General features: G+C 55.9%; 42 protein-coding genes. 18 read left to right on the top strand and 24 right to left on the bottom strand.

The features are described from left to right. The first annotated feature begins 21 nt into the window (after positions 1 to 21). The 6 genes from xacR (at position 22) to ACK3SC_RS18535 (ending at position 6,063) form a co-directional block, all read left to right on the top strand. Positions 22 to 777 carry an HTH-type transcriptional regulator XacR gene (xacR, locus tag ACK3SC_RS18510; protein ID WP_416841732.1) on the top strand — a complete coding sequence of 252 codons (756 nt, stop codon included), beginning with the start codon at positions 22 to 24 and terminating at the stop codon, positions 775 to 777. A gap of 502 nt (positions 778 to 1,279) precedes the next feature. After that, positions 1,280 to 2,512 (top strand): mandelate racemase/muconate lactonizing enzyme family protein, encoded by a 1,233-nt coding sequence (locus tag ACK3SC_RS18515; RefSeq protein ID WP_416841733.1) that lies wholly within the window; start codon positions 1,280 to 1,282, stop codon positions 2,510 to 2,512. 402 nt (positions 2,513 to 2,914) lie between these two features. Continuing rightward, positions 2,915 to 3,067 carry a hypothetical protein gene (locus tag ACK3SC_RS18520; RefSeq protein WP_416841734.1) on the top strand — a complete coding sequence of 51 codons (153 nt, stop codon included), beginning with the start codon at positions 2,915 to 2,917 and terminating at the stop codon, positions 3,065 to 3,067. 39 nt (positions 3,068 to 3,106) lie between these two features. Further along, positions 3,107 to 3,727, top strand: coding sequence for a rod-determining factor RdfA (gene rdfA / locus ACK3SC_RS18525; protein ID WP_416841735.1), 621 nt, complete (start codon positions 3,107 to 3,109; stop codon positions 3,725 to 3,727). A 292-nt stretch (positions 3,728 to 4,019) separates the two neighbouring features. Beyond that, positions 4,020 to 4,994, top strand: coding sequence for an aldo/keto reductase (locus ACK3SC_RS18530; protein ID WP_416841736.1), 975 nt, complete (start codon positions 4,020 to 4,022; stop codon positions 4,992 to 4,994). A 61-nt stretch (positions 4,995 to 5,055) separates the two neighbouring features. Continuing rightward, positions 5,056 to 6,063 (top strand): NAD-dependent epimerase/dehydratase family protein, encoded by a 1,008-nt coding sequence (locus tag ACK3SC_RS18535; RefSeq protein WP_416841737.1) that lies wholly within the window; start codon positions 5,056 to 5,058, stop codon positions 6,061 to 6,063. A gap of 236 nt (positions 6,064 to 6,299) precedes the next feature. Here ACK3SC_RS18535 and ACK3SC_RS18540 read toward each other — a convergent pair whose 3' ends face one another. The 7 genes from ACK3SC_RS18540 to ACK3SC_RS18570 form a co-directional block, all read right to left on the bottom strand. Beyond that, positions 6,300 to 7,574, bottom strand: a complete 1,275-nt coding sequence (locus tag ACK3SC_RS18540) for an MFS transporter (protein WP_416841738.1) — start codon at positions 7,572 to 7,574, stop codon at positions 6,300 to 6,302. A 128-nt stretch (positions 7,575 to 7,702) separates the two neighbouring features. Then, positions 7,703 to 8,719 carry an NAD-dependent epimerase/dehydratase family protein gene (locus ACK3SC_RS18545; RefSeq protein WP_416841739.1) on the bottom strand — a complete coding sequence of 339 codons (1,017 nt, stop codon included), beginning with the start codon at positions 8,717 to 8,719 and terminating at the stop codon, positions 7,703 to 7,705. Positions 8,720 to 8,913: 194 nt separating this feature from the next. Further along, entirely contained in the window at positions 8,914 to 9,666 is a 753-nt protein-coding gene (locus ACK3SC_RS18550) for an IclR family transcriptional regulator (protein ID WP_416841740.1), read from the bottom strand. Between the two features lie 146 nt (positions 9,667 to 9,812). Then, positions 9,813 to 10,922 (bottom strand): Gfo/Idh/MocA family protein, encoded by a 1,110-nt coding sequence (locus ACK3SC_RS18555; protein ID WP_416841741.1) that lies wholly within the window; start codon positions 10,920 to 10,922, stop codon positions 9,813 to 9,815. A gap of 59 nt (positions 10,923 to 10,981) precedes the next feature. Beyond that, entirely contained in the window at positions 10,982 to 11,950 is a 969-nt protein-coding gene (locus ACK3SC_RS18560) for a sugar phosphate isomerase/epimerase family protein (RefSeq protein WP_416841742.1), read from the bottom strand. A gap of 132 nt (positions 11,951 to 12,082) precedes the next feature. After that, positions 12,083 to 12,748, bottom strand: coding sequence for a ThuA domain-containing protein (locus ACK3SC_RS18565; protein ID WP_416841743.1), 666 nt, complete (start codon positions 12,746 to 12,748; stop codon positions 12,083 to 12,085). Between the two features lie 53 nt (positions 12,749 to 12,801). Next, positions 12,802 to 13,893, bottom strand: a complete 1,092-nt coding sequence (locus ACK3SC_RS18570; RefSeq protein WP_416841744.1) for a Gfo/Idh/MocA family protein — start codon at positions 13,891 to 13,893, stop codon at positions 12,802 to 12,804. Between the two features lie 338 nt (positions 13,894 to 14,231). Here ACK3SC_RS18570 and ACK3SC_RS18575 point away from each other — a divergent pair, with 338 nt between their 5' ends. Continuing rightward, positions 14,232 to 15,350: a Gfo/Idh/MocA family protein gene (locus ACK3SC_RS18575; protein WP_416841745.1), complete on the top strand. Its 1,119-nt coding sequence runs from the start codon at positions 14,232 to 14,234 to the stop codon at positions 15,348 to 15,350. Positions 15,351 to 15,352: 2 nt separating this feature from the next. Further along, positions 15,353 to 16,114, top strand: a complete 762-nt coding sequence (locus ACK3SC_RS18580) for a TIM barrel protein (protein WP_416841746.1) — start codon at positions 15,353 to 15,355, stop codon at positions 16,112 to 16,114. 12 nt (positions 16,115 to 16,126) lie between these two features. Here the strand turns inward: ACK3SC_RS18580 and ACK3SC_RS18585 are convergent, their stop codons facing one another. Next, on the bottom strand, positions 16,127 to 18,154 hold the full coding sequence (locus tag ACK3SC_RS18585) for a beta-galactosidase (RefSeq protein WP_416841747.1): 2,028 nt from the start codon (positions 18,152 to 18,154) through the stop codon (positions 16,127 to 16,129). A gap of 179 nt (positions 18,155 to 18,333) precedes the next feature. Here ACK3SC_RS18585 and ACK3SC_RS18590 point away from each other — a divergent pair, with 179 nt between their 5' ends. Both ACK3SC_RS18590 and ACK3SC_RS18595 read left to right on the top strand, forming a co-directional pair. Then, positions 18,334 to 18,525 (top strand): hypothetical protein, encoded by a 192-nt coding sequence (locus tag ACK3SC_RS18590; RefSeq protein WP_416841748.1) that lies wholly within the window; start codon positions 18,334 to 18,336, stop codon positions 18,523 to 18,525. A 126-nt stretch (positions 18,526 to 18,651) separates the two neighbouring features. Continuing rightward, complete coding sequence (locus tag ACK3SC_RS18595; RefSeq protein ID WP_416841749.1) at positions 18,652 to 20,253, top strand: TCP-1/cpn60 chaperonin family protein; 1,602 nt, start codon at positions 18,652 to 18,654, stop codon at positions 20,251 to 20,253. A 55-nt stretch (positions 20,254 to 20,308) separates the two neighbouring features. Here the strand turns inward: ACK3SC_RS18595 and ACK3SC_RS18600 are convergent, their stop codons facing one another. The 5 genes from ACK3SC_RS18600 to ACK3SC_RS18620 form a co-directional block, all read right to left on the bottom strand. Then, positions 20,309 to 21,040 carry a hypothetical protein gene (locus ACK3SC_RS18600; RefSeq protein WP_416841750.1) on the bottom strand — a complete coding sequence of 244 codons (732 nt, stop codon included), beginning with the start codon at positions 21,038 to 21,040 and terminating at the stop codon, positions 20,309 to 20,311. Positions 21,041 to 21,109: 69 nt separating this feature from the next. Continuing rightward, complete coding sequence (locus ACK3SC_RS18605; protein ID WP_416841751.1) at positions 21,110 to 22,339, bottom strand: ABC transporter ATP-binding protein; 1,230 nt, start codon at positions 22,337 to 22,339, stop codon at positions 21,110 to 21,112. A gap of 119 nt (positions 22,340 to 22,458) precedes the next feature. Next, positions 22,459 to 23,346, bottom strand: coding sequence for a carbohydrate ABC transporter permease (locus ACK3SC_RS18610; protein ID WP_416841752.1), 888 nt, complete (start codon positions 23,344 to 23,346; stop codon positions 22,459 to 22,461). A gap of 1 nt (position 23,347) precedes the next feature. Further along, the gene (locus ACK3SC_RS18615; RefSeq protein ID WP_416841753.1) at positions 23,348 to 24,274 is read right to left on the bottom strand and encodes a carbohydrate ABC transporter permease; all 927 of its coding nucleotides are present in this window, start codon (positions 24,272 to 24,274) and stop codon (positions 23,348 to 23,350) included. A 123-nt stretch (positions 24,275 to 24,397) separates the two neighbouring features. Then, positions 24,398 to 26,086 carry an ABC transporter substrate-binding protein gene (locus tag ACK3SC_RS18620; RefSeq protein ID WP_416841754.1) on the bottom strand — a complete coding sequence of 563 codons (1,689 nt, stop codon included), beginning with the start codon at positions 26,084 to 26,086 and terminating at the stop codon, positions 24,398 to 24,400. 1,223 nt (positions 26,087 to 27,309) lie between these two features. Here ACK3SC_RS18620 and ACK3SC_RS18625 point away from each other — a divergent pair. The 3 genes from ACK3SC_RS18625 (at position 27,310) to ACK3SC_RS18635 (ending at position 34,377) form a co-directional block, all read left to right on the top strand. Beyond that, a complete protein-coding gene (locus tag ACK3SC_RS18625; RefSeq protein ID WP_416841827.1) occupies positions 27,310 to 29,595 on the top strand; it encodes a glycoside hydrolase family 3 N-terminal domain-containing protein in 2,286 nt (761 codons plus the stop codon). 345 nt (positions 29,596 to 29,940) lie between these two features. Next, positions 29,941 to 31,122: an MFS transporter gene (locus ACK3SC_RS18630; protein WP_416841755.1), complete on the top strand. Its 1,182-nt coding sequence runs from the start codon at positions 29,941 to 29,943 to the stop codon at positions 31,120 to 31,122. Positions 31,123 to 31,254: 132 nt separating this feature from the next. Next, on the top strand, positions 31,255 to 34,377 hold the full coding sequence (locus ACK3SC_RS18635) for a glycoside hydrolase family 2 TIM barrel-domain containing protein (RefSeq protein WP_416841756.1): 3,123 nt from the start codon (positions 31,255 to 31,257) through the stop codon (positions 34,375 to 34,377). Between the two features lie 107 nt (positions 34,378 to 34,484). On the opposite strand, the gene ACK3SC_RS18640 is transcribed toward ACK3SC_RS18635, so the two are convergent. Together ACK3SC_RS18640 and ACK3SC_RS18645 are read right to left on the bottom strand one after the other, a co-directional pair. Beyond that, positions 34,485 to 36,047, bottom strand: coding sequence for a tryptophan 7-halogenase (locus ACK3SC_RS18640; RefSeq protein WP_416841757.1), 1,563 nt, complete (start codon positions 36,045 to 36,047; stop codon positions 34,485 to 34,487). A 343-nt stretch (positions 36,048 to 36,390) separates the two neighbouring features. Continuing rightward, positions 36,391 to 36,798 carry a cupin domain-containing protein gene (locus tag ACK3SC_RS18645; protein ID WP_416841758.1) on the bottom strand — a complete coding sequence of 136 codons (408 nt, stop codon included), beginning with the start codon at positions 36,796 to 36,798 and terminating at the stop codon, positions 36,391 to 36,393. A gap of 574 nt (positions 36,799 to 37,372) precedes the next feature. Here ACK3SC_RS18645 and rdfA (ACK3SC_RS18650) point away from each other — a divergent pair. Continuing rightward, the gene (rdfA, locus tag ACK3SC_RS18650; protein WP_416841759.1) at positions 37,373 to 37,996 is read left to right on the top strand and encodes a rod-determining factor RdfA; all 624 of its coding nucleotides are present in this window, start codon (positions 37,373 to 37,375) and stop codon (positions 37,994 to 37,996) included. An 80-nt stretch (positions 37,997 to 38,076) separates the two neighbouring features. Then, on the top strand, positions 38,077 to 40,029 hold the full coding sequence (locus ACK3SC_RS18655; protein WP_416841760.1) for an archaea-specific SMC-related protein: 1,953 nt from the start codon (positions 38,077 to 38,079) through the stop codon (positions 40,027 to 40,029). Positions 40,030 to 40,886: 857 nt separating this feature from the next. On the opposite strand, the gene ACK3SC_RS18660 is transcribed toward ACK3SC_RS18655, so the two are convergent. Beyond that, complete coding sequence (locus tag ACK3SC_RS18660) at positions 40,887 to 42,164, bottom strand: Cdc6/Cdc18 family protein (protein WP_416841761.1); 1,278 nt, start codon at positions 42,162 to 42,164, stop codon at positions 40,887 to 40,889. 1,062 nt (positions 42,165 to 43,226) lie between these two features. Further along, the gene (locus ACK3SC_RS18665) at positions 43,227 to 44,198 is read right to left on the bottom strand and encodes a mannonate dehydratase (RefSeq protein WP_416841762.1); all 972 of its coding nucleotides are present in this window, start codon (positions 44,196 to 44,198) and stop codon (positions 43,227 to 43,229) included. A gap of 164 nt (positions 44,199 to 44,362) precedes the next feature. Between ACK3SC_RS18665 and ACK3SC_RS18670 the strand changes: the two genes are divergently transcribed. Together ACK3SC_RS18670 and ACK3SC_RS18675 are read left to right on the top strand one after the other, a co-directional pair. Further along, positions 44,363 to 46,465: a beta-glucosidase family protein gene (locus tag ACK3SC_RS18670; protein WP_416841763.1), complete on the top strand. Its 2,103-nt coding sequence runs from the start codon at positions 44,363 to 44,365 to the stop codon at positions 46,463 to 46,465. Positions 46,466 to 46,903: 438 nt separating this feature from the next. Continuing rightward, on the top strand, positions 46,904 to 48,076 hold the full coding sequence (locus tag ACK3SC_RS18675; RefSeq protein WP_416841764.1) for an MFS transporter: 1,173 nt from the start codon (positions 46,904 to 46,906) through the stop codon (positions 48,074 to 48,076). A 110-nt stretch (positions 48,077 to 48,186) separates the two neighbouring features. Here ACK3SC_RS18675 and ACK3SC_RS18680 read toward each other — a convergent pair whose 3' ends face one another. The 7 genes from ACK3SC_RS18680 to ACK3SC_RS18710 all read right to left on the bottom strand — a co-directional run bounded on the left by ACK3SC_RS18680 (position 48,187) and on the right by ACK3SC_RS18710 (position 56,040). Then, the gene (locus ACK3SC_RS18680) at positions 48,187 to 49,332 is read right to left on the bottom strand and encodes an ABC transporter ATP-binding protein (protein ID WP_416841765.1); all 1,146 of its coding nucleotides are present in this window, start codon (positions 49,330 to 49,332) and stop codon (positions 48,187 to 48,189) included. A gap of 2 nt (positions 49,333 to 49,334) precedes the next feature. Further along, positions 49,335 to 50,486, bottom strand: coding sequence for an ABC transporter ATP-binding protein (locus ACK3SC_RS18685; RefSeq protein WP_416841766.1), 1,152 nt, complete (start codon positions 50,484 to 50,486; stop codon positions 49,335 to 49,337). A gap of 12 nt (positions 50,487 to 50,498) precedes the next feature. Beyond that, entirely contained in the window at positions 50,499 to 51,431 is a 933-nt protein-coding gene (locus tag ACK3SC_RS18690) for a carbohydrate ABC transporter permease (RefSeq protein ID WP_416841767.1), read from the bottom strand. Between the two features lie 2 nt (positions 51,432 to 51,433). Next, positions 51,434 to 52,387: a carbohydrate ABC transporter permease gene (locus ACK3SC_RS18695; protein WP_416841768.1), complete on the bottom strand. Its 954-nt coding sequence runs from the start codon at positions 52,385 to 52,387 to the stop codon at positions 51,434 to 51,436. Positions 52,388 to 52,439: 52 nt separating this feature from the next. Then, on the bottom strand, positions 52,440 to 53,807 hold the full coding sequence (locus tag ACK3SC_RS18700) for an ABC transporter substrate-binding protein (protein WP_416841828.1): 1,368 nt from the start codon (positions 53,805 to 53,807) through the stop codon (positions 52,440 to 52,442). Positions 53,808 to 54,079: 272 nt separating this feature from the next. After that, on the bottom strand, positions 54,080 to 55,174 hold the full coding sequence (gfo6, locus tag ACK3SC_RS18705) for a D-xylose 1-dehydrogenase Gfo6 (RefSeq protein WP_416841769.1): 1,095 nt from the start codon (positions 55,172 to 55,174) through the stop codon (positions 54,080 to 54,082). Beyond that, a complete protein-coding gene (locus ACK3SC_RS18710; RefSeq protein ID WP_416841770.1) occupies positions 55,171 to 56,040 on the bottom strand; it encodes a fumarylacetoacetate hydrolase family protein in 870 nt (289 codons plus the stop codon). The genes gfo6 and ACK3SC_RS18710 overlap by 4 nt, the downstream gene beginning before the upstream one ends. A 692-nt stretch (positions 56,041 to 56,732) precedes the next feature. On the opposite strand from ACK3SC_RS18710, the gene ACK3SC_RS18715 reads away from it, so the two are divergent. Continuing rightward, positions 56,733 to 57,641 (top strand): AEC family transporter, encoded by a 909-nt coding sequence (locus ACK3SC_RS18715; protein WP_416841771.1) that lies wholly within the window; start codon positions 56,733 to 56,735, stop codon positions 57,639 to 57,641. Positions 57,642 to 57,671 lie beyond the last annotated feature (30 nt).

Below are 57,671 nucleotides of genomic sequence, written 5' to 3' on the forward strand. Positions count from 1 at the left end.
TGAACTCTGTTACCTGTGTGCATGGACGCCAAGCACCCGGTTCGAACGACCGAAAAGACGCTCGCCCTGGTGGACGAGTTAAAACACAGGGGTCCGTGTGGTGTCACCGAGTTAGCCAACAACCTCGACATGGGCAAGAGCGCGGTTCACAACCATCTGACGACGCTTCAGAAACACGGGTACGTGTTGAAGTCTGGAGACGACTACAGAGTGGGACTGAAGTTCCTCGAAATAGGTGGGCACAGTCGAAAGTCAATGGAACTCTATCAGGTCGCCGAACCCGAGGTCAAAACTCTCGCCGCCGAGACGGGTGAACTCGCAAATCTGCTAGTGGAAGAACAGGGAATGGGCGTCTACCTGATCCGGTCCAAGGGAGACAAGGCAGTAGACCTCGACACGTACGCGGGACTTCGGACGAACCTCCACACGACAGCACTTGGGAAGGCGATTCTCGCCCATCTCCCAGAGTCGCGGGTCGACGAGATAATCGAGCAGCACGGCCTCGAACGAAAGACACCCAAGAGCATTGGAACGAGAGACGAACTCTTCGAGGTATTGGAAGAGGTACGCGAGCGCGGGTACGCCATCGACGACGGGGAGCGCCTCGAAGGTCTCCGATGTCTCGCAGCACCCATCAAATCGTCTTCTGGTGGGGTGATGGGGGCGATTAGCGTCTCTGCCCCGGCCAGTCGAGTCAGCGACGATGATCTCCACGGAAAACTCCCCGAACGGGTGCTGAGTGCGGCGAACGTTATCGAACTGAACATCAACTACTAGGTTTTGACGAATTTTGGCCCCAGTTTACTATACCGGAACGGAGCATTTGGAACCTCGAAATTGGTTGAGAACACGTTTTCGCTGACGAATCACGAGTGTGGGGGCAAAACGTTACAGGCCTAGACCTGTAATTTTTTGGCGCAAAACTCCCATATCTTGTTCTGAATTAGAGAATCTGGAAAAACGGAGCCGAACGAGCAGACGACGGACTCTCGGAGTACTGCGTCGTGCTGGATCGCCAGTCATCGAACAGGACACACTCGTCCCCGACAGACTCTCGTCTCCGGAATCGAACCTTGTTCGGTCTTCGCAGCTCCCGGCGAGAATCGAAAAACGCGCGCTGCGGCGATAAACGCGCATGTACGCTATCCGTTACAGATCTTGTCTCTCCATCACACGTCACTTGCTTCTCCGTTCGAGAATACACCTGGTGGCACGAAGGTTGATGACGAACTACCCCATCCACAACCTTTTTCAACAAATTCCGGGATATACGGGTGTAATGGTTGACTACGCGAAGCTCCACGACCCGAACGCGGAGTATACGATGCGGGACCTGTCATCGGAGACGATGAACCTCACGAACCCCCGTGGCGGCGTCCGTGACGCGAAGATTACTGACGTCCAGACGACGATGGTCGACGGGAACTACCCGTGGATTCTCGTCCGCGTCTACACCGACGCGGGCGTCGTCGGGACCGGCGAGTCTTATTGGGGCGGCGGCGACACAGCGATAATCGAGCGGATGAAGCCCTTCATCGTTGGTGAGAATCCCCTCGACATCGACCGTCTCTACGAACACCTCATTCAGAAGATGTCCGGCGAAGGCTCGGTCTCCGGAAAGGTTATCTCCGCCATCTCCGGCATCGAAATCGCGCTTCACGACGTCGCCGGCAAACTCCTCGACGTACCCGCCTACCAACTCGTCGGCGGGAAGTATCGCGACGAAGTGCGCATTTACTGTGACCTGCACACAGAGGACGAAGCGAACCCACAGGCTTGCGCCGAGGAAGGTGTCCGCGTCGTCGAGGAACTCGGCTACGACGCCATCAAGTTCGATCTCGACGTGCCGTCGGGTCACGAGAAGGACCGCGCAAATCGACACCTTCGTGGCCCCGAAATCGACCACAAGGTCGAGATCGTCGAGGCTGTCACCGAGGCCGTCGGTGACCGCGCTGACGTGGCGTTCGACTGTCACTGGTCGTTCACTGGCGGGAGTGCAAAGCGACTCGCGGCCGCACTGGAGGAGTACGACGTCTGGTGGCTCGAAGACCCGGTCCCGCCGGAGAACCACGACGTCCAGAAGCTCGTGACGCAGTCCACGACGACACCCATCGCTGTCGGGGAGAACGTTTACCGGAAGTTTGGCCAGCGGACCCTTTTGCAACCGCAGGCAGTCGACATCATCGCTCCCGACCTGCCGCGTGTAGGTGGCATGCGCGAGACGCGGAAAATCGCCGACCTCGCTGATATGTACTACATCCCCGTGGCGATGCACAACGTCTCGTCACCCATCGGGACGATGGCTTCCGCACAGGTCGCCGCGGCTATTCCGAACTCGCTTGCCGTCGAGTACCACTCGTACCAACTCGACTGGTGGGAGGACCTCGTCGAGGAAGACGGACTCATTGAGGACGGGCGTATGGAAATCCCCGAGAAACCGGGTCTCGGTCTGACGCTCAACATGGACGCCGTCGAAGAGCATATGGTCGAAGGCGAGACACTCTTCGACTGAACGCCGCGTAGGCGAGCATGTGACTCTCTGATTTTTAGCGTTCGACTGAGCGAAGCGAAGTCAGACACCGGTGCGATGATTCGGACTGTCGACGAGGTGTGACCCAACGCTAAACCCAACTCATCACGTTCCTATGCCCGTCGAGATAGTTCAAACGAACTTCCGCAATGTCCATCTCTCACGCCCACTCGACGCTAGAATGCTCAGTACCCGGTTAGCGTCCGTCGAAGCCGACCGATAGTACGTGGTTCTCTTGATTGGAACGTATCCACGAGAGGCTCCTCGAGATGGATCGCCAAGAATACGGCTCACGATAGTGATACGATCGACTAACGGTCTGTTCTACGATGGAGAACGACCTGGGCATAGGCCAGAACAGTACAACTCGGCACGTTGCCGTTCATGTTGCTGGACTCGATGGAGGCAATCGACTCCGACCGCATCGCTGCACTAGTGGATTACGGAGCCGACTACGCGGACTACCTCGTCTGTGCCCTCCTCCCCGAGGACGCACAGGCACTTGACGACTCGTTCACCCGCATCACCGCTATCTAATCTCAGAAGTTTTTACCACTCTTTGCGAAAGACACCACCATGGGAGAGACAACGAATGGGCGTCCGTCGAGCAAGGTTGCGCGTCTCCTCGACGAGTACGAGCTCGACGGGTTGGGGGCGGAGTTAGAAGCCCGCTGGACCGGTGAGGGGTACGAACGGATGAGTCTTCGTGACCTCGCCGACTACTTCAACAAACAGATACTCGAACGAACCCTCATCGGCGCCGGGATGAACGCAGTTCAAACCGATGTGGACGCGACGTACAACAACCTGACGGACGACGACGTCAGCATCGGTGTACGGATTGATACTGAGAACCGTCTCGAACAGAACGAAATCGACGTCGAATCGCTCGAACGCAATTTCGTCACCTATCAGGCGATCCGGTCCTACCTCAAAGAGTATCGCGGGGCAGAGTATCAGAAAATCTCCGACGAGGAAAAAATCGAGAAGGACTTAGAGAGCATCCACCGCTTGGTAACGCGGACGCTGTCCGTAACTGAAGAACGGATAGAGAAACTCCGTGATACGAACCGAATCGACGTCGAGGAGTTCGAAGTCTTACTCGACATGACGATTCTGTGTCAGTCTTGTGGGGCGCACTACTCTGTTTCCCAGTTCTTCGACGAACGTGGCTGTGAGTGTCAGCGAGCGGGATAATCGGCCGTTTCACCTTGTTTACCACCCGTACCCCTTGTTTACCACGCGGACCCCTTGTTTACCACGCGTGCCGTGTCTCAATGTACACGTGGCAAATATCGTGGGCGTTGCCCATGAGGTAGTACGGTGTGTACATCTGTTAATCAATCCACATACTCCGTGAACGTAGAACTCAAACCGTGATGTCCGCCAGCAAATTCACTACTGTGACGGTACCATCGAATCCTCGAACTCCATACCACCATCTGAAATACCAGTAAGTTTTTTGTTGACAGCTACCGGCTAATATTTCATGGAGTACACGACGTTAGGCGGGACTGGTACAGAAGTGAGTCGTATCTGTCTGGGTTGTATGAGTTTCGGCAGCGAGGAACCGTGGATGCTCGACGAAGACGAGTCCCAGGAAATTATCGATCGGGCCGTCGAACTCGGCATCAACTTCTTCGACACGGCCAACGCCTACTCGGCAGGTGAGAGTGAGGAGATACTCGGTCGGGCGCTCGACGAACGAGACCGAGACGAACAGGTCGTCGCGACGAAGACGTTCTTCCCGGTCGACGGGGATGGGCCGAACCGGAGCGGGCTCTCGCGGAAAGCCATCGAGCAAGAATTGGCGGCGTCACTAGACCGGCTCGGAATGGACACTGTCGACCTCCTGCAGATACATCGCTGGGACGACGAAACACCCATCGAAGAGACGATGCGGGCACTCGACGACGCCGTCCGACGTGGGGAAGTGCGCTATCTTGGTGCTTCCTCAATGTGGGCCTACCAACTCGCCGCTGCCCAAGAGACCTCGCGGAATCAGGGACTGGAGCAATTCGTCACGATGCAGAACCACTACAATCTGGCGTACCGGGAAGAAGAACGCGAGATGTTGCCCCTGTGCCAGGAAGAAGATATCGGCGTCATCCCATGGGCGCCACTGGGACAAGGTTACCTCACCCGCCCACACGAAGAGTTGCAGGCGACCACCCGTGGCGACCCAAAGAACCACCACAACCCAACGCCCGAGTACGGAGCCGGTGGCGGTCAAGAGATAAACGAGCGCGTCCAGGAGCTGGCTGATGATTATGGTGTCTCGATGGCGCAACTGTCGTTGGCATGGCTACTGCACAAGGATTGGGTGACCGCGCCGATCGTCGGAACATCGAGCATCGAGCACCTCGAGCAAGCCGTGGAAGCAGTGGAGATAGACATCTCCGACTCCGACATGGACTATCTCGAAGAGCCATACGAACCGCTGGCGATCATCGGCCACGAATAGGTAACCGTTGAACTGTCCGAGGGACCCACAGCTATACCACTCCCGCTCGAGACAGTCAACCATGGAAGTACTTATCATCGGTGGGACGGGCCTCATCAGCACCGGAATCACCCGACAAGCCGTCGCCGCAGGACACGATGTAACAGTATTCACTCGCGGGAAGACCGAAGCGAATCTCCCGGCCTCTGTCGACCACATCACGGGCGACCGGGCTGACCGAGACGCATTGGAACGGGCTCGAGACGCAGTCTCGCTCGGCTGTGTGATAGACATGGTCGGCTTCGACCCGGCTGACATCGAGACCGCTATCGACGTATTCCATGGCTACATCGATCAGTACGTCTTCTGTAGCACAGTCGACGTGTACCACCGGCCGGTGGAGACGATGCCCATCCGGGAGCGTGCCGCTCGCGAACCACCAGTCAGCGAGTACGGCGGAAACAAGGCGATCTGCGAAGACCGCCTCTTCGAAGCTTACCGAGAAGACGGGTTCCCCGCAACGATCATCCGACCGTGGCACACTTACGGGGGTGACCGCGGCCTCCTCGATACGCTATCGAGCGAAGCATACGTCGACCGTCTCCGGAAAGGAAAGCCCATCGTCGTTCACGGCGACGGCACCTCTGTGTGGGCACCGTGTCACCGCGACGACGTGGCCGCCGCGTTCGTCGCGGCAATCGGAAACCATGAAACGATCGGCGAAGCCTATCACACGACGGCAACCGAACCCATGACCTGGAACCAGTACCACCGTCGGGCGGCGGCCGCGCTCGACGCTCCGGAACCGGAGCTTGTCCACGTGCCGACCGATGCGCTCTGTGAGGTGGCCCCCGACCGGGTGGCACCGCTGCTGGACCACTACCAGTTCTCGACGGTGTTTGATATGGCCAAAGCCGAGCGAGATCTCGGATTCCAGCAGACCGTCTCTTGGGAAGACGGTGTCGAGCGAACGGTTTCTCGTCTCGTAGCCGACGATGCCATCGATGACTGGGACTGTGACCCAGAGTACGACGCTATCGTTTCGGCGTGGCGCGATGCAACCGATTCGTTCATCACCACGTTCCGCTAGTTCAGCTGCTGGTCGGACACAGAGGGGCCAGTTCGTTCGCCGAAACACTCGGAGCGCATCGACACCGCCCTTCGCCGCGGAGGCGGCCGAGAGAATGACCATCGATAGCTTGGTGGCCAACGAGGAGATGTTGATCGTCGAGCCGTGCTTGTCCAGTACCGATTTGATGGAATTACTATCCAGCCAACTCAGCCAATATTGGTACCTCCCACGGAGAACCAGCAATGGCGGCTGTCTCAGTCTCTGGGTATCGGTGTCAGTTCGGAGATTGCATCAATCCGCAGCGCCATGGTGACTGTGACGGCAGTAGCAATCGCTGCCACTGCAGCAATGACGAAGAACGCTTCCTGTACGCCGAACTGATCGATGAGGTACCCGAACATTGGCGGTGCAATCGTACCACCGAGCATGAGTCCGATCGTGACGACTGCAAAGCTCTTTCCGACTGTGCCGTCCGCTGATAATCGCTCTGTGAGGATGTCTCTGGCGGGACCTTCGAGGCTCCGTACCGCACCGATGACTAACAACAGGCCGATAGCGACAATGGCGGGGGCGGCACTCGTCGCGATAACGCTTACGAGTACAGTAAGTCCGATGAAACTCACGAACATGACTGGTGTGGGGGAGAACCGGTCCGTGAGTGACCCGCCAGCGAGTACTCCGACTGAACCGGTCAAAAAGAGGCCAGTCAGGGTGAGGTTCGCCTGTTCGAGGGGAATCTCGTAGATCTCGGTGAGGAACACCACCGTATAGGAAGAAAGCGCCCAGTTTGCTGTCGAAGCGATAAGTGCGAGGAGTGCGAGAACAAGGATCTCAGAACCGGCAACGAGTGTCCGGAGTTCCGTCCGAATCCGGTCAAGGAATTCACCCGACCGTCCCGTGTCAGTAACGTTTGGTTCGGTGATATCCCGACCGAGTGTGCGGGAAAACACTGCTGTGATAATGACTGCGTATGCGACCCCGACGAATCCGAGTGCCCCGATTGCGTGGCGCCACGTTAGACCGGGGAGTGTGATAATCGCAGTGATGATGATTGGCGGTGCCGCGAATCCGAGCATGCCACCGAAGTTGTAGACCGAGAACGCACGCCCGCGGATTGACTCAGGTGTCGCATCGGTCAATAGTGGATAGTGTGCGGGATGATGTCCCGCAACGCCGATTCCGATAATCGCTTGCCCGACGACCAACCAGCGAAACGAGGGCGATACTGCGACGATCAGCACACCGATTGCCCCCAAGAACGAAGATAACCCCAGAGCAATCGTTCGATCGTAGTGGTCGGCGAGATATCCAAACGGGAGCTGGAAGGCGGTGTTGGTTAACGCTTGAACACCGAGGGCGATACCCAAGAGTGCGAGCGACACCTCGAACTCACCAACGAGAATCGTCAAAATCGGCGGTAACAAGACGAGGTACATGTGGTTGACGAACTGCGAACCACTGATCAACCCGACGGTTATGACGATCTCTCTGGGCAAGCGAAGGATGTTGCCAACTGCTTTCCCGGCCATTATTCACATCTTCAGAAGCAAAGAATAAATATTATCTCTTTCTGGCAGTCGGTCCATCCCTTCTCTTCAGATCACTCCTCGCCCGTCGTGAACGCAACTGGCCGGCACCGCAACCCGGTCGTGCAAAGCTACTCGGTTACCGCGGATACCCCAGACTCGAGCGCCTGTTCCCACGCTGCGATGACCGCATCGTCGTGAGAGGATTCCGCAGTGTCGATCTGACCACGTTCGTCGAGCCACGCGACGGTTCGACGGAACCCGTCTGCCCACGAAACCTCCGGATCGAAGCCCAGTGCCTCCTTCGCCTTGCTCGAATCGTACTTCAGACTGTACTTCAAGTCTCGGACAAGGAGCTCAGATTGGTCGGGCAAGGCCGCGGCGATGAAATCCGTCGGGACATGGACGAGCTCCGGTTCGGGCGCATCGATCGCTCTCGCAGCCGTCCGGAGGTAGTTGTCCCACGCGTAGGACGTTTCGGTCGCGACCTGGTAGTGTTCGCCTGTTTCACCCTTCTCGAGTGCGGCGACGAACGCGGAAGCGACGTCGTCGCGGTGACACGAAGCCCAAAGCGACGTGCCACTGTCGTGGACGACGATCGGTAGCCCACGGCGAAGTCGGTCGACGAACGCGGTCTGTTCCCAGCCCAGTGAATAACAGAGACCGCCGCGGTTGCCTCCCTCCCCGTAGGTGTGGCCCGGGCGAAGCGTGACGACGGGGAAGCCGCTCTCTTCGTGAGCTGTGTCGAAGATTCGCTCGCACTCGGCCTTCGCTTCGCCGTAGTTCTCGCCGGCGGCCTTTCGCTCGGAGGTTTCGGTGATCGGGTACGAGTCGACGGGATGGTCGTAGACCGCGACGGTGCTACAGAACAGGTAACGTTCGACATCAGGGAAGGCCCGAATCGCGCTCTGGGCCTCTGCGGGAGTGAAACAGCGCATGTCGATCACGGCCGTCGGATCGAGCGCTTCCATGTCTGTTTCGAACTGGTCGAGGGCCTCGCGGTCGCCTTGCACCTGTTCGACCCCGCTTGGGAGTGTGATGTCCGTTTCCCCACGGTTGTATACGGTGACATCGTGGTCGGAATCGGCCAGCTGTTCGGTGATTCCGGTGCTGATGATTCCGGTCCCACCGATAACGAGTACGTCCATGGGCGGAGAAAGCACGCTGATTGTATAAATCCTAGCGGCTCGCTCGACCTCACACTATCCGAGCACGAACGTGAGCGACTCGGCAGCATCGAAACGCTGGGTGGCCTCCACGAAATCTCAGTTCACGGGGCGGTTCCAACTCAGTGACTGCTCGACCGTCACTGTCGTCCCGAGAATTGACGCACGAGGCGCGTTCAAGAGTGCGTGATATTGAGCTCGATGACGTTCATCGCTTCGAGCAGTTTATTCGGCAGTTCTTCACGGTATCGTTCGCCCCTGAGCCGGTTCGTCGGACCCGATATACTGATTGCCCCGATGACACGGTCACTGTTGCTGTGGATGGGAGCGGCGACACAGCGCAACCCCTTCAACCGCTCTTCATCATCGAAGGCGAAGCCACGTTCGCGAATCTCTTCGAGTTCGTCTAGCAGCTCGTACCTGTTAGTCGTCGTCTGTGGGGTTCGCTCCGGCAGTCCCCGTTCATCCAAAATCTCGTCACGCCGCTCTGCAGGGAGGTTCGCGAGGATTGCTTTACCGAGTCCGGTGCTATGGAGGTACACACGCGTGCCGACGTGGGCTTCGACTTGCACGGCGTCATCTCCCCGTGCTCGATGAAGATAGCTTCCGAGGCCATGCTCTTCTACGAGAAGGTTCGCGAGTTCGCCGGTATCCGCTGCAAGTTTGTCAATTTCGGGCTTCGCGATCTCGTGAATCTTCATCCGGTTACGGGCGTATGCCCCGTGTTCGAGGAATCTGATGCCGACGCGGTACGTTCCGCCATCGTTGACGAGGTACTCAGCCTCTTCGAGTGATTTCAAGTAGTTGTGCGCGGTGCTCTTTGGCATTCCCATCTGCTGTGAGAGTGTCGTCAACGACGCACCGTCAAGCGCTTGGACCGTATTGATGATGTCGAACGTCTTTTTCACCGACTTGACTTTGTTATCCATTATATCGAGACAAAGACTAGCATACTGTATAAATTTTCAGCTATGGTGTACTCATTTCCGACATGGTCGATATTGAACCGAGATTGTTTCGAGGTGCGCAGACGTCACTCACGATGGTGACGAACGATAGTAAGTAGTGAGTTGGCCTAAACGGCGACCCACTCACTGTCTTCGGCGCTGCGTTCGACGGCATCGAGGATCCGTTGAACGGCGACACCATCCTGGAAATCTGGGTGGTAGTCATCACCGTTGTCAACAGCCATGAGGAACTCGTAGTTTTCGTGGACGAACGTGTGTTCCCAGCCAAGGACGTGGCCCGGTGGCCACCAGTGACCGATATACGGGTCGTCAGGATCCGTCGCGAGGACAGTTTCGAAGCCACGGTTGCCGTCAAGGTTTACTTCGAGTTCGTTGAGACGCTCGAGAGAGAATCGCAGACTTCCCTCAGAGCCGTAGATTGCAATCGAATGATCGTTCTTGTGTCCGTCGGTAACTCGCGAGGCTTCGAAGGTTCCGACCGCTCCGCTCTCGAACGCAACTTGTGCAGTGTAGGCATCGTCGACGGTAACCGACCTCGTCTCGTCCGTCCCGGGGACTGGCCGCTCGTCGACGAAGGTCTGTAGTTGGCCGCTGACCCGGTCAAACTCACCGACACGATCACCAACCAGGTAGCGCGTCAGGTCGAACGTGTGCGCACCCAGATCACCCAGTGCCCCACTGCCGGCCAGTTCCTCGTCATTGCGCCAACTCCACGGTGCCTCGGCATCTGTGAGCCAGTCCTGCAAGTAGTGTCCTCGAACCTGGCGAATCTCGCCGAGCTCGCCAGCCTCAATCAACTTCCGAGCGTGCTGAATCGCCGGAATATAGCGGTAGTTGAACGCCGTCGCAGCGGTTGCGTCGCTTTCCGCTGCTGCCTCAGCCATCGCTTCGGCACCCTCGAGTGTCGGTGCGAGTGGCTTCTCACACAGCACCGGGATGTCTCGTTCGAGCGCCGCGATTGACGGCTCAGGGTGGACAGAGTTCGGTGTCAGGTTGTACAGGATGTCGATGTCGTCGAGTATCTCCCGCCAGTCAGTCGCTGTGTGCTCGAACCCGAGCCGATCGGCCGCCTCTTCGAGCGCGTCTTCGGTTCGTCCGACGATGACGTGGCGTTTCGTCTCCGGAGCATCCGGGAAGAACATCGGGAGCTTGTTCAACGCGTTCCCGTGGGCTTCACTCATAAACTGGTATCCGATGAATCCAATGTTGTATGTCATATTGTGTTGTATTTCGAAAGGTGTCTACTGACAGTACGGAACAACCGGTGAGTACCGAACTAGACCCAGTGGGCCTCACCGGGAGTCGTCTCGAAGATCGCGCGGTCTAGCAGATCGACAGCTTTCTCCAGTCCCTCGCGACCGCTTGTCAGGGAGTCTTCGTGTTCGATTGAGAGGGCACCGTCGTAGCCGATCATCCGCAGCGTACTCACGATGTCTTTCCAGTGTTTCTCGCCGTGACCGTAGCCGACCGAACGGAACAGCCACGAGCGGTCGGACTCGTCGGTGTAGGGGGCCGTGTCGAGATACCCCTTCGTCCGCGCGTTGGACTCGTAGAGGCCAGTGTCTTTCGCGTGGAAGTGGTGAATCGCACCCTCAGCACCGAGGAAGCGGAGCGCTTCGGTAATCTCGATACCCTGCCAGTACAGGTGCGAGGGATCGAAGTTCGCCCCGATCCGCTCGCCTCCTGCCTCACGTAGCCGCATCATGCTGTGCGGTTCGTAAACGAGCATATTCGGATGCATCTCGATGGCCACGTCGACGCCATGTTTCTCGGCAAACTCCCCGATCTCGGACCAGTACGGGATCGCTACCTCCTCCCACTGGTACTCAAGCGCCTCACCATGTTCGTTGGGCCACGGTGCGGTAATCCAGTTCGGCGTCTCATCGCCCGGGGCACCTCCTGGCAGGCCCGAGAACGTCGTCACCGTGTTCACATCAAGTTGGCTTGCCAGCCGTATCGCATCACGGAGCTCCTCGTCAGCTTGAGCGGCGCGTTCCTCATTGGGATGGATTGGATTGTTGTGTGTCGCCAGCGCGCTCACGTCCATGTCGTATTCTTCGAGTAGTTCGTGGAGGTCAGCCTGCGCTTCCTCGTCGTCGAGATAGTCTTCAGTCGCGAGGTGATCGTCACCGACGAACCCCCCACAGCCGAGTTCGACAGCACCGACGCCGATATCGTCGAGATAGTCGAGTACGTCTTCGAGCGGTTCGCCACCGAGCACTACAGTGAGCACGCCAACTTGCATACCGTTGAACAATCCCATCCAAATTTATAATAAATTTTCGGTCAGGACACCTGTCGACTGTCGACAGAATCCTCTACACAACTGGGTGATGCACGGCCGACAGCCGGATTAGGCCACTGCGGAGCGTATCATTCACTGGTCACGTACAGCCCACCGGGTCCCGTCCCGGATGAGGCGCTGGACACCCTCGTGGGTCAATGACGGGGTCCCGTGTCCGAGCGAACTGTAGAAGACGCGTCCGTCACCGTACTCTTTGACCCACACTACGGGCATGTCAGCGTGTTCGGGATGGTCCATCCGCGCTAGAACGCGCACATCATCGTCGACATCGACCACGTACGGTTCGTCCCACACTGTGAGGTCATCCATCGCTGCGGTGACTGGGTGGTGGTGGTCGATCACGTGGATGTCGAGGGCGGCCTGCTCCGGATGGGTGATGAAGTGGCCGCCAATCAGTTCTCGAAGCTCCGGGAAGGGTTCGTCGTGGAAGTCGATCACGTCGTCGGGATCGTCAGCCACCGTACTGGTGAGGTCAGAGGCACAGTGAACACCGACGTAGCCCCCGCCCTCGGCAACGAACGATGTTAGACCCTCTCGCTGCGCCGCAGTCATCGAACTGTCCGTTAGATAATCGAGCACCGCATCGTATCCAGACAGATCGACCAGGTCATCCTTGTCGGTCGTAAGTGTCAGGTCAATCCGGTCGTCGAACGCAGCAGCGATCTCCGGCCCTCGTTCCTCGAATCGATGGAATGGAAAACGGTTCCCACCGATCGCAAGTACTGATCGTGGTACCATACCTTCCTGACTTGGAGGAGCGATAAGAAAGTTCGGGTCGTAGTCGTCGCTTCTTATTGGTCCGGGAACGCCGGAGGGAGCGGTGTTGGTCGTCGGCAGTCATTCTCGATTGGCACGTGTTCGCCAATCGTGGACGCAGTGCGAATACCGGAGAGTATCGTCAACACGTGATACGCGAGGTCGGCGTTCGTCCGGTGTTCCCAGTCGTCACCGATAGCGTACGCGAGGTCGGCGACACCGGCACCACGACCCCCGGTATACTCGTGGGTGAGTTCGACGTCTCTAAACTGGTCACTGTCACGGTCCCGGACTCGAACGGGACCCTCGAAGTGATTCGGGTCCGGAATTTGGAGCGTCCCTTCTGTCCCGTAGATTTCGAAAGCGGGATCCGGTAGCGACGATCCGCCGTGCGTGTCGAAGCTCATCAACAGGTTCGCGACCGCACCGTTCTCGAACTCGACAATCCCGGTTTCATGAGTCGGTACCTCAACGCTGATGGTCTCACCGTTTCGTGGTTCGCTCGTAATCGTCCGCTCAGAGAACGTCTGTTTGACCGACCCGGTCACGCGAGCTGCTGGGCCGAGCAACGAGACGAGCGCCGTCACGTAGTACGGTCCCATATCGAATAATGGCCCACCACCATCGGAGTAGTAGAAGTCGGGATTTGGGTGCCAACTCTCGTGGCCACCGGAGGTCCAAATGGCGGTCGCACCGACTGGCTCGCCAATCCGCCCAGAATCGATTACCGACCGGCAGGTTTGCAGGCCAGCACCGAGGAATGTGTCCGGTGCAGAGCCGACAAGCAGATCGGACTCGTCAGCCATCGCGAGAATTTCTTCGGCGTCCTCGACTGTTGCTGCGAGCGGTTTCTCTACGTATACGTGTTTCCCGGCAGCAAGGAGCTGACGGCAAGTTTGGGTGTGTGCCGACGGCGGTGTGAGGTTGACGACAGCGTCGATGTCCGATTCAAGGAACTCCTGAACGTCGAAAGCGGCGATACCATACTTGTCAGCCTTCGCCTCAGAGCGCTTTTGGTCGAGGTCCGCACAGGCCGTAATCTCGAAACAGTCGAACTTGTCGTTCGAGGAGAAATACGCATCACTGATCGTTCCACAGCCGAGGACTCCGACCTCTATCGGTTCCATATCTTGCAATCGTTGTACCCCAGTTTAATTATATCCCCTGAGGCCACGGTCTCACGAACGCGACAAGTGTCGCACCGACAAGGATTGTGAGGGCCACCGCTATCAGTTGTATCATCGTCTGTTCGAGATGACGGGGAGAACACCGTCAAGAGAATCATAGCAAACAGCGGGGCGGATTACAGCGATGCCGTGACGATGGATACCGGTTCCACCGCGAGCCCGGCGAAGTATAGCGTCACGACGATGTAACGATGCTCGCGGTCAACTCGGGTCCAGTGAAGTGTCGTCTATCAATACATTTTTCATGTTCGTTTGGGATTATTATGAGGAACACTGACATGCAAGAGCTTGATATCGCCTTCATCGGTACCGGAGCGGATCCCGAAACGCAGGACAACGAGGGATTCGCGATGGCGTATCGCCACGGAACAGCGTACGACCGACTCGAGAACTGCTCCCTCGTGAGTGCAGCGGACATCGTTGTAGAGAATGCAGCCGCGTTCGCCGACTACTTCGATATCCCCGACGACGGCGTCTACGAGGACTACGTGGAAATGCTGGAAGAGGTACAGCCGGACGTGGTAAGCATCTGTACGCCGCCACACACACACGCTGATATCGTCGTCGACTGTACTGAAACCGATTCGGTCCAAGCGATTCACTGCGAGAAGCCAATGGCGCGAAGCTGGGCAGACTGCGAACTGATGGTCGAGGCTGCCGACGACGCGGGCGTCAGTCTCACGTTCAACCACCAGCGTCGATTCGGAAAGCCGTATCGCGAAGCCAAAGCCCTGCTCGAAGACGGAGCGATTGGCGACCTCGAACGCTTGGAGATGGCCGCACCCAACATCTACGACTACGGCTCGCATTCCGTAGACCTGTGTAACTACTTCAACGACGAAGGTTCGGCCGAATGGGTCATCGGCCAACTCGACTACAGCACGGAAGACAAGTGGTTCGGTGTCCACAACGAAAATCAGTCACTCGCCTCATGGGAGTACGAAAACGGCGTCATGGCGCTCGCATCGACGGGTGAACTCGGTGGCGACCTCGTCAATTGCCACAACCGGCTAATCGGAACCGACGGTGTAATCGAGATCGGCCATGGGTTCCCGAACGGGTCGGTCGAAGAACAGGTGCTGCGCATCAAGCGCGACGGCGACGACGAATGGGAGTCGATCGACACCGGCGACGAGGGACTCCACGGACTCGATTCGGCGGAGTACGGACGGTTGTATATCGATCGCGCTATCGAGGACATCGTCACTGCACTAGCCGAGGGTGACACGTCCGAACTCGACGCGCAGAACGCCCTCGACGCGACGGAAATCATCTTCGCCGTCTGGGAATCCTCGCGCGTACACGGCCGTATCGACCTTCCGCTCGACATCGAGGACAACCCCCTTGACGCGATGATCGAGTCCGGTGAACTAACGCCCGAACCGGGGGACGACTGACGATGGCGGACCTCTCAGTCTGTATCGAGATGGTCTTCGCTGACCTCCCCATCGAAGAGCGGATCGAGCGTGCCGCGGCGGCCGGGGCCGACGCAATCGAGTTCTGGGGCTGGCGGGACAAGGACCTCAACGCAATCGCCGATGCATGTGCTGCTGCCGATGTCGATATCGCGGCGATGCTCGGGTCCGACGCACCACTCACCGACCCTACTGGCACCGACGCCGCGGTCCACGACCTGGAGCGCTCGATAGAGGTGGCCACCGAGATCGGGTGCTCGAACCTCATCGTCACCGTTGGACAGGAACAGGGAGATGTCGACCGCGAAGCGCAGCACGACTCGATCGTCGAAGCACTCTCGCGTGTTGCCCCGATTGCCGAAGACGCGGGCATTGCGCTCGGTGTCGAACCGCTTAACACGGCCGTCGATCATCCGGGGTATTATCTCACGTCCACTGCCGAGGGCCGTGAAATCGTTCGGGAGGTCGACAGCACTGCTGTCGGCCTGCTTTTCGACGTGTACCATCAGCAAATCACGGAAGGCGACGTGACCAGAAGCCTGACCAACGCAATCGGTGACCTGACGTACGTGCACGTCGCCGACAATCCCGGCCGCAACGAACCCGGCACAGGTGAACTTAACTACGATACGATTCTGTCGGCGCTCGTCGAAGCTGGCTACGACGGGTACGTCGGCTGTGAGTTTTCACCGATCAGCGACGATTCAAAAGCAGTTGAACGCTGTCGGGAACTACTGGCCGGCTGAACGCGGCCAGTTTTACTTCTTGATGCTAATTTCGATTTCGTGGGCGGCCCCCTTGACGACTGCGAGGTCTCGACCGGGAACGGTCTCCTCGCCCAGCACGACCGTTCCGGTTCCGGGATTGACCGACACCTCCTCAGCGCTGAAGTTGGTGACCCACGTGTAGCCATCGCGTTCGGTGAGTCGGACGTTGTCGGGCAACTGCTCGTTGACCGGGAGATCGGCACGTTCGAGCAATGCGACCATGAGAGCGTCCGTCAGCGCCGCTTCGGGCCAGACGCCGACGTAGGCGACGTGGCCCTCGCCGTGTTCGTTTCGAACGATAGCCGGTTCGCTTGCACCGACACCTGACTCGTGCTGACCGACGACCGTCGCGCCCTCTGGCTGTATCCATTCGCCCCAAGTCCGGTAGTTGTAGACGTCTCCTTGGTAACTCACACGGGTTTCGAGCCCCGGTGAGAGGCTCTCGTGTTGCACGATTCGAGCGCCGAGCGCCGCAGACAGCGGCCCCGGTGCGAGTTCATCGCGGAATCGGTCGTATTCGTTCTTTGTCGCCGTTCGAATTGTCAACAGAAGCTCACCGCCGCGTTCTGCGTAGGCGGCCAGTCGACTCGCGAGGCTGTCGTCGACGAGATGGAGAGACGGCGTGATGACCGCACTGTACTCGTCGAAATCGGTCGCCGTCGGTACGACGTCGACGGTGACGCCACGGGAACGGAGTGCCCGGTAGTAGGCGCGCATATGCGCCCAGTAGTCGAAGTCGGGCGTATGGCGCTCGTTATCGTGGAGTGCCCACATACTATCGTAATCCAGTACAATCGCAACGTCACCGCTCGTGGCATCTAGGTCGGGGAGTTCGTCGAAGTCCGCGGCTGCATCGGCTGCCTCGACGACCCCGCGATCCGGCAAGCCGTCGTAGTTATTGAGCGCACCCCAGTACTGTTCCTGTCCGAAGGTGCACCGTCGCCAGCGAAAATACGAGACGGTGTCAGCCCCGTGGGCCACGGCTTGGTGGGCCCACAGGCGCATCATCCCATCGGCGGGTTCAGCTGAGTACGGGTAGGCACGAATATCGCCGGACTGGTTCTCCATCACCCAGAATGCACCGTCGCTGGCTCCCCGGTATAGGTCATGGTTCATCCCAGTCAGGTCGGGGTCGCCGACTCGCTGAAGCGACGCTGCTTCTTTTGAAGCCGGGTCAGGTGTATCGGACGCTTGTTGTGCATGGAGTGTCGGATACGAGTCCCACGACGCGAAGTCGAGATCAGCAGTCACGTCGAATGCGTCCAGCGGCTCGAAATCACCCATGAAATTATGCGTGACGAACCAGCTGTCGTCCGCCTCGCGCAAGATATCGACATGCAGCCGGTTGTACTCGACGACACTATCGGAGGCGAACCGCATGTAGTCGAGCATTCGACTCGGGTGTTGTTGCTCGTTTGCGGGCGTCCGTCCCGGGAGGTCAACTTCCGCAAACGAGTTGTACTCTTGGCTCCAGAACGCGTTGCCCCACTTGTCGTTGAGGGCTTCGATGTCGTCGTAGTCTTCACGGAGCCACGTCCGGAAAGCCGTCTCACAGTTCTCGCAGTAACAGCGTACCGTTTCGTGACATCCGAACTCGTTGTCCGTTTGCCAGCCAGCGACGTGGTCGGTACCCGCGAATCGTTCGACCATCCGTTCGATGATTCGACGACTCTCACGTTGGTAGATCGGTGAGTTGTAACAGTAGTGGCGACGGCTCCCGAATTCGAGTGGCGTTCCATCGGCTTCGACCCGGCGGACGCTCGGATATTCGTCGAGGAGCCATTTCGGTGGCGTCGCGGTTGGGGTACACAGCACCGCCTTCATCCCGTGGTCGCCGACGAGTTCGACTGCCTCGGCCAGCCACTCGAAATCGTACGTCCCGGGTTCTGGCTCCATCCGGTTCCACGCGAATTCGGCCATTCGGACGTACTCGATACCTGCGTCGGCCATCCGTTCGATGTCTGTACTCCACCGCTCACGCGGCCAATGCTCTGGAAAGTAGCACACTCCGGTATGCATAATATCGTCAACCGCTCAACAGGCTATAAAACCATGTGCTACATCTAGTCCACAGTTTACTGCCCGAGTGTCTGACTGGGTCATTTCGGCTCTACGTGACAGATTTCTCGTCTATCCGTGTCGAATAAAACCGACTGAGACCAACGGTTATTTGTATGTGGGACGTTCACCCAACCCATATGTCTATAGAACTCAACAATCAGCGGAACGTCGGAATCCTGGTTGCATTGATCGTTGGGACGATTGCCGCCATCGCTATCGGAATCAATGTGCTACAAGGATTCGGCACGAACCTCCTCGAAGAGGTCGGGTACGCCATCGTCGTTCTCGTCATCGCCTTGGTACTCTACGACAAACTGCTGGTGATGTAATCAACGGTTCCGAAGCCATTATTACTCAAATGCTCCTGTTACTACATATCCTCTCCCTCAATACTCATGACGACTAACGAAATGTATTCCGGATGGCAGAATATTCCGTCGAGAGAGACCCGCTCGATGATTCGTGACGCATCCACACAGATGGGTGACCTCGTGCGGAGCACCCTCGGACCACTCGGAATGGACAAGATGGTGGTCCGTCGGATGGAAGACGATCGGATCCGAGGATTCGTCAGTAACGATGGTGTGGCGATTATCGAAGAGTTCGAAGGCGAAACGGATCATCCAATCGCACAGCACTTTATCCGACTCGCGGAAGACCAGGAAGATGACTACGGCGACGGGACGACGACGACGGTGCTTCTCGCGTCAGACCTCCTTTCGACGGCCATGGACCTCGCCGATCAGGGAGTCCACCCGAACGACATCATCGAAGGATACTCCATCGGTGCACAGCGGACACTGGAACGCTGGAACGAGATGGCGATCGACCTGCGAACCGCTGACGACACCCTAGACCAGGAGAAACTCGAGGCTATTGCCCTCACAGGGATGACGAACGGTCGGACCGATTCGTGGCCGCTTGGTGGGTTCGCCAAGACGCTGGTCAATGGCGTGTTGCGTGTCTCCAATCCAGCTACTGGTGGTGTTCGATTAGACCACGCCAAGACGATCGCTGTTCCGGGGGGAAATGTCACCGACTCGGAGCTCGTTGAGGGCGTCATGCTCCCAAAGGAATTGGTCGTTGCCGAACACTTGCTACCGGCAACCGGTTCGGTGTTGTTAATCAATGGCAATCTCCAGTCCAGGAGCCTCTCTACGGACGTAAACATCAATATAGAAACTAACGACGGTGCACGTCGGGCCGCTTCTGGGTTCAATGACAGTGAGGGTATCGCGGCGGCCATCGGGCAAACCGACACCGTCGCAGTCGTCGTCAGCGGCGACGTCGATATGGCGATTGCCAAAGAGCTCGCTGGTCACGGTGCCGTCGTTCTTCGTAACGTCAAGGACAGCGACTTCAAGTACATCGCAAAGGCTACGGGTGCGAGTTCCCGCGGACCAATCACGCCAAATACCCGAATCGACCCGGAGGTATTAGGAACTGCGACGGTCCGATTTCGAGACACCGGCAGGGAGGACGACTGGGTCGCTTTCGAACCGCCGGCAGCGGTCGGTGCCCCGGCGGTTACGCTGCTCGTCCGTGGCGGTACCCAGACGTCAGCAGAGGAAGCTCAGCGTCGCATCAAAGATGGGAAGAACGCACTCCGGGCGTGTATCAAGAACCCAAAGGCTCTCCCGGCCGGCGGTGCCGCTGACATGGCAGCGGCCACAGACATTCGCTCGTTCGCGAACCGCTTCGACGGTCGCAAGCAACTCGCCATCGACGCATACGCCGATGTACTCGAATCGATTCCGAAAACACTTGCTCGCAATGCGGGGCTGGATTCGATCACATCGGTAGCCGACCTTCGGACACGACACGACGCGGGCTTCGAGCGTGCTGCTATCTCGAAAGACGGTGTCGTTGTCAACGACGTGACTGCCGACGGTGGCGGACTCGAAGCGTTCCAAGTTCGCGTGTCAGGACTGGTCCGGGCCATCGAGTTTGTCAACCACTTCATTCGTATCGATAGCGTGCTCCTCGACGAGCGTCCGCCTTCGGTAGAGCGTGTCCTCGAAGAACCACGAGTCAAACCAGGTGAGGTTCCAGAATAGGTCGTCGAACGGGCGAGGACTGCGACCGCACAAATTCGACCTGTTGTCGTAATTATTAGACGAGTTGCGTTCCGATAACGGCGAGCAACGTTACCGGGAGTACTGACATCACGCTCTGCTTCCGGTTGATATCGTACAACTTGCTAATGATCGGGAGAAACAGGAAGCCGACCACGATCCACGTCGCCGACAGCAGCAGGTCCACAATCTGCATCTGTGGCGAGTTGGCGACCGCGCGATGTGTCTCGATCACAGCTTCTGTTGGCTCGACACCGGCAACTACTGTCTCGGGGGCTGGGATTGTGAGAGCCAAGAAGCACGAGACAATAAGCACGGGGACGAACGAGACGGACAAGTATCCACCCGCTTTGAACACGGTCGTATCCATGTTGGTCTTCTCCGAGAAGAATCCCGCTATCGACCCGATGACGCCGAAGTAGAGAAACCACGTGAACGCGACAACAAAGAGCCCGAACAGGATGTTGATGCCGAGTGCGAGCTTCCAACCGGTGAAGACGTACCCTTGTGACATCGCAAACGGTTCGGTAAGATGTTCAAAGACCCCTTGGACGATACCGTAGAGTAGCACACCGGTAATCGGGGGCAACCAGCCGTACCGCTTCATCGTCCCGACCAGATCATCCATATTTCGTGCAGTCGCTAGCTCACGAATGAGCTGCCTGTAACTCTGATCTGGGACACCCGAACCGAATGTCTCGTTGTGCGGATCCGCAGTGTGATCCATCTGCGGATCGTATCCAAAATTAGGTGAGTCGTCAGAACCCATTACTACCGAACAATAGCCCTCGTGACTTATAATCTGTCGTCTCCAAAATTGCGAAAATGGTCAGGGTGTTCAGTCGTCCGCCTCTGCGATGGACTCAGTCGAGGCATCGGATACCCTCGGGTTCTCCATCCCAACGTTCTCGCCGGTCTGAGGATCGAACACGTGCATATGTTCGGTGTCGAATGTGAGGTGCACCGGTTTATCGCTTCGCTCGTAATCGATCGGGATGGAGTTTGGTTCGATGAAGGCCTTGTGTTCTTCTTTGTCGCTCTGTACGTCTTCTCCGATCTCAACTGAGCCAGAGATAACTTCCTCAACGTTCTCGCTGTCTTTGAGTACGAAGTAGAGTAAGTCGTTGCTACCGAGTGGTTCGATGATGTCAACCTGTGCCGGAACGCTCTCTTCGGTCGGTTCCGTGTGAACTGTGATGTGTTCGGGGCGGATACCGAGCAGAAATTGCGTTTCAGAGCTCTGTTCGGTGATCACGTTGGCCCGTTGTTCGCTGACTTTCACGTCGATATCACCGACAAACTTCGAACCATTGGCCGTCTGTTCAAGTTCCGAGACGAACATGTTCATCGACGGGCTGCCGATAAACTGTGCGACGAACGCGTTCTGTGGTTCGTTGTAGACCTCACGGGGCGTCCCGACCTGCTGAAGTTCGCCGCCATCGAGGATTGCGATTCGGTCGCTCATCGTCATCGCCTCCTCTTGATCGTGGGTGACGTAGATCGCTGTCGTCTCTAATTCGTGCTGGAGGCGTTGCAGTTCTGTCCGCATGTGCTTTCGGAGTTTCGCGTCGAGGTTCGAGAGTGGCTCGTCGAAGAGGAAAACTGCAGGGTTTCGAACGATTGCACGTCCTGTCGCCACACGTTGGCGCTGTCCACCCGAGAGGTGTTTCGGTTTATCGTCGAGTAATTCCTCGATGCCCATCATCTCTGCTGCTTCTCGGACACGCTCGTAGATCTCCTCTTTTGGTAGGTCGGTCGACCGTTTGAGGCCAAAGGCCATGTTCTCTCGGACTTTCAAGTGTGGGTACAGTGCATAGTTCTGGAACACCATCGCAATGTCGCGGTCACGTGGTGGGAGCCGATTCACGATAGTCCCTCCAATGTTGATCTCACCACTTGTAATCTCCTCGAGGCCGGCGACCATCCGCAGCAACGTCGATTTACCAGAACCGCTCGGACCCACGAGCGTTAGGAACTCGCCGTCTTCGATTTCCAGATTGAAATCTTCAACGGCGACGGTCTTCCCATTGTATATCTTCGTCACATCGTCGAACAGAATCCTACTCATTATTCGTATGATACATTATCCCATCCATTTATTACTTTGGGTTGACGGGATTCGACACCTCAACTGGGGCCGAAATTCGGCGCATCCGGTCTGTTCCGTACGGGGTTGCGAGGAGGCTATCAGGTCTTGACAGCACCCTCAGCGAGTCCGTTGATAATGTATTTCTGGAGGAAGAGCAGGATGAAGAACATCGGCAGCGTCGCTCCAAGCGCACCAGCCATCATCAGGTCCCATTGCAGAGAGTACTGTCCAACCCAGGAACCCAACCCCGGCGGAATCGTTGATTTCCCGCTGTCGTTTATCAGGATTAATGCCATGACGAATTCGTTCCACGCAAAAATCCACGCGAAAATAGCCGTCGTTGCAATCGCTGGGGTGGACAGCGGAATGACGACCCGAATCACCGCACCTACACGCGTACTCCCGTCGATCATCGCCGCTTCTTCGAGCGACGCGGGGAGGTTCTCGTAGAAGCCACGAAGCATCCAGATGGAGAACGGGAGGACGAACGCGACGTATGCGATGGTAAGCCCCAGCAGGCTATTGAACAGACCGATGTTGCGGAAGATGAGGAACAACGGCACTGCCACCAGAATGAGCGGAAACATCTGCGTGATCAACAGGAACGTCGCAACCGTTTTCCGTCCTCTGAAATTCATCCGGCCGATGCTGTACGCACCGAACGTACAGACCACGACCGCTAACGCCGTCGAAGCGAGGGTGACGATAACGCTGTTCTTGAACCACGTCGGGAAATCGGTCTCATACAGGACCCTTCTGTACGCGTCGAGGCTCACTCCTGCGAGCCAGTCGCCGGGGTTCGTAAGGAACGTGTCAAACGCCGTTTGATTCAACGAGACCATGATCATCCAGAAGACTGGCAAGAGGACCACGAAGATCAGAGACCACAGCAGTGAGTGGAATCCGATCGTTTTCCCCCATTCGATCGTCTCTTGGGACAGTTCGAGGCCGAACACTTCTTTCTTATTTGGGTTTTGACTAGCCATGTTACTTCCCTCCGACTTCTTCTTGATACAGTCGCAGATACACCATTCCGTATCCGAGCATGATCACGAGCATGACGACTGCGATGGCTGCGGCGATTCCGAAGTCGTTCTGCAGGAATGCCTGCCGGTAGATGTACACCGGCAACACCATCGAGGTGTTCCCCGGCCCACCGCTGGTCATCACATACACGAGCGTGAAGTGATTCAGCGTCCACAGACTCATCAGCAACGTCGTTATAACGCCGATGGGTTGGATGAACGGGAGTGTGATGTGGCGAAACAGGTCGAGTCGAGTCGAACCGTCGACACGTGCCGCTTCGAACAGATCGGACGGGATCCCTTTCATCGCCGCGAGGAAGGTAATCATGAAGAACGGGAAGTTACGCCAGACGTACGCGAGTGTCACTGAGAACAGTGCGTAACGCGACCGGCCGAGCCATTCGATTCCTTCGAGCCCGAACAGTCGTAAGAATCCGTTGAGCATCCCCAATTGATAATTAAACAGTAGCGTCCAGTTGAGCGCTACCGCGATGAAGGGGATCGTCCACGGTAACAATAGGAGCGTCGTAGCGATTGACCGTCCTTTGAATTCACGATTAAGGAGCACCGCGAAAAACAAACCGACCGCCGCCATCAGGACCACACTCGCAAAGGACCAGACGAACGTGTTCTTCATGACGACCCAGAAGTCGGGCAACGAGAACACTTCGACGTAGTTCTCTAACCCGACGAAGACGTCCGGTCGAAGACCACCGTATTCGTAGAAGCTCAGCGCGATTCCACGGAGAATCGGAATGACACTGACGAGTCCTAGTGCAGAGAGCGCTGGGAGGAGGAACAGCCATCCCCAGACGCTCTCTTTCCCGAGCCAGTATCGGTACTCTTTGGGGATTGTGAGTCCCCCTATTGTAGTATTTGCTTTAGCCATTGTCTTTGGTTATCATGTGTGCTAGGGTATTTTATTTGTTTGGGAGCCTACTATTAATCTGCTAGTTTGAGACAAAATTAAACCACATAAAATTTTAAATATTCCCGCTACACCTTCGATGTGCTATTCGTAGGGATTGTAGATCTGCGGGACACCGTCACCCGTAATCCATTTCTGGACCGAGTCCGGTGCGTCGTCGAGAGACGGGCCGCTGTCCTTCTCTTCGACGGTGAAGTCGAAGTAGTCTGCATCGTTGATCTGCGAGCGTGCGTTGTTAGCCATACTCCGCAGTGCCGACTTCGGATCCTGTTCCGCGCCGATCATCCCGGAAATCGCAGCAGAGTAGCCCACAGAGGCTCCCTCGAAGGAACCGAGGAACGGTGCGGCCTGTTTTGCACTGGAGATACCGTATCGAACAGCGTTGGGTGCCTGTTCGAGACGGGCCTCGAGCCAGGAATCAGGAACCTTCGTGGGGTTATCGGTGAATAGTTCCATCTCTTCTTGTCCAGTTCGAACCGGGAGGAAGTTCGGTGCGGAGACTGGGAAGTACGCGTTCAACTGTTCCGGTTGTGTCATATAGTCGATGAAGTTATCGCCCACCGACTGACCGGGGTCGTGGTTACTGACGTTCGAATTGAACGCCGCGAGACAGCTCCCACCCATGAAGGAGTGGCTTTCCCCGTTGGGTCCGGCAGGCATCGGTGCCAGTTCGGTCGCCTCGGCGAGTTCTGCGTTCTCTTCGTTGACCCCTTCCTGGGGATCAATGAGGCTGCGTGCCAAGTCGGTTGGCTGGTGAGTGATACCGGAGCGACCAGATCGGTATAATTCTTCGCCCGATGTACTGTCGATTCCGCCCCAGCCGCCGGGTGCGATGTCCCACTGCTCACGGAGGCTCAACGTCCAAAGGTGGGCAAACAGAGAAGCAGGACTGTCGATATCGACGTTCCATGTGCCGTCCTCGTTTACGCTGTAGAAGCCGCCATCCGATTGCGCGGTGAACGCAGCGATATTCTGGCCGGTCGTGAAGTCCTGTGCACCCGGTGTCGTGAATCCAGCTGCATCCGTGTTCTGAGAGACGGCTTGTCCAGCCTCGATCAGTTCTTCCCAGGTCTCTGGGATACTCGACACGCCAGCCTCGTCCATGAGGTTCATGTTAATGTGACTGGTTCGAAGCTCCATGAACCACGGGATACCCCAGAAATCACCGTCGAACTTGCCCCAGTTACCGATTGTTTCGTACCAGTCGTCGTACTGGTTGAACAGTTCTGTATTCGGGCGCGCCGCACCTCGGTTCCCGAAGTCGACCGCGTGTTCACAGGCCATTTCGGAGACGTTAGGCATCGACCGCCCTTCGAGTGACGCACTCCACTCCTGGAATATTTGATCCCACGTGATAACCTCTGTCGTCACGTTAACGTTCGCGTCGGCCGCGTCCTCGAATCCTGATGCGGCATCTTTGATGGCATTGGTTTCGGCGGGGATGTACCCACGCATCGTCCACCAGAGGAAATCCTGTTCGGACGTTCCATCCGAGCCGCCGTCGCTCCCGTCATCGTTGCCACCGTTATTCGAGCCGCCGCCGCTCCCGTCATCGTTGCCACCGCTGGAACAACCCGCGAGGCTGCCGGTAGCTGCGACCCCACCGACAGCTGCTGCGGTCTTCATAAAGTTTCGACGCGAGTATTCGTCATCTTTGTCTGTCTGGTCGTCTGCCCCTGCTGCAGCTTCATCAGGGACGGACCCTCCATTATCTATCGCCGACATAAATTGGCTGTTGTAGACAATCATTATATATCTATCGGAGCCTGACATTTAGCCACTCTACTTGCCATTTGAGGCTTCGACTGACTGATTGGTGAGTTTCGTCGTGGTGTACATCACATCACATCACGAAATAGCAGTTGTATCCCTGAACAAGCGCGTTCACGGATCACAACGAATTGCTTGTCTCGCCAGTAGTATCGTGTCGCCAATTCACAATCGATTTTTGGAACCCATGGTGAAACCACTAGTGGAACATCAATTGAACGAAGGCGTGCTACGATTCAGTATTAGTGAATCGTACTCCACCTTCGTTGATTACTATTTCAACAGTATGTCTGCTACGGAGATCGAGGAACTCGAACAGTTATGACCAAATGTGCTAATTGCGTGCAGTATACATTGAAAAACGTGTTTCAATAGTGCAATGAAGCCACCAATTGTCCAGTTATAGAGTTTGTGAAGTGACACTGGCTACCTTGAAAAGCAGTTACTCGGGTTCACTATATCTGAATTATAGTTCATCATCCTCCAATCACAACAACCCAGTATGATATATACACTTCCTAGGAGAGAGCATATAATATGTGTACGCTCGTTATATTCGGTTAATGTTGGTTAGATTTCAATACTGTTACTGTTCCATTTTTAACATTTGTATCTTTGTCACAGGTTCCTCCGCTGAATAGACTATCACCGCTGATTGTTTGGGGAATGAGGCAAGAGCAGGCACAATCCAGCCTCTATCCTCAATATTGACCCACTTCTGTCGGCATGCGATCGGGTAATTCTCACCAGTTTGCCCTACTGATAGTAGTTCATCAATCATGAACTATGATGTGAACTACTAGCATGATTTCAGCCACCAATCAGACGAGAACGGGGTTACGCAATTGGGAGGGTTGTAATGATACCTCCGTCATTACATGTGAAAATTTCTGAAAATAAATTGTATCGATGAAGGATTGGCCGCCTCTGTGTGCGGAGATTCGACTGAGACTTCGGCGAGAGAATCGAGGTCGCCAAGGGCGTCGAATAGGATGCCTCTAGACTTGGCTCTACATCAACAGTAAGCCCGTCTACGTGAAATAGTAAGCGCGCCAACTACGGGCTGTTTTCTTTCGTTTCGTTCACAGACTTTTGACCATCTAGAGGGCAACGATAGACTTTTGATTGTTATCGTCATTGCACGTGATGTGACAGCACAAGACACTCCTCTGTATCGAGATGTCTCGTTACCCGTCGACCGTCGCGTCAACGACCTGATTGACCGGATGACGGTCGAAGAACTGGTTTCCCAGTTACTTTCTGTGCCGGCATATCAACTCGTAATCGAGGGGGACGACGACGATGTGGGCCAACTGCTTACCGAAGACGGAGAATTCGATCGCGACGCTGCGGCGGATATCCTCGAACACGGTGTCGGCCACCTTACACGACTCGCTGGCGGTGGTGGCCTCGAACCGAAACACGCTGCCGAAATAACCGAGGAAATCCAGAGTTTTCTGGTCGAGGAGACACGGTTGGGGATTCCAGCCGTCCCTCACGAAGAGTGTCTCAGTGGGTACATGGGGCCCGACGGGACGACATTCCCGCAGGGAATCGGGTTGGCGAGTACGTGGGATCCCGACCTCGTTGAGGGGATGACGACACGGATTCGCGACCAGTTGTTGTCAATCGGCTCGGCTCACGCGCTCTCGCCTGTACTCGATATCGGGCGTGACCACCGCTGGGGCCGCACCGAGGAGACGTTCGGTGAGGATCCATATCTCGTCGCCCAGATGGCCAGTGCCTATGTCCGTGGGCTGCAAGGTTCGGACCCCACTGAAGGAATCTCTGCGACGCTCAAACACTTTGTAGGCCATGGACTTGGAGAGGGAGGAAAGAACCGTTCGTCGGTCCAGATCGGTGAACGAGAACTCCGCGAAGTACACCTGTTCCCGTTCGAGGCCGCCATCCACGAGGCTGACGCGGAGTCGGTAATGAACGCGTATCACGACATCGACGGTATCCCCTGTGCAGCCGACGAGTGGTTGCTAACCGACGTGCTTCGCGGAGAGTGGGGCTTCGAGGGAACTGTCGTTTCCGACTATTTCAGCGTCCGATTCCTCCACGAGGAGCACGGTGTCGCCCGCGACCGATACGAAGCCGCGATACAGGCTCTCGAAGCAGGCATCGACGTAGAACTCCCACAGATCGAAGCGTACGACCTGCTCGTAGAGGCAGTCGAATCTGGTGATATCGCCCGTGAGACTGTCGAAACGTCGGCCCGGCGCGTCCTCCGCCAGAAAGTCGAGAAAGGGCTGTTCGAGGAGTACGGCGCTGACCCCGAAGAGGCGGACGAAGCGTTCGGACCTGACGCCCACCGGGAGTACGCTCGCGAACTTGCTCGCGAATCTGTGACGCTTCTGAAAAACGAGGGCGACTTACTCCCGCTGGACGACGACACATCGGTTGCCGTTGTCGGCCCAAAGGCAGACACTCCGGAGGGACAACTGGGCGACTACGCTTATGCTGCACACTACCCTGAAAAAGAATCCAACCGCCACGTTGTGACCCCACTCGAGGCCTTCCAGAACCGCCTCGGTGACGACCACGTCACTTACGCTGAGGGCTGTACGACTACGGGTCCCGCGACTGACGGCTTCGACGAAGCGGTGAAGGCGGCCGCCGAGAGCGACGTCGCAGTCGCGTTTGTCGGTTCGCGCTCGGCAATCGCACTCAGTGACGTAGAAGGCGAAGACCAACGTGATCGCCCCGATGTCCCAACGAGTGGCGAGGGTGCTGACGTGACCGACCTCGATCTGCCGGGAGTCCAGCAGGAACTGGTCGAACGGCTCTACGAGACTGACACGCCCCTCGTCGTCGTCCAAATCAGCGGCAAACCCCACAGCATCAAGTGGATCGACCAGCACGTCCCCGCAGTGGTCCACGCATGGCTTCCCGGCGAAGAGGGCGGTCACGGCATCGCAGACGTGCTGTTCGGCGATCACAGTCCGAGTGGTCGTCTCCCCGTCTCGGTGGCAAAGAACGTCGGACAACTTCCGGTCTACTACGGCCGTAAGCCCAACAGTCGAACTGAGCGCCACGTCTACGCCGACAGTGAACCACTCTACCCGTTCGGATACGGCCTGAGTTACACTGACTTTGAGTACGGTGAGTTGTCCCTGTCCGACGACGAAGTCCATCCAGCTGGAACCGTCACTGCGACTGTAACCGTCGAGAACACCGGCTCGGTCGCTGGACACGAGGTTGTTCAGTGTTACGCCCATCAGGCCTGGCCGAGTCAGGCCCGTCCCGTGCAGGAACTCGTCGGATTCGAGCGCGTTCACCTCGAACCGGGCGAGTCGGCGACGGTTCACTTCGAGATCGCGACTGGACAGCTAGCCTTCCACGATACAGACATGAATCTCGTGGTTGAGCCCGACGAGTACGAACTTCGAATCGGCCGGTCGGCCGCAACCATCGAAACGTCCGACTCCTTCGAGGTAATTGGTGAGCGCTATGAGGTCCCACGAACTGGCCGCGTCTACTTCGCGGAGACACGCGTCGAGGACTAATACTGCCTGACTCCGGTGGTTATACCCATCCACCTATTCTGATACTCACCGGAACGGAAGACCAGATAGAGCTTCAGCACGCCTTTCATGGCGAGTGAACGTCGCATCTAAAACGCAGCGACCACTCGATTACCATCGACCGTACGACAGTAGACGCACAGTGAGAGATAATCGAGGAGCCCGACTACCGAATCAAAGAGAGGCTCCCGCCCTTCACGGCGGGGAAACTGACATCCTCCCTCCCACAATCAATGGTGCCATGGGTTGAACGGGAGAATCGCACGCGAATCAGGCATGCAGCGCTAGTCGGTACAATTTAAACAGCGACCGACGGATACTGTATCCGTGAGCCGAGATCGCGTTGCCAATCTGGACATCCTATTATTGACGGCGTCCATCTGGTTTCTCGCGAAGTTCGTCCGCTACGCGTTCCCGCCGTTGTTCCCGGAGTTTCAGAGCGTCTATGGCGTCTCCAACGCCACGCTTGGTCTCGCGTACACGGCCATGATGCTCGTGTACGCTCTGATGCAGTTTCCCTCTGGCCTTCTCGCAGATAAGTTCGGTTCTCCGCACGTCATTGTCGGCGGGCTCCTCACTGCCATGGGTGGTGTTTTCCTCCTCTCTTGGCCTGGTTCCTTCATATTCCTCACCGTCGGGATGATTCTCGTCGGACTCGGAACGGGCGTCCACAAAACAGTGGCTGTCACCTACCTCTCTCAGATGTACGCCGAGAACAAAGGGCGGTCCATAGGCGTACTCGACACCTTCGGGACCACTGCTGGCGTCGCTGCGCCTGCGCTAGTCGTCGTCTTCGTGAACACCCACGGATGGGAGATGCTCTTCTTCGGAACTGGCTGTGTTGGAATCCTTCTCGCCGGAGTGTTTCTCTCCCGGGCGTCGTCGAAGGGGCCGGTCGAGACCGCTACTCAGCCAACCGATACCGCGTCGATTACCGACTACATCGCCTTGTTCAGAAATGGGCGGTTCAGTGCGTTCGTCGTCCTAACTGTCGCGTACTCGTTCACGTACAATGGGGTCGTTGCGTTCCTCCCGCTCTATCTGACTGAAGCGACACCGGTCAGTTCGACGATCGCAACCGTGCTCTACGGAGTGTTGTTCGCGGTGAGTTTCGTCCAGTTAGCCACGGGGGACCTAAGCGACCGACTGGGGTCGTTGCACGTCATCACGGGGACGATACTGATTGCGTTGCTCGGATTCGTCGGGCTATTCGTTGGTTCGACACCGATCGCTCTCGGTGTTGCCGTTGCTTTCTTCGGAATTGGCGCTCACGGCTTTCGTCCGGTTCGTGGCGTCTACCTCGTCGAAATCCTCCCGCCGTCTCTTGCTGGCGGCGGTTTGGGTGCGGTCAGAACGATTCTGATGGGTGCCGGTGCACTTTCCCCTGCCGTCGTCGGGTACGTGTCCGACAGTATCTCGTTCCGTGCATCGTTCGGAGTCCTCCTAGTGTCACTCGTCTTCGCTGTGGTCACCGCATTCGGATTGCTCATCACTGAACGGCAATCCTAGAAGTTTCGTCGCCACTTGGATTGCGATTGTCTGTTTCCACTCCAGTGGTGGGACCAGTCGCTTAACCAATGGTGTGAACCTCGTCGAGTCACCCAAAAGATAATCACTAATCGGTCAGACCCTACGTGTATTATGAAAGATTGGACCAATCCAGAAATCATCGGTCGCAATCGGCTTACACCACACACGGACGTACTGCCTTTCGAGGACGCTGACACGGCACGCGAAGGCACCCGTGCAAAGTCACCGTGGATTACATCGCTGAACGGGAACTGGCAGTTTGACTTGGCTCCGACACCATCTGACGCCCCTGCTAACTTCGAAGCTCCCACTTTCGATGCCGATGACTGGGACGAAATCGAGGTCCCGCGGAACTGGCAGACTGCTGGGTACGGTGCGCCACACTATACGAACGTCGTCTACCCGTTTCCGCTCGATCCACCGAACGTCCCAACGGAGAACCCAACCGGGTCCTACCGCCGGACGTTCCACGTCGCAAAGGACTGGGACGGCCGTCAGATTCGCCTGCATTTCGAAGGCGTTGACTCAGCGTTCCATCTTTGGGTAAACGGCAAGCGCGTCGGGTACAGTGAAGGGGCACGCCTCCCAGCGGAGTTCGACGTGAGCGAGTACGTCGAACCCGGTGAGAATACCGTCGCCGTTCGCGTCTACAAGTGGACCAACGGCAGTTACATCGAAGACCAGGATATGTGGTGGCTCAGCGGCATCTTCCGAGAAGTATACGCCTACGCCCTTCCCGAGACCCACATCGCTGACGTGGACGTGCGAACCGACCTCGATGCGGACTACACTGATGCTGAGTTCAGTGCGATCGTTGACCTTGCCAACGTCGGCGCGACTGGCGCGACCAACAATGTCTCGGCGACGCTTTGGGACGATGACGACACCATCGTCGCCGAACTCGATGAAACAACGCAGATTCAAGCAGGCGAGACGTCGACGATAACACTCGAAACGACCGTCACTGACCCCGCGAAGTGGACGGCCGAGACGCCGACCTGTTACACCTTGGAACTTTCATTGGCCGATACAGATGGGGAGATCACCGAAGTCGTCGCGCAGACTGTCGGGTTCCGCGACGTCGTGATCGAGGACGGCCAGTTCCTCGTCAACGGCGAGGCCGTCACGATTCGCGGGGTCAACCGTCACGATTTCCATCCAGACCGGGGCCGCAACGTCCCCATCGAGATGATGCGTGAGGACGTAGAGTTGATGAAACGCCACAACGTCAACGCCGTCCGGACCGCCCACTACCCGAACGACTCGCGGTTCTATGACCTCTGTGACGAGTATGGGCTGTACGTCGTTGACGAGACAGATATTGAATGCCACGGGATGGAACTCGCCCGCGACACGGCCCACATCAGTGACGCCGACGAATGGCGAGACGCCTACGTCGACCGAATGGTTCGCATGGTCGAGCGCGATAAGAACCACCCGAGTGTCGTGATTTGGTCGTTGGGCAACGAATCTGACTTTGGAGAGAACCACATTGCGATGGCCGAGGACACGCGCGAGCGCGACCCGACCCGGCCAATCCACTACGAACCTGATACCGAACAGGTTGTCTCGGACATCGTCGGGCCGATGTACCCGCCCTGGGAGCAACTTGAAGCGTGGGCCGCCGAAGACGAGTACGACCACCCGGTCATCATGTGTGAGTACGCTCATGCGATGGGCAACGGACCTGGAAATCTCCGAGAGTACTGGGACATGATCTACGACAACGAGCGGCTTCAAGGTGGGTTTATCTGGGACTGGCTCGATCAGGGGCTGCGCCAGACGACGGCCGACGGCGAAATCTGGTTTGCCTATGGTGGTGACTTCGGCGATGAACCGAACGACGCGAATTTCAACATCAACGGGTTGGTGTTCCCCGACCGCACACCGTCGCCTGGCCTCACCGAATACAAAAAGGTCATTGAACCGGTGGTTTTGGAGTCCGCCGCTCTCGAACGGGGTGAGTTGACCGTCACAAATCGCTACGATTTCTGCGGTCTTGACCACCTCTCAGCGTTTTGGCGGATCGAAGCCGATGGGGAGGTCGTAGAGAGTGGCGAACTTGACCTCCCGAATGTGCCAGCCGGCGAGCGTGAGACGGTCACTGTTCCGTTCGAGGACGACGATCGGAGTGACGCCGAATACCTGCTGACCGTCACGATCAAACTCGCAGGCGAGACAACGTGGGCCGAAGCGGGACACACCATCTCGACAGGGCAGTTCGAACTCCCAGACAGCGGCGAACCGCGAATGCCCGCCGTCGGCAGCGGGCCGCTCACGTGCGAGTCGACCGATGACGGCATCGTCGTCTCGAGCCCTGAGTTCGAAGCCCGCTTCGACGACACCAACGGTGTTCTCGCTTCGCTAAGCTACCACGGAAAAACGCTCCTCGAAGCCGGTCCACGAGTTGACCTGTGGCGTGCCCCTACAGACAACGACCGAGGGCTGCCACTCGACGGAACCCTCCTCTCTCGACTAACGTCGATGTCTAAACGTAAGGAGACGCTCAAACCCGACCAATTCCGGACCATTGGGTTCGCGCAACTCTGGCGCGAACATGGACTGGACAGCCTCCAGTTCCGGACCGACGACGTCACCCACCAGCGACGGGGTGACGACCGCGTCGAGATAACCGTCCGCGGTCGGCTCGCACCACCCGTGTTCGATCACGGCTTCAGCACTGAACAGGTATACACGATCCACAACGATGGAACGGTCGAGGTAGACACGACGCTCGAACCTGAGGGTGACCTCTCGATTCTACCATCCCTGCCACGAGTCGGTCTCGATCTGACACTTCCCGCTGACGTCGGGACAGTCACATGGTACGGCCGTGGTCCCGGTGAGTCTTACGTCGACAGCAAGCAGGCGACACTCATCGGCCGGTACCAGCGCGACGTGACTGACCTACACACGCCCTACGTCCGCCCGCAAGCCAACGGGAACCGGGCAGACGTGCGCTGGGCAAGGTTCACCGACGACCGTGGCGTCGGTCTCCACGTGACGGGGGACTCACCACTCCACGTGACCGCCCATCGTTACACGACCGACGACCTGGAAGCGGCTGACCATGATTACGAACTTCCCGAACGCGAGGAGATTTCGGTGTCGCTCGACCATACTCACTGCGGACTGGGAACCGGTAGCTGCGGACCAGCGACGCTCGAACAGTACCGCGTGGACCCCAATACCTTCACGTTCTCAGTCACACTCCGACCGTTCGTCGCCCAGTAGTACCACCCATCCCGACCGTTCGTTTCTAATTTTATATCACCCGCCGGGAGAGAGACTGCTCTCTCATCTCGTGCTTCGACGAACTGCTCGAAACAGCGGCGGGCGACTTACTGTGACCGCGGTGCCGCGGCTTGTGCGAAGACCCGTTCGTTTCTGAAGAAAGAATCGACCAGCCCAGACTTATACACCTGTTCGTAGCTGAGACACTCATCGGCCAGGTCCTCGACGTAGCCATTTCGATGTCGCCAGCGCTCTTTCACGTTTTCGCTGACGGTGAACTCGTGTTCTTCGTAGAAGCTAGATTTGGCGCCCATGTGTCGCATGACGAAATAGAGACTCGACGTCGGGAACGCGAGCATCCCCCGCTGTGAGCCTTCTTCGGTCACGAGTTCGGAGTTATACAGTTCGAACCCGTTGCGGTCGTAGTAGTTGATGTATTCCTGAATGCGGTCGCTTACTGGGATCGACCGCATCGCTTTCCAGAAGTCGTTGTCTCCGTCGGCGAACAGGTAGTGAATGCTGATGAAGTCGTAGGCGGAGTTCCAGCTCCCCCGAACGTATCTGTTGTAGGATTCCCTGAACGCAGCGTCGGTAATGTGGCCACGGCCAGCAAGCCGACGAGACAGGCGCAGGGCGGTGTTCAGATGGGTCGTCAGTGACGTCGCCTGGAGTGGTTCGATGAACCCCTGAGCGTTGCCCGTCGTGACGCAGTTTCCGACCCAAGCGGTCTCGAAGAACCCCGAGTCAAACTGGTGGTGTGCGATGCCTTGGAGCTGTTCGTCGCGGTGGGATTTGAACTCCGCGAGAGCACCCTCCTTGGAGACGTGTTCGGAACTGTACACGTAACCCATTCCCCGACCTTCAGGCGTATCGATCTGCCAGAACCAACCGTACTCGCCCGTGTCCAAGACGGTCGCTGGCACGATATCCGCGATGTCGATGTCTGCCTGGGCGGTGACGGCCCTGTCGAGTGGTATGTCGAAACTGTGGTAGTCGGCCTCAAGTTCGCTGATCAGGTGGCGCGAGAACCCCGTCGAGTCGACGTACAGGTCCGCGTCGTAGACGCCTGACTCACCCTCGACGTGTTCGACCCAGGTCCCCGAAGCGTTCGTCTCGACGTTCGTTACCCGGTCGTTGATTAGGTCGATGTCCCGCTCCGTACACATTGTCCGAAGGAAGGCGTTGAACCGTCCGATGCTCAGATGATACGCCATGTTGGGGTACATTACATACGAGTCCTGGGTTGGTGCGTAGACCAGCGGTGTCTTGCGGCTGTCGACAATTCCTTCCGCGGGCGTGGACATATCACCTGTATTGTAGTAGTGGTACAGCGATTCGACTGATTGTGGGTCGTCGAGTTCCGGCTTCACCGAGCGGATGTCGAACGCGTAGTGGAACGGTTTGTAGCCACACCAGTCCCGGAAATACGAGGACCCTTTCCAGACCGGTCTGACCTCCTGGAGAAACCGCGACTCATCGATTCCGAGTGCGTCGTGTAGCAACGGGACGATGGACTGGAACGTCCCCTGACCGACGCTCGTCGGTGGGTCTTCGAAATCGTCGACGATTTCGATCGAGAGGTGTGGATTCACCCTGCGAAGTGCTAGCGCAGCTAGGAGCCCAGCGTCGCCGCCACCGACGACCGTCACGCTCGAGATTTTGTTCCCCATGTTATCTCGTACCATTGAGATTTTTGGTTAAATACCTGTCTCTGTTCGGGCGGTTTCACACCCCGCTTGTACCAGTCACGCATTCAACTCCAAGAGGTGCTTTTACCCTGCGACATCGAGCACGTTGCATCCTTACTTCGCGGATGAATCTCACCTTACTTCGCGGATGAATTTCACAGTCTGTCGTGAACTAAATAACCGTCCTGTTGACTACACCATCTACGTTCAGCAGATGCTTTCTGGTAGAATCTGAGTAGATTCTGTGGTCGTGCTGAACTCAGCGCACGTCTCAGTCACGAAACCCTTCTGGAGCTCTTGCAGTCTCGGTTGGTAGATACAGCAGTCAGTTATCTAACCCGGGGTTGTACTCGTCGTTGCTGACGTGTTCTAACCAGTTGACGACTTCCCCGTCACGCTCTTCCTGAATAGCGATGTGCGTCATTGCTTTGTTCGGCGTCGCACCATGCCAGTGTTTCTCCCCCGGTGGGAACCAGACCACGTCACCCGCGCGAATCTGCTTGCGTTCTCCGCCTTCTCGTTGCACTAGGCCACAGCCGCTCGTCACAATTAGCCGCTGGCCGAGCGGATGAGTATGCCACGCGGTGCGAGCCCCAGGTTCGAATGTGACGCTCGCCGCCGCTGCGCGGGCTTCGCCTTGCGGGTCGAATAGAGGGTCAATTCGGGCGTCGCCTGTGAAGTACTCGTCAGGGCCTTCGATGGAGTCTTGTGAACAGTCGGTGGTGATATCCATAGAGTTTGCCTTTCAGTAGAATGACGTGTGGCTTGAATTCTGTGCTATCTGAAAAGGGTATGTATCAGTGAGTTCGTGCCAAGCCACGTCAGAGGGAGTTCTGTTTACTCGGCAGCGAAGATTGGCTAAAAGAGTCGTACAACCCGAAGTTACGGCTAGACATGGTCGAGTGGTCGAATCGGTACGAACCAATTTGATCCACCTACAAAATTATGCTACACACTATTGTATTGCACCACTGAAAACAGGATAGTATTCTATCAATTGGGCAATATTAAACTAGCGACAATCCCAGCCAAGTTGAAAACAACGAGCTATTACGAAATTATTAGAGACAACATCCATATTTCTTTTTGATTAGCGAGGGAAACAACAATTATCATCATCTCGTGAATACCAATGTTTCAATATCCAAGTTGGCTAATAACAGCTAAATAGATATAATTTCAATTTTTATTTAACAGAATTAAAATGGCAGCTAATATTGCTTGAATTCTGCAAATTCAACGGGAGATGACTGTCCGCTAAGTAACAAAACTAAACATATTAAGCCCCAGTAACCAACTACTCGATAATGAGCGCGGACCAAGGTAGTAGTCGCCGTCAATCGAAGATCGAGAGGGTGATAAAACAGTACGGTTTGGGCGACTTTGGTGAGACATTAGCTCGTCGCTGGACAGATCCTGAAGGTGATAGTCTCAGAGATCTTGCAGACCAAATGAACCAGGAAGTACTCGCTTCTGCATTACATGATGTGGACGCTGATGTCCTCGAAGGAGAAGTCGAGAATATGTACGCCTTACTCACTGGTGACAATACAACAGAGGGGATGCGGGTTCAGGCGAAAAATACTATCCAATCAGAGGGAGTAGACGTTGATCAATTACTCTCGGATTTCGTCTCCCATCAAGCAGTGTACACGTATCTCACGGATATTCGAGGTGTAACAAAGGAATCAAAATCTACCAACCGGCTCGACAACGTAATCCAATCCATTCAAAAGCTTCGTGGTCGATTGATAGCTGTAACTGAAAGAAGCCTCGCTTCGCTACGGAGCACGAACAAGCTTCGACTTGGAGATTTCGACGTTCTCGTCGATACCCAAGTTTACTGCAGAGATTGTGGAACTCAATACGAAGTCGTCCAGTTACTTGAGCGAGGAGGATGTGATTGTGATACTACGAGTGGTTCCGAATAATTTCATTACAAAACTAGTACTGTAATTTTGAGCTCAGTTATCCCTGTGAATTTATAAAGGAGCAACTGCTAATCGGCGGTATGAGTTCAGAACAGATGTCCAAATCTAAGGTCAACATATCTGTAGAAAATATTGGTGGGATAGACGAACTTTCGACATCATTTGAGCCAGGTGTAACAGTTCTTGCAGGACGAAATGCAACGAACAGAACATCACTTCTGCGGTCGATAATGGCTGCTCACGGAAGCGACGATGTAGCGTTGAAAGGAGACGCAGAAGAGGGATTTGTCGAGCTGACTCTCGGTGACGAAACGTATACGCGAACGTTTGAGCGACAGGGGAGTTCAGTAGTTACTGGCGGAGACCCGATCCTCGACGACACAGAGCTTGCTGATCTCTTTGCGTTCCTGCTCGAGACGAATGATGCTCGTCGCGCAGTCGCCAACGGAGAGGACCTCCGAGACCTCATAATGCGACCGGTCGACGTCGAGTCGATAAACGAAGAGGTCAACGCCCTGCAACAGCAGAAACGAGAGATTTCGAACGAACTGTCGACCCTCAGTAACCTCTCGGAGAAACTTCCGACTCTCGAACAGCGACGGACGAAACTCCAAGATCAAATCGACGAAAAAGAAACAGAGCTCGCTGAGAAAGAACGCGAAGTAGAGGAGTATGACGCGAGTGTAAGCGAACAGCAAGAAGCAGAAAGTGAACTTGAGTCAAAACTCGGTGAGCTTCGAGACAAACGGGGTGAGATCGACGACGTCGACCGGCGAATCCAGACTGAAAAGCAGAGCCTCAATGCACTCGAGTCCGAAGAGGAAGAATTGCAGGAGGATGCTGAAGAGCTTCCGGACGTCGCCGGCGGACAGGTGAGCGAAATCGAATCCGAAATTAGTCGACTTCGCACGCGCCGGCAAGAGGTTCAGTCGACTATCAACGAACTTCAGTCGGTGATTCAGTTCAACGAGGAAATGCTCTCTGGGACGTCTTCTGATGTTGTTGAGGCACTCCGAGGCTCTGAATCGAGTGAGAGCGGGAGCGTCACTGACCAACTCCTCGCCGATCAGCAGGTCGTCTGTTGGACGTGTGGGTCAGAAGTCGACCAAGAGGAGATTGAATCCACGATTGACCGACTCCGAAGTCTCCGTGAGGAAAAACTCGACGAGGGCCGATCGTTCAAGCAGAAGCTTTCGGAGCTCCAAGACGAGAAGTCGACCCACGAGCAGCGACAGCGTGAACGCGATCGTATTGAGCGTCGTCTCTCAGAAATCGAGAGTGAACAGACTACTCGTGAAGAACGGATAGAAGAACTGAAATCACGCCGAAGTGAGCTCGAAGACGAAGTCGACTCACTCGAACAGACGGTCGACGAGCTAGAAAGTGAAGAACACGGTGAGTTGCTTGATCTTCACCGCGAAGCCAACCAGCTCGAATACGATCTTGGACGACTTCGTTCCGACCTCGACGACGTCGAGGACGAGATTGCATCTATCGAAGCGAAGCTCGACGAGCGCGATGAGTTAGAAGCCACCCGTGACGAAATCGACGAAGAGCTCAAAGAGCTTCGAACGCGAATCGAGCGACTCGAATCAGAGGCTGTCGAAGAGTTCAACACTCGCATGGACGACGTCCTTGACGTCCTCGAGTACGATAACCTCGAACGGATTTGGATCGAGCGCACAGAGCAGCGCGTTCGTGAGGGTCGCAAGAAGGTCACCAAGTCAGTCTTCGAACTGCACGTTATCCGGACGAACGAAGAAGGAGTGAGCTACGAAGATTCGTTGGCCCACCTTTCAGAGTCTGAGCGTGAGGTGACGGGTCTCGTGTTTGCACTCGCTGGATACCTCATTCACGAGGTATACGAGACGGTGCCGTTCATGGTGCTCGACTCCCTTGAGGCGATAGACGCTGGCCGTATTTCGCGGCTTGTGGACTACTTTGCCGACTACGCTGACTACCTTGTCGTCGCACTGCTCGAAGAAGACGCCCAAGCAGTCGACAGTTCGTACCCGCGATACTCACCAGCATAGATCCACATCGTTTCTGGTTTTTCGAGGGAGTAGATGTCAGACACATATAATAGTAAATATTTTAGGAGTTAGAACGTAATTCAGCAACCCAAATATAGTCCACTAATTAATATAGAGCTCAAAAATTCAATTGAAATTGGGATAATAGACATTGATTGCTGTTTTTATTTAACACAATATCGGAATATTATTCAAGAACAAAATACCTTTCACAATCATGCGAGTACTGGCCACGTCAAGGACCAATATCACTCACATGTTCGTGTAGTATTGTAGTCGTGTGCGAGTGGGTCCACCTGTTTGGGCAGACCAATTTTATTATCATATATAATATATGTATTTTGAATAATCAATCTTTAGATATTTTCACCAGTGTGAGTACTCGCACCAGCGTACGTACAATGTCGATTCGTCGAAACACGTTGTAATGTAGCTCGAAGCAAGTTCAAACAGAAGTTTCGAGTAGGAGTACAAACGGAGGAGAACAGAAAATAGAATCGCCAGTTTAACCAACAAAATGTTGTGCAGCGATTTGTGTTGGTTAACACGAATGAAAAAATGATGTCCTCCGAACCACCGACACCACCTGTGAGCCGCTCCACAGAGGTCGTCAACGCCCGCAAAGAGTTGGAACCGAATCACTTTCGGGACATTGCCCGCTATGCCGAAGAGTTGGCCGAACACAAAGAGCGCAGGGTTCGTATTGAGGAAGGTTGAGGAAGAGAAGACTGTTCATGAAGGGGCTCGCGGAGGAGTAGTGTATATTTTCACGTTGTACATAGGGCGTGAGTTCTCCGAGTAGACGAGTCAGAACTTACACTCGTGACCAGGGGTGCGAAGTCGGAGAAGAACGGAGACTACGCGAGATCTTCTAGCCGGCTATCTCGGAGCACGGATTTCAGCACAATACCAGTATCCTGAACCAGTCGATGCTCCAAGTAGCTTCCTTCTCCCCGTCCACCACCCGTCCGTGTCGATTCCACGACGCCGAGGAACGCCTGCTCCTTCAACAGTTCATAGACGCGGTGTTCGCTTAGAACCTTGGCATCGACCGTCTCAACTGTGTTCTGGTAGCGTTTGTAGATACGGCTTGTCGAGAACTCATCCTCGTTTGAGCTCTCTTCAGTCAGCAGTGCAAGTGAGTAGAGAATAAACTTGACCTGGGTCGTCGACCCCCGGAGTAACTCCTCGAATCGGTCGACTTCTGCCCACTCTTGGGCATCGCGAACGTGTTCTGCAATGACCTGGGCGGCGTTCTCTCGTTCAGCGAGCTCGCCCGCGTGTCGGAGAATCTCGATTGCCTTTCTCGCGTCGCCATGTTCCTGTGCGGCGAGTGCCGCAGTTAGCGGAATGACGTCATCAGAGAGAACGTCGTCGTGGAACGCGTCGCGGCGGTGCTTCATTATCCCTCGAAGTTGATTCGCGTCGTAGGGTTGGAAGACGAACTCTTCTTCACGAAGACTTGATTTGACACGCTCGTTCAACTGATCGCGGTACTCGATTTTGTTACTCACTGCGATAACGCCCAAGTGACAGTCGGCTTTCCCAGATTCACGGGCTCGTGAGAGTTGCATCAGAATATCGTCGTCGTCAAGACGGTCGACCTCGTCGAGAATGATGATAACAGCATCGTAGGCGAGATTCAGAATCTCCCAGAGATAGTCGTAATATTCCCCACTGCCAATTCCCGCGCGCGGAACGTCGAAGTCAGTCTTATCGGTCTTGTTGAGTTCCCGTGTCACTGTTCGGGCAACGCGAGTCTGGGTATTGTGTTGCGCACAGTCGACGTAGACAGTCCCGACAGTGATCCCATTAGATTCTGCAGCTCGGCGGGCACGTTCAGTGACATGACGAGCAACCAGCGACTTGCCCGTCCCTGTCTTGCCGTAGATCATGACGTTGTTCGGCGGGTCATCTTGAACGATCGGCCTGAGTTCAGCAGCGATGTCCTTGATTTCCTCATCACGACCGACGATTCGGGCACTTTCCGGGACGTGTCCGACCTTCAGGAGTTCCTTGCGAGTGAAAATGTTGACTCGGTTGGGATCATCTCCATCGATATTGAACAGGGGGTCCTCAGCCGGGTCTTCATACCGGTCGTTGAAGTCAGAGAGTTGCGACGAGTCCTCAGCCATCGATACAAGATACCGCGCAACCCGGCTACTTAATAATTTGCCTACCTCGACAAGAGTGTAAATCAGCCTATGACTGGAATATACTGTATAGTGTACCCAATGTTAGTCTGAAAAAGAAATGAGGCAATCCAGAGTGAAAGACGTCCCTCACGTAGAAGTGGTTTGGACGAAGAGACACCCCTCACCAAGAGTGTAAAACAGACAGAAGCCAATATTTCGTCACCCCTCGTCTCGAGTGAATCGCACCTATTCTTCCAATGGTCTCGAACGGTACACCCCTCATCAAGAGTGAAACCCGAGAAGGGGTCCAGACAATCAGACATCGAGTAGACAACGAAAGACGTCTGACGCACGGCAGACACCCCTCGTCCAGAGTGAAAATAGTCGCGAGACTCGCTGTTCGGTCGGACAGAGGAACAGGGCAATAGTCCCTGTTTTCAGTTGAACTGATAAGCGCAAAACACGGCTGTTGACCTGTATCCCGCACCGATATTGGGGATGTCGAGGATTAGAGGTATCGCAGGTATCATCACAAAGAAGTCATGATTGAGGAAGACCCACCCACCCCTCGTCAAGAGTGAAACAGAACGAGAAGCGTTGGGGGATTAGACGAGAATTGGACGACGGGACTATTGTAAAGCGGCCGAGTCACTGGAGGAGACGCAGGTATACTGCTAAAGCGCTTCCGTGAAATCGATCAGCATCTCCATCCTGTCGGATATATTGATAATATCTATAAGATTTATATTTCAGTAATTCGAATAGCCCATTAAGTCTATTCTACTCAGTGAAAGGACGAATAGGTATTCGTCTGATCCTCGTGAATGACTCATCGTTAGTGTACTTCTTATTCCGTCGTCTATCCCGATCTTCTCGACTCTCTCCGTGGTTTCGTCTGTGTTCCCTTCTCGTAAACCCCCATTTCATGTGGATAGCCCCCCACCCTTTCACTGCGTTTTCACTCTGGACGAGGGGTGTGTGGTACCACAAGCTTCCTCTTCTTACTCTTCCTCTTCGAAAATATTTCGTCTGTTGTCCAACGCGCACTGAAACGCTCTCGTATCAGTAGTTGTCTGCGTGTACCTGCTCTCGAAGACCACGCATATAGCCGATCGCGAACAAGCGTCCGTTCGTGTGATAGCCTGGATTCGAATTGTCCTCTCCAGCCATCGTTGGTACGTGGTCAGGCCGCATCGGAACATCGTCTTGGACGTACTTCTCGTAGGCCCGCATCGCAGCTAGCATGTCTGTCGGGCCTTCGTCGTGCCAACTTTCGACGAACTGATCTGCATCTCCATCGATGTCGCGGAAGTGGATGAAGGTAATCCGATCACCAAAGTGCTCTATCGTTTCGGGGATGTCCACGCCCATCGCTGCGAAGTTTCCCTGACAGAACGTTATTCCGTTGTATTTGCTATCGGTAACCTCGAGCACACGATCGTAGGCATCGACGCTGTTGACGATGCGAGGCATTCCTCCGAGCGACCGTCTGGGTGGGTCATCCGGGTGGAGACCGAGTTTCACACCGGCCTCCTCTGCCACGGGTATCACTTCATTGAGGAAATATTCGAGCGCCTCCCAGACGTCTTCGTGTGTCACATCGGCAAATTCGGATTGTGGGTCGCTTCCTACTTTCGCAAGATCGAACTCGGTGACGTACGAACCACCCCGGGACTCGACGTGGACGGCAGTTCGTGCCCACCGAACACCGGCCATCCAGTCGTAACAGACGACCGGAATTCCCACTTCACCACAGTCCCGGAGGAATCGTTTGAAGACCTCGATGTCCTCGTCGCGGCCCGGCCTCCCCAGTCGAATTCGATCTGAAATTGGAACCGACCCTTCGAGGACGGCGAATTCAAGTCCGGCGTTTGTGAGCCAATTGTCGAGTCCTTGTAGTTCGTCGTAGGTCCAGTGTGTGCGACCGTCTCCGATCTCTAGCGGGTGAATGACGGCCTTTTTGACGCCCATCTGTGTCGAAAGCTTCCAGCGTTCATCAGGCTTTGGTGGAAGGATGAGTGCAGGTGAAACCATGCATTACGTCTATGCGTAATCGTACTAATACTCTCGGACGAATGGAATATGGAACCTGCACTCGTGTTTGGTTCCGGGTGACAGCCACAGTGGTGAAGAGCTACCAGAAATGACAGCCTCAACATCAATTATTTTCGCGCTCGAAACAGAGCTACCGAGTATACATGTCGTTAGTACCTGAAGAAATAGAACAACTCATCGAAGAGTTGACTCTCGAAGAGAAGATTCAACTCGTTCACGGGGAAGCGGACCCGGAAGGATTGGCCACTGGTTATCTCTCTGGGGTTGAACGACTCGGAATCCCAGAGCTCCGACTCGCTGATGGGCCACTGGGTGTCCGAGCCCGTGGACATCCTGCAACTCTCTTCCCTGCATCAATCGCCCTCGCTGCGACGTTCGACCCCAATCTCGGACGAAAACAAGGTGTCGCTATGGGCCGTGAGGCGAAAGCACGTAAACAAGACGCGTTGCTCGGCCCGGGCGTGAACCTCATTCGGGTTCCCCATTGTGGACGAAATTTCGAGTACTATTCAGAAGACCCCGTTCTGACGGCGGCGTTCGCCCATTCGATGGTTACAGGTATCCAGTCGGAGGACGTTATTGCAACTCCCAAGCACTACGTCGCCAACAATCAAGAGACAAACCGGGCTTCGGTCGATGTCGATGTCAGTGAACGTGCCCTTCGGGAGTGTTACCTCCCAGGATTCAAGGCGGCGGTCGACGCAGGAGCGGGGTCGGTGATGACCGCATACAACAGCGTAAACGGCTCGTTCATGAGCGAAAACCGGTCGCTCGTAACGGACGTGTTGAAAAGCGAGTGGGGATTCGATGGGTACGTCGTTTCGGATTGGTTCGGTACCGTGAGTACAGTTGGTTCCGCAAACGGAGGATTGGACCTCGAGATGCCCGGAATCACACGTGAGGAGATGTGGGAGGTCTTTGGGCTCGAACTCGACGTCGATGAAGAAGGGACTGTCTTTGATGAAACTGAGGATATGTCTGCCGGGATGCCGGATATGTCGAATACAAAGTGGTTCGCCGAACCGCTCGCCGAAGCGGTTCGAACTGGGGAGGTTCCCGAGGAACGAGTGGACGACATGGTGACGAGAATCCTCCGGCAGATGGACCGAATCGGTCTCTTCGAAGGTGACCGTGGCGAAGGCAATTCTACGGAGAACGACCATCGGTCAGTATCCGAGTCGATTGCAGCCCGAGGAACGGTACTATTAGAGAACGACGGCGTTCTCCCACTGGCGGACGGCGTCGATATCGCAGTGGTTGGGCCGGGAGTTCGAGAGATAACCACCGGTGGCGGCTCCTCCGAGATGGACGCTCTCTACGAGGTTTCCACTGCCGAAGGGATCGAAGACCGGGCGAACGGAGACGTCCTCGTCGAACGCGGACTTCCAAAAGTCGAACAGGTCTCGTTCTTCGGTCGTGACGAGGACGACACTGACCAGCGCCCAGACCCACGCCTCGAAGACGCGGTAGAGGCCGCAGCGACAGCAGAAGTCGCGGTTGTCGTCGTTCAGGATGCTGCAACCGAGGCGAGAGACCGCGAGAATCTCAGACTACCTGGACGGCAGGACCAACTCGTCGAAGAAGTCGCAGCAGTCAACGAGAACACGGTGGTCGTAGTGCAGTCGAGTGGACCTGTCGAGCTCCCGTGGCGTTCTGAGGTCGCTGCAGTGCTCGAATCGTGGTATCCGGGACAGTCTGACGGTGACGCGCTCGCTGCAGTCTTGTTCGGTGACGTGGACGCCAGCGGACGCCTTCCAGTCACGTTCGCGAACGAGCGTGACTATCCGACGTCGACCGAGGAAACGTTCCCCGGTGCAGGTGGCGAAGTTCATTACACGGAGGATTTGTTCGTTGGATACAAGCACTTTGACGTGTCCGACGTCGAACCAACCTATCCGTTTGGCCATGGATTATCCTACGCTGAGTTTTCGTATCACTCTGTAGAGGCTGTCGACGAACGGCAGGTGCGCGTCACTATCGAGAACACCGCTGACCGAGAAGGCCGCGAAGTTGTTCAGGCCTACGTCTCCTCAGAGAGCGTTGGTGAAGACCGTCCCGTTCGTGAACTTGCAGGGTTTGTGCCTGTAGATGTCCAGGCGGGAGAAATAGTGACGGTCGACATCGACCTTGAAGATTTAGCCTTCGCTCAGTACGACGACTCGGAGGGGTGGACCGACCTCGAAGGCCCGTTCACGGTCGAAATTGCCCGGTCTGCAGGAGATACGAGACTAGAGGTTACGTTGTAACCGAGTGAGACCAATCTCGACCGACCGTTCTCTGAAAGGTGCAAACTCGTCCCGCGAACGTTCTGTGGACAAGATTGGACATACGTGAGCTCACGTACTTGGTAGGGAGTCGACATCGAGCCACTTTCGTCAGCAGATGGCTCAGTGATAACTCGTCAGAACCGCACTTGTCCCAAGTGTATTTGTTCTCTCCGTTCGCTGAATGATGCCGTGGAGGAATCGTTCGGCACCCAGTAGGCAACCGAACTCACAACAGTAGGCAACCGAACTCACAACACGGGCTGCTCGTGAGTCGATGACACTCCTGAAGAACGAAGCCGACTTGCTCCCCCTTTGGGTGGAGATGTAGCGATACAATATTTCGGGTAGTAACGGCACAGTCGAGTCAACGACCACTTATGGTTTGGTTTATACGACACCACCTTCGAATTTTGTATAATGAACCGCCGCCAAAAGTGGACGCTAGCGATTTTCTTGTTCGTTCTTGGAGACGGGATCGTAGTACAGACACGCGGTCCCCTCTTGCCCGCGTTCGGGCAGTCGTTTTCTGTGTCGGAGAGCCTCCTCGGATTGGTCGCCCCTGCAGGTACGGTTGGACTCGTGGCTACTGTGCTGACAGTTGGTATGTTGTCTGGGCGACTTGATGCTCGAAAGTTCCTTGCTATCGGAACTGGTGTCGGCATCGCGAGTCTCCTCCTCTTGGGAACGTCAGTTTCATACCCCATGTTACTCGGTGGATTCTTCATCCAAGGGGCCGCATTCGGTGTATTTCGTGCACTTGATCGACCACTTCTTGGTCACCTCTATCCCTCCCAGCGGGCACGTATCTTCAACTTGTATGCTGCCACGTGGGCCCTCGGAGCAGCAGCAGGGCCGCTCGTCGTCAACACAGTTCTCAGATTCGGTGAGTGGAGGCTAACGTACCTGATACTGGTCGTTGTCTTTCTCCCGACAGCATATTTTATCTGGACACTCGAATTTCCGACCGAGACGTGGTCTGAAAAACGACTTACGCTTACTGGATTGGCCTCAGTTCTCCGGACACCATCGATTGCAGGAATGGTTTGTGCATTGGTGTTGACCGGCGGGATAGAAGGAATCATCTTTACCTGGCTACCCTTCTACGCAACACAGTTCGTGCCTCAATCGACGGCCAATCTCTTGCTTTCGGGCTTTCTCATTATGTACATCCCAGGCCGATTGGTGTACAGCCGACTCACTTCACGCGTTCGGTCACTTACACTCGTTGCCGCCCTTTCAGTCGGGTCTCTTCCGATTCTCTACGTCGCGTTTGTCTCTACATCGACTACCGAACTAGTTATCGCTGTGTTGGGACTCGGTCTCCTCGTCTCTGGTTTCTATCCAACACTCTCAGCATTCGGTGTCGATGCACTTCCAGAACGAAGTGGCCCAGTGAACGCTGTTGCAGTCGCGGGAAACTACCTGGGGCTCTCTACCCTTCCAGTCGCCGTCGGGGCGCTTTCTTCCGCGTATGGTATTTCGACGGGGATTCAGCTCACACTCCCTGCGATGGTTGGTGTCACAGTCGTCATTCTGTTCACACGGTTTCAAATCACAACTCACGGCAAGGAGGTGTCAGGAGACGGCTGACCAGAAACCCGGTGAGTGCCCTAATATGAGAGATGTGAGAAAGCAGAGGTTGTTTCTCAGTGGACGGTCCGTGACGAGCGCTGAATGGGTTCGAAACTGGTGCGGGTATCCTACACGAACGAGTTCAGGGAACGGTTCGAGGGGATCTCCCGGTGCTTCAATGCGTCTCCGCTTTGGCCGTCGAAGAGATGGGTGGCCTCTTCTGGGAATTTGACCACCGTTCGGTCACCTGCTGAAACGGTCGTTTGGCCGGTGGTTGTCGCAGTGAATTGGGCACTTCCGTCACCATCGACAAATTGCAAGTGGACAGTGTTCTCGTTGCCCTGCGGTTCGACGACGACAACCTCAGCCTCGAAGCAGTGGTCGCCCATTTGGTCGAGACCTACTTCGATGTCCTCTGGTCGAATGCCGAGTGTTAGCGACTCGAGTCCATCGACGTACTCACGGGTCGATTCCGACAGATGGTAGTTGAAGTTGTCCCCCCGTAAGACATCGTTCTCGATCGACCCCTGGAAAAAGTTCATCGAGGGTTCGCCGATGAACCCTGCGACAAACAGGTTGTTCGGGCGGTGGTAGCATTCGAGTGGTGTGCCAATCTGTTGGAGTTCACCATCGTCGAGAACGGCTATCTTGTCACCCATCGTCATCGCTTCTGTCTGGTCGTGGGTGACGTAGATTGTGGTGACTCCGAGGTCCTCTTGGAGACGCTGCAGTTCGGTCCGCATCTGAGCGCGTAATTTCGCGTCGAGGTTGCTCAGGGGTTCGTCCATCAAGAACACCTCTGGGTCGCGAACGATTGCGCGGCCAAGTGCCACACGTTGCTGTTGCCCACCCGAAAGTTGCCCCGGTTTCCTGTCGAGAAGCTCGCGAATCCCCAACATTTCCGTCGTCTGCTCGATTCGCTCGTTTATCTCGTCATCGGGGAGGTCTGTCGACTCTTCGAGGCCGAAGGACATGTTTCCACGGACGCTCTTGTGCGGATAGAGCGCGTAGGACTGAAACACCATCGCGATATCCCGTTCTTGTGCCGAGACGTCGTTGAGGAGCTGGTCGTCGAGTCGAATATCTCCGTCGGTGACTGTCTCGAGGCCGGCAATCATTCGAAGCGTGGTTGACTTTCCACACCCGGATGGGCCGACGAGCACGAGGAACTCTCCGTCATCGATTTCGAGAGAGATATCCTCGGCAGCGACGATGTCGCTTCCAGAGTCGTCGGTGAAGACTTTCGTAACGTCGTCGAGTGTTAATCGTGCCATGACTACTGTTCGTGTTGGGTGAAATCGGTTGTCTGTTCGTGAGAGCGGTTGTGGATTGCCTCTCCGGACCTGGCATCGAACACGTGAATCGTGTCCGGGTGGATGGTTACCTTGACCCGGTCGCCTTGAGTGACGAGGTGCATGCCTTCGGTTATCGCCTGGAGAACGTCTTCACCGTCACTCCGGGTGGGGTGTGAGAGGTGAACGACGTTTTGGTCGCCGTGGGGTTCGACGACCGAAACATCCATGACGAACTCGTGTTCGTCGAGGTGAGGTTCGTCCTCGGTGGTCTCGGTGAGTTCGACGTTTTCTGGACGAACACCGAGCACGATGTCTTCGCGGTCACCGATGGCGTCAAGGACAGCGCCGTCGAGTGGGTACGAAAAGTAATCACCGACGAACGTAGACGCAGACCGCGTTCCATGGATGAGATTTATCATTGGTTCGCCGATGAACCCTGCGACGAACATGTTGTTCGGTTCATGATAGCACTCGAATGGGGTGGCAACCTGTTGGAGCTCGCCGCCATCCATGACCGCAATCCTGTCGGCCATGGTCATCGCCTCTGTCTGATTGTGGGTGACGTAGACCGTCGTCACCTTCAGCTGGTTTTGGAGGTCCTGGAGTTCGGTTCGCATCTCTGCACGCAACTTCGCGTCGAGGTTGCTGAGGGGCTCGTCCATGAGGAACACTTCCGGGTCGCGAACGATTGCACGACCGAGAGCGACGCGTTGTTGCTGCCCGCCGGAGAGTTCGCCAGGCTTTCGGTCGAGTAAGTCCGCGATTCCGAGCGTCTCAGCCACATCTTTGACCCGTTCGTCACGCTCCGCAGCCGTGTATCCTTCTTCTTCTTCGAGACCGAACCGCATGTTCTCGTGGACGGTCATGTGGGGATAGAGTGCGTAATCCTGGAAGACCATCGCGATGTCCCGGTTCTGCGGGACGCGGAAGTTCATGTGGTCGCCGCCGATGTAGATGTCGCCATCAGACGGCGTCTCAAGGCCGGCGAGACACCGGAGAGTCGTCGACTTTCCGCACCCCGAGGGGCCAACGAGCACGAGGAACTCTTCGTCCTCGATGTCGAGTGAGATTTCGTCTACTGCGACCGTGTCTCCGAACCGTTTCGTCATCTTATCGAGTTGAATTCGTCCCATGATTACTTCCAGTTAGGCACTCTCAGTGCGTAGTCCCTTGGCGAACTGTTCTGCGAACGCGACGTACAGTATGAGCGTCGGAACCGCGGCGAGGAACGCCGCAGACATTCTGATACCGAAGTCGATGCCCGAGGTCGACGCGCCGATAGCGGGCAGTACGAGCGTGACCGGTGCGGCCGGCGCGTCGGATCCGGTGACGAGGGTGAACGCGAAGAGGAACTCGTTGTAAATCTGCGTGAATTGGTAGATGAACACCACGCCGAACATCGGCTTCGAGATGGGGAGGATGATACGTCGATAAATCTTCGTGATACTCGCACCATCGATCTTCCCGGCTTCGACCAGCGAGTTGGGCAGACTCTGATAGTAGGACCGAAAGAGGATCGTACAGATTGGAATCCCGTACGCGATGTGTGTGATAACGAGCGGAATGAGTTCTGCGTGGTACCCCTGTAAGAGCGGAAGCGAGGCCACAATAGGCTCTAACATCCGCGCGATTGGGAAGATGTTATTCCAGAACCGCGCGAGCGGGACCAAAACTGCCTGGTAAGGGACGAAGATGCCAACCACGAAGAGCATCAGCATGCCCATCTGTGCACGCCATTTGACCATCGTGAGGCCATAGGCGGCCATGCTCCCGAAGAGAACGCTTCCAATCGTCGCTGGAACCGCCATGAGGAGTGAGTTGAAGAACGACCCCGAAAGCTTCTCCAGTGCGAATTGGAGGTTCCCGAGGGTAAATCCTTGGCCGACTGGCGGGGCGAAGGGAAGTGACCGAGCGATAGACTCGTTCGTCTTGAACGCGGTCATGATTCCTGTCTCCAACGGGACGAGGAAGAACCCGAGGAAGAAGACGACCAGAGCATACTGTACGACACGACGGAGGTTCACGTCCTCGACGAGCGATCTCACGTCGAACGTGTTCGTTGATGACTGCTGTGACATGATTACAGGCTCCCTTGTTTGTACTGGTAGTAGAGATACGGGCCGATGACTCCCAGCGCCATGATGAGAAGCATCGTCGCGATGGCCGCGGAGTACGCCCACTCACCGTATTTGAACGCTCGTCGAACCATGAGCGTCGCCAGGATGTCGGTTCCGTTCGGGGGGCGGTAGCGACCAACGAGAGCGTAGAGGAAGGTGAACGCCTTCAACGCGAACACCATCAACACGACGGCCGCACTGACGGACGCTTCCTTCAGTTGTGGAACGATGATGCGGAGGTACGTCCGCACGGTGCTCGCGCCGTCGACTCGCGCCGCCTCGAACTGGTCATCTGGTATCGACTGCAGCCCCGCGAGGTAGACGACCATCGTATACCCGCTGAACTGCCAGATGAGTGCGAATATCACCGCCCCCAACGCGATGGATGGATCACCGAGCCAATCGACCGGGTTGAACCCGAATGTCGTCACGATGAGGTTGAGGATACCGCTTTCGACGTTAAACATCCAGAGCCACAGTTGTGCTGTGACGACGAACGAAAGACTCATCGGCAGGAGATAGACCGTCTGGAACTTCTCAGAGAACCTGATGCCGTGGTCGAGGAGAACGGCAAGGAACAAGCCGAGTATCAGACAAACTGTCGTGAACACCACGAGCAACACGAGGTTGTTCTGTGCTGCCGAGATGAACGCATCGCTCGAAAGCGCCGACGTGTACATCTCGAAGTCGAGCGAAGAGTAGTTCGGTGACCCCAACCCTTCGTAATCTGTGAACGAGATGGCGAAGTTGAATCCGATTCCGCCGTAGACGGCGATGCTCATGAGGACGAACGGGATTCCCCAGTACGGTGCAGAGCGAATGAAGTCGCTGTTGAGGAAGTATCGGAGCTTCGTCTCCAAATCGACACGCTCGTCTGCCGATTCAGAAACAGCGTCCGTATTATCGTGTGTAGCCATTGATTTACCCATTTATGATTCTATATCGTAAACGTGGAGTTCGGGTGGGTTCTTACTCCGAGACGGCTTCGATGAGGGCGTCTGCAGTCGCTTCGACCTTGAACGGCCCCATGAAGTTGTCACCGAATGCAGTCTTACAGGCACCCAGCTTCTTTGGTGTAACCGCAAGACCGTGGGCGATTGTTGGCGGGTACGCCTCTGATTCAGTGAGGTCTTTGTAGGTCATCCCGAGGAAGTCGGTCAACTCGCTCGGGTCGATATCGGTCCGAAGTGGAACCGACCCCTTTGGGTTGTTGAATGCGATTTGTGCTTCCTTGCTTCCGACGAACTTCTGCCACGCGATCGTCTCTTCTTTGCTCGGGTTGTTAGCCGGAGCGACGATGGCGTCGACGTGGTAGAAGTAGATGCCTTCGGTTCCAGGGAACGGAATCCAGTCCCACTGCTCTTTGTAATTGAAGCTGTCGTCTGCGCGGAACATCCCGTAGACCCAGTTACCCTGATGAATGGTTGCAGCTTTTCCGCTGATGACCTTCTGTCCGGCCGTGGTGAAACTAATCGACGAGGCGTCTTGCGTGATGTAGTTCTCGTTGATCGTCTTCAACGATTCGAGTGCTTCCACGACGGCGGCTCTATCAGGGTTCCCCTCGATAAAGTCCATGTACGCGTCGACGCCACTCTGGCTCGTGAGAATCTGTGCCCAGAGCTGAAGGTTGGTCCACGGAGCGACCATCGCCTGCGCCATCGGCGTGATGTCGGTGTTCTTGTCTACCTTATCGAGCGCATCGATGAGGGCGTCGACGCTGTCGAGACTCTCCGGGTCGACACCTGCTTCCTCGAACGCCGAGATGTTGAAAAAGAGGTTGTTCATCCGGTGAGACCCGAGTGGAACCGCCGGCATCTTGCCGTTGAACTTACACAGTTCCATTGCTCGCTGCTGCATGACGTCTTTCAACCCACCGTCGTCCCACACGTCCGCTTCGAGGTCCATCAACGCGCCCTCGTACCGTTTGAGGTTCTTTCCGGGCCAGTTAGCGAACGAACTCATCGGGTTATTATTGGCGAGTCGTCGAAGAATCGTCGCGTTCAGATTGACGTTCGCGCTCGCACCCACAGCCTGGAAGTTACTCTCCATCTCGGGGTACTTTTCGTTGAACGCCTCGATGAGGGCGTTGATCGCCACCTCACCGTCTCCGCCGGCCCAGCCGTGCAGGACTTCGAGTTCTTCGTTCCAGCCACTTCCGGTGCTGTCACTGCTTCCGCTGTCGGAATCTCCGCTGTCCCCGCCGTCAGAACTTCCACCCGAGTCGGAAGAACTGTCGCCGTTTCCTTGCCCCCCGCTGTCACTGCTTCCTGTACATCCAGCAAGCCCGACTGCGGCACCTGACGCCGCTAGTGCTCGCAGATATGCTCGACGATTCACACTGTCCGGTCCACTGTCACTCTTTACCATGAAGTATGGGTGTCAACTACTAACATTTATAATTTGTGTTTCTTCACTCGTATTTATATAAACTCACAGACCGCCGCCGAATGAGACTGCGTACTCGTTTCCGTCTCACCACTCGTACCCAACTGAGCGACTCACCTTTCGACTACACTCGACGACTGGATTGCTTTCGTCTTGGGAGCGAGTTCAGAAATTGGGGGAGCGACTGCACGAGTCCGTACAAGTGATGGGATCGACGGACTGCTCTACGATGTGTCGAGTTCGACGTCGCATCCTTGTTCTGCGGCGGTGTAAATGGCATCCATCGCTCGCATATCGACGAGCGCGTGTTCTCCATCGGGGAGCGGGCCGGTGCCGGTCAACAAACAATGAGCGAAATAATCGAACTCCTCGGTCATCTGGTTGACTTGGTCGAATGAGATTTCAGCGGACTGGGACCCCCACGACACGCGAAATCCGCGGTCCTGTCGGTTGTAGAACGCTGGGTCCAGTTCGATTTCTCCTTCGGTCCCTGTGATTCGGAGATGACTCGACTGGTATGCGGCCTGACTGGCGGTACAGACAGCGAGCGTCCCGTCGTCGAATTCGAGCCCGAAACTGACGTGTTCGTCTCCGACTTCCTCGAACGCCGGTGATTCAGCTGTCGTGTGTGCGCGGACACGGACGGGGTCTGCGTCCAAGACGAACCGAGTCGTGTTCAACGGGTAGAGACCGATGTCCATGACAGTCGCGCCGCCGGAGAGTTCGGGGTCAAGTCGCCACTGGTCAGGGTCGGGAACGACCTCGGCGAGGAGACGTTGTGACATGTTCCCATGGACTAGCACAGGCTCTCCGATTACACCGGCTTCGACGAGTTCTCGTGCCCGACGAACGGCGGGTTCGGTCTGCATGCGGTAGGCGACCATGAGGGGGACGTCGGCTTGTTCGCACGTTTCAACGAGTTTCTCGGCCCGGTCTACGGACGCTTCGAGCGGTTTCTCACAGAGAACTGCCTTTCCGAGCTCGGCGGCTGTCTCAACGTAAGGTAAGTGGAGACCGTTTGGGGTCACGACGTACACTGCATCGTAGGCGTCTGCAGCGACTCCCTCGTGGAATTGGTCGTACGTGAGAGCGTGAGAAATCGTCTCAGAAAGTTCGGCCCCCCGCGCTGCCTTCTCCGCAGAACTGCTCACGACGACTGTCGTCTCGCAGAAGTCGGATTCCTCGACGGCAGGGATAGCCTGGTCGCGTGTCCACCAGCCGAGTCCAATCATCGCGATGCGAATCGTCCCCGTCACGTCGCTCGATTGCCAGTCTCGGCGAGTGAATGCTTCCAAGATGGAACTAACTGTGGAACTCATACTGTTGTCACAGAGTTCGAAAGCGTTCCGATGTGCTCGATAGTGATGTCGACGGTGTCTCCTTCTTGCAGGTCGAATGGCTGTTCCGGTACCAGTGACGTACCGGTCAGGATGATTGCCAACTCTGGAACGGTGTTGTGGCGCGTAAAGTACGACACCAACTCTTCGACGTTTCGAACCATCTGACTCGTGTTCGTCTCGTCGTCGTAGAGAACCTCGCCGTCCCTTTGAATCGTCATTCGCATCTCGAGGTCGTGTGGGTCGTCTATCTCGTCAGGTGTGACCACACAGGGGCCGATAGCACAACACTTGTCATAGACTTTTGCCTGGGGAAGATAGAGGGGGTTTTCTCCTTCGATAGACCGACTGCTCACGTCGTTTCCGATAGTGTACCCGACGATCTCACCTCGCCGAAGCACGATGCCTAGCTCGGGTTCGGGGACGTCCCAGTCAGAATCGCTTCGCACGCCGATTGCGTCCTGTGGGCCGACGGTTCGAGACGGTGTCGCTTTGAAGAATATCTCCGGCCGATCAGCGTCGTAAACGTCGAGATACATATCCGGCATGGAACTCTCTTCCTCCCGGGCTTCCTCGCTGATCTTGTACGTTACTCCGGCCGCCCAAATTTCCTCTGCGTCAACTGGGACCGTAAGGCTGCCTTCTACGGCTTCTTTGTCGACAATCTCGGCATCCTCAATCAACCCGCTGGCAAGGTGGTCGATGGACGAACGTGCTATGCTGGCTGCCTTCGCCAGGTCGGCAAACGTTCGGAGGTCCGTATCTACACTCGTAAGATCGTATGTCGTAGATGAGGTCGTGGCAGTGAGCCGATTTTCTCCTGACACCGCTAACTGGTGATATCGCATTCGATGATATCATTGGAATGAACTGCTATAAAATTACGTCCTGGTCTCCAACAGTATCGGTGTCGACTTCGCTCGGAATACGAACTCTCAACGAGAGTACGCTCTTCAAGAAATACAACTTGTAGATGTTCTGAATAACAGAACGAATTTGTGTGTTAGAAGACACCACTTCTGGAGTTCCCCTGACTGAGATAGACTAATGACCCACTCACGATGACTGATGACCATACAATAGTACTGAATAAAGGTCCGACACAGGTTCTCTTCGATAGAACAGAGTTCGTTACTATGGCCGAAACCGATAGACACGGTTCTGTGAGTTCACTAATAACGTTTAGACAACAGGTTGGAAAATCGAACGTGTGATTCTATTTCTTGTATATCACAGACATCTGTTGTTCAATAAGAACAGTTGCAATGAAATTCAGCTTTGTGACGGTAGTTGACTGCAACACGACTGCCCCCGTGTGTTCTATATTTCAGAACTGCTATCGGGTGGAGAGGTGGTCCACCACGACACGTCAGTTGGAGACAGTTACGGGGTAATACAGAAACTCCTCTGTCACCCTGTATAACGATGCCACGATTCGGCGACCACTTCGACCACGAACTTGAACTCCTCTCCCGTGGCGTCTTCCGACGAAATCCTCCTCGAACGTAAGACGGAAGAACGTCCTGTGTGATGGAACGGTGTGACCGTCGCCACAAACCTGGGTTACATGCTCGTGTTGCTCTGTCTCGGGGCACTAGCGAAGCGTTTTGGCATCCTCGGTCGCGGTCACCAGGATAAACTGACGTTCTTTGCGTTCGCCTTTGCGCTTCCCGCGTTGGTCTTTACCTCTACGTACGACCAGCCCATTCGGGAAGTAATCGAACCGACCCTGGTTATTGGCTTCTGGCTCGTTCTCGTGGCTGTCCTCTGTATCGTGTGGTTCGTTAATCGAAATATTACGCCTCCATCGGTTCGAAGCGTCGTGGTGGTTCAGTCGTACCACTCGAACCTCGGGTTCCTCGGCCTCCCGCTCGTCGCGTCGACATTTAGCGCGCTCACGACGGCGAAAGCGAGTGTTATCCTCGGTGTCGGCGCAATCACTCAGGTCCCGCTCACGATCGCAATCCTTGTGTTGTTCAACGGTGCCAACGTCTCTTTCAAAGAGGAGTTCGTCGGGGTGCTCAAGACGCCAGTCATCCCAGCGCTCCTGACGGGACTTGCCTTCGCCAGCCTCGGTCTCGGTATCCCTGTCCCTCTCGAAACGGGTCTCGAAACGCTCGCGTCGCTCGCTCTCCCTGTCGCACTCATTTCAATCGGTGCCTCGTTGTCAATCAATACCGATTCTGTCGACCTCCGGACCGTGGGTGCTGTCGTCGGCAGTAAGGTGATTCTCATGCCGCTCGTCGCGCTCGTCGTGTTCTCGAACCTCACGTCCAGTTGGACGACCGTCCAAGCTGGCGTGACGATGCTTGCGGCACCGACCGCTGTCTCATCGTTTATCTTCGCAACCGAACTCGGGGGCGACGCCGACCTTGCGTCGATGAACGTATTCGCCACGACTGCAGTCTCCATTGTCACCCTCTTTACCTTCCTCAATGTCCTCATCTGAACGGTGTTACGCGATTTGAGACAGTCGTAT

It is taken from the genome of Haloferax sp. DFSO52, assembly GCF_048158745.1.
In the GTDB taxonomy this organism is placed as follows: Archaea; Halobacteriota; Halobacteria; order Halobacteriales; family Haloferacaceae; genus Haloferax.

Excerpts from the sequence above, each read along its gene's own strand:
- xacR (WP_416841732.1), top strand. The coding sequence starts at position 22 with ATGGACGCCAAGCACCCGGTTCGAACGACCGAAAAGACGCTCGCCCTG.
- ACK3SC_RS18515 (WP_416841733.1), top strand. The coding sequence starts at position 1,280 with ATGGTTGACTACGCGAAGCTCCACGACCCGAACGCGGAGTATACGATG.
- ACK3SC_RS18520 (WP_416841734.1), top strand. The coding sequence starts at position 2,915 with ATGTTGCTGGACTCGATGGAGGCAATCGACTCCGACCGCATCGCTGCA.
- rdfA (WP_416841735.1), top strand. The coding sequence starts at position 3,107 with ATGGGAGAGACAACGAATGGGCGTCCGTCGAGCAAGGTTGCGCGTCTC.
- ACK3SC_RS18530 (WP_416841736.1), top strand. The coding sequence starts at position 4,020 with ATGGAGTACACGACGTTAGGCGGGACTGGTACAGAAGTGAGTCGTATC.
- ACK3SC_RS18535 (WP_416841737.1), top strand. The coding sequence starts at position 5,056 with ATGGAAGTACTTATCATCGGTGGGACGGGCCTCATCAGCACCGGAATC.
- ACK3SC_RS18540 (WP_416841738.1), bottom strand. The coding sequence starts at position 7,574 with ATGGCCGGGAAAGCAGTTGGCAACATCCTTCGCTTGCCCAGAGAGATC.
- ACK3SC_RS18545 (WP_416841739.1), bottom strand. The coding sequence starts at position 8,719 with ATGGACGTACTCGTTATCGGTGGGACCGGAATCATCAGCACCGGAATC.
- ACK3SC_RS18550 (WP_416841740.1), bottom strand. The coding sequence starts at position 9,666 with ATGGATAACAAAGTCAAGTCGGTGAAAAAGACGTTCGACATCATCAAT.
- ACK3SC_RS18555 (WP_416841741.1), bottom strand. The coding sequence starts at position 10,922 with ATGACATACAACATTGGATTCATCGGATACCAGTTTATGAGTGAAGCC.
- ACK3SC_RS18560 (WP_416841742.1), bottom strand. The coding sequence starts at position 11,950 with ATGCAAGTTGGCGTGCTCACTGTAGTGCTCGGTGGCGAACCGCTCGAA.
- ACK3SC_RS18565 (WP_416841743.1), bottom strand. The coding sequence starts at position 12,748 with ATGGTACCACGATCAGTACTTGCGATCGGTGGGAACCGTTTTCCATTC.
- ACK3SC_RS18570 (WP_416841744.1), bottom strand. The coding sequence starts at position 13,893 with ATGGAACCGATAGAGGTCGGAGTCCTCGGCTGTGGAACGATCAGTGAT.
- ACK3SC_RS18575 (WP_416841745.1), top strand. The coding sequence starts at position 14,232 with ATGCAAGAGCTTGATATCGCCTTCATCGGTACCGGAGCGGATCCCGAA.
- ACK3SC_RS18580 (WP_416841746.1), top strand. The coding sequence starts at position 15,353 with ATGGCGGACCTCTCAGTCTGTATCGAGATGGTCTTCGCTGACCTCCCC.
- ACK3SC_RS18585 (WP_416841747.1), bottom strand. The coding sequence starts at position 18,154 with ATGCATACCGGAGTGTGCTACTTTCCAGAGCATTGGCCGCGTGAGCGG.
- ACK3SC_RS18590 (WP_416841748.1), top strand. The coding sequence starts at position 18,334 with ATGTCTATAGAACTCAACAATCAGCGGAACGTCGGAATCCTGGTTGCA.
- ACK3SC_RS18595 (WP_416841749.1), top strand. The coding sequence starts at position 18,652 with ATGATTCGTGACGCATCCACACAGATGGGTGACCTCGTGCGGAGCACC.
- ACK3SC_RS18600 (WP_416841750.1), bottom strand. The coding sequence starts at position 21,040 with ATGGGTTCTGACGACTCACCTAATTTTGGATACGATCCGCAGATGGAT.
- ACK3SC_RS18605 (WP_416841751.1), bottom strand. The coding sequence starts at position 22,339 with ATGAGTAGGATTCTGTTCGACGATGTGACGAAGATATACAATGGGAAG.
- ACK3SC_RS18610 (WP_416841752.1), bottom strand. The coding sequence starts at position 23,346 with ATGGCTAGTCAAAACCCAAATAAGAAAGAAGTGTTCGGCCTCGAACTG.
- ACK3SC_RS18615 (WP_416841753.1), bottom strand. The coding sequence starts at position 24,274 with ATGGCTAAAGCAAATACTACAATAGGGGGACTCACAATCCCCAAAGAG.
- ACK3SC_RS18620 (WP_416841754.1), bottom strand. The coding sequence starts at position 26,086 with ATGTCAGGCTCCGATAGATATATAATGATTGTCTACAACAGCCAATTT.
- ACK3SC_RS18625 (WP_416841827.1), top strand. The coding sequence starts at position 27,310 with ATGACGGTCGAAGAACTGGTTTCCCAGTTACTTTCTGTGCCGGCATAT.
- ACK3SC_RS18635 (WP_416841756.1), top strand. The coding sequence starts at position 31,255 with ATGAAAGATTGGACCAATCCAGAAATCATCGGTCGCAATCGGCTTACA.
- ACK3SC_RS18640 (WP_416841757.1), bottom strand. The coding sequence starts at position 36,047 with ATGGGGAACAAAATCTCGAGCGTGACGGTCGTCGGTGGCGGCGACGCT.
- ACK3SC_RS18645 (WP_416841758.1), bottom strand. The coding sequence starts at position 36,798 with ATGGATATCACCACCGACTGTTCACAAGACTCCATCGAAGGCCCTGAC.
- rdfA (WP_416841759.1), top strand. The coding sequence starts at position 37,373 with ATGAGCGCGGACCAAGGTAGTAGTCGCCGTCAATCGAAGATCGAGAGG.
- ACK3SC_RS18655 (WP_416841760.1), top strand. The coding sequence starts at position 38,077 with ATGAGTTCAGAACAGATGTCCAAATCTAAGGTCAACATATCTGTAGAA.
- ACK3SC_RS18660 (WP_416841761.1), bottom strand. The coding sequence starts at position 42,164 with ATGGCTGAGGACTCGTCGCAACTCTCTGACTTCAACGACCGGTATGAA.
- ACK3SC_RS18665 (WP_416841762.1), bottom strand. The coding sequence starts at position 44,198 with ATGGTTTCACCTGCACTCATCCTTCCACCAAAGCCTGATGAACGCTGG.
- ACK3SC_RS18670 (WP_416841763.1), top strand. The coding sequence starts at position 44,363 with ATGTCGTTAGTACCTGAAGAAATAGAACAACTCATCGAAGAGTTGACT.
- ACK3SC_RS18675 (WP_416841764.1), top strand. The coding sequence starts at position 46,904 with ATGAACCGCCGCCAAAAGTGGACGCTAGCGATTTTCTTGTTCGTTCTT.
- ACK3SC_RS18680 (WP_416841765.1), bottom strand. The coding sequence starts at position 49,332 with ATGGCACGATTAACACTCGACGACGTTACGAAAGTCTTCACCGACGAC.
- ACK3SC_RS18685 (WP_416841766.1), bottom strand. The coding sequence starts at position 50,486 with ATGGGACGAATTCAACTCGATAAGATGACGAAACGGTTCGGAGACACG.
- ACK3SC_RS18690 (WP_416841767.1), bottom strand. The coding sequence starts at position 51,431 with ATGTCACAGCAGTCATCAACGAACACGTTCGACGTGAGATCGCTCGTC.
- ACK3SC_RS18695 (WP_416841768.1), bottom strand. The coding sequence starts at position 52,387 with ATGGCTACACACGATAATACGGACGCTGTTTCTGAATCGGCAGACGAG.
- gfo6 (WP_416841769.1), bottom strand. The coding sequence starts at position 55,174 with ATGAGTTCCACAGTTAGTTCCATCTTGGAAGCATTCACTCGCCGAGAC.
- ACK3SC_RS18710 (WP_416841770.1), bottom strand. The coding sequence starts at position 56,040 with ATGCGATATCACCAGTTAGCGGTGTCAGGAGAAAATCGGCTCACTGCC.